The 56,393-nt window shown below is 53.8% G+C and carries 57 protein-coding genes and 2 pseudogenes (2 of these 59 cut by a window edge); 39 read left to right on the top strand and 20 right to left on the bottom strand.

Annotated elements, in window-relative coordinates; translation table 11 throughout:
* From ACQY47_RS22785 to ACQY47_RS22765, 5 genes are all read right to left on the bottom strand, one after another.
* Positions 1-8: the 5' end (the start) of a zinc-binding metallopeptidase family protein gene (locus tag ACQY47_RS22785; protein WP_017134787.1), read on the bottom strand. 1,159 nt of this gene lie to the left of the window's left edge; 8 of the gene's 1,167 nt are visible here — the first part of the coding sequence; its start codon is at positions 6-8; the stop codon falls past the left edge of the window.
* Positions 9-169: 161 nt separating this feature from the next.
* Positions 170-2,527, bottom strand: a complete 2,358-nt coding sequence (gene ligA / locus ACQY47_RS22780) for an NAD-dependent DNA ligase LigA (RefSeq protein WP_428552105.1) — start codon at positions 2,525-2,527, stop codon at positions 170-172.
* A gap of 87 nt (positions 2,528-2,614) precedes the next feature.
* Positions 2,615-3,484, bottom strand: a complete 870-nt coding sequence (gene zipA, locus ACQY47_RS22775) for a cell division protein ZipA (protein WP_017134785.1) — start codon at positions 3,482-3,484, stop codon at positions 2,615-2,617.
* 313 nt (positions 3,485-3,797) lie between these two features.
* Complete coding sequence (gene smc, locus ACQY47_RS22770; RefSeq protein ID WP_428552101.1) at positions 3,798-7,286, bottom strand: chromosome segregation protein SMC; 3,489 nt, start codon at positions 7,284-7,286, stop codon at positions 3,798-3,800.
* 2 nt (positions 7,287-7,288) lie between these two features.
* A complete protein-coding gene (locus ACQY47_RS22765) occupies positions 7,289-7,948 on the bottom strand; it encodes a GntR family transcriptional regulator (RefSeq protein WP_017134783.1) in 660 nt (219 codons plus the stop codon).
* Between the two features lie 280 nt (positions 7,949-8,228).
* Between ACQY47_RS22765 and xdhA the strand changes: the two genes are divergently transcribed.
* From xdhA to guaD, 4 genes are all read left to right on the top strand, one after another.
* Entirely contained in the window at positions 8,229-9,677 is a 1,449-nt protein-coding gene (gene xdhA, locus ACQY47_RS22760; protein WP_428552098.1) for a xanthine dehydrogenase small subunit, read from the top strand.
* Positions 9,670-12,069, top strand: coding sequence for a xanthine dehydrogenase molybdopterin binding subunit (xdhB, locus tag ACQY47_RS22755; RefSeq protein ID WP_428552095.1), 2,400 nt, complete (start codon positions 9,670-9,672; stop codon positions 12,067-12,069). The genes xdhA and xdhB overlap by 8 nt, the downstream gene beginning before the upstream one ends.
* Before the next feature lie 118 nt (positions 12,070-12,187).
* Positions 12,188-13,027 carry a xanthine dehydrogenase accessory protein XdhC gene (gene xdhC / locus ACQY47_RS22750; protein WP_056861550.1) on the top strand — a complete coding sequence of 280 codons (840 nt, stop codon included), beginning with the start codon at positions 12,188-12,190 and terminating at the stop codon, positions 13,025-13,027.
* A 15-nt stretch (positions 13,028-13,042) separates the two neighbouring features.
* Positions 13,043-14,347 (top strand): guanine deaminase, encoded by a 1,305-nt coding sequence (guaD, locus tag ACQY47_RS22745; RefSeq protein WP_428552091.1) that lies wholly within the window; start codon positions 13,043-13,045, stop codon positions 14,345-14,347.
* Positions 14,348-14,517: 170 nt separating this feature from the next.
* Here guaD and ACQY47_RS22740 read toward each other — a convergent pair whose 3' ends face one another.
* A complete protein-coding gene (locus ACQY47_RS22740; RefSeq protein ID WP_017134778.1) occupies positions 14,518-15,282 on the bottom strand; it encodes a GntR family transcriptional regulator in 765 nt (254 codons plus the stop codon).
* A gap of 215 nt (positions 15,283-15,497) precedes the next feature.
* Between ACQY47_RS22740 and ACQY47_RS22735 the strand changes: the two genes are divergently transcribed.
* A complete protein-coding gene (locus tag ACQY47_RS22735; protein ID WP_017134777.1) occupies positions 15,498-16,688 on the top strand; it encodes a benzoate/H(+) symporter BenE family transporter in 1,191 nt (396 codons plus the stop codon).
* A gap of 36 nt (positions 16,689-16,724) precedes the next feature.
* Here ACQY47_RS22735 and ACQY47_RS22730 read toward each other — a convergent pair whose 3' ends face one another.
* Positions 16,725-17,033: a 50S ribosome-binding protein YggL gene (locus ACQY47_RS22730; RefSeq protein ID WP_428552087.1), complete on the bottom strand. Its 309-nt coding sequence runs from the start codon at positions 17,031-17,033 to the stop codon at positions 16,725-16,727.
* A gap of 67 nt (positions 17,034-17,100) precedes the next feature.
* On the opposite strand from ACQY47_RS22730, the gene ACQY47_RS22725 reads away from it, so the two are divergent.
* The 12 genes from ACQY47_RS22725 to ACQY47_RS22670 all read left to right on the top strand — a co-directional run bounded on the left by ACQY47_RS22725 (position 17,101) and on the right by ACQY47_RS22670 (position 30,475).
* A complete protein-coding gene (locus ACQY47_RS22725) occupies positions 17,101-19,404 on the top strand; it encodes a hypothetical protein (RefSeq protein ID WP_428552084.1) in 2,304 nt (767 codons plus the stop codon).
* Positions 19,382-21,466, top strand: coding sequence for an integrase (locus ACQY47_RS22720; RefSeq protein WP_428552081.1), 2,085 nt, complete (start codon positions 19,382-19,384; stop codon positions 21,464-21,466). The genes ACQY47_RS22725 and ACQY47_RS22720 overlap by 23 nt, the downstream gene beginning before the upstream one ends.
* A complete protein-coding gene (locus ACQY47_RS22715; RefSeq protein WP_428552078.1) occupies positions 21,463-22,083 on the top strand; it encodes a hypothetical protein in 621 nt (206 codons plus the stop codon). The genes ACQY47_RS22720 and ACQY47_RS22715 overlap by 4 nt, the downstream gene beginning before the upstream one ends.
* Positions 22,061-23,488 carry a tyrosine-type recombinase/integrase gene (locus ACQY47_RS22710; protein WP_428552075.1) on the top strand — a complete coding sequence of 476 codons (1,428 nt, stop codon included), beginning with the start codon at positions 22,061-22,063 and terminating at the stop codon, positions 23,486-23,488. The genes ACQY47_RS22715 and ACQY47_RS22710 overlap by 23 nt, the downstream gene beginning before the upstream one ends.
* 593 nt (positions 23,489-24,081) lie before the next feature.
* Positions 24,082-24,450: an ATP-dependent nuclease gene (locus ACQY47_RS22705; RefSeq protein WP_428552072.1), complete on the top strand. Its 369-nt coding sequence runs from the start codon at positions 24,082-24,084 to the stop codon at positions 24,448-24,450.
* Between the two features lie 726 nt (positions 24,451-25,176).
* On the top strand, positions 25,177-25,695 hold the full coding sequence (locus ACQY47_RS22700) for a hypothetical protein (RefSeq protein ID WP_428552069.1): 519 nt from the start codon (positions 25,177-25,179) through the stop codon (positions 25,693-25,695).
* Positions 25,696-26,139: 444 nt separating this feature from the next.
* Entirely contained in the window at positions 26,140-26,757 is a 618-nt protein-coding gene (locus ACQY47_RS22695) for an exonuclease domain-containing protein (RefSeq protein ID WP_428552067.1), read from the top strand.
* Positions 26,758-26,987: 230 nt separating this feature from the next.
* A complete protein-coding gene (locus tag ACQY47_RS22690) occupies positions 26,988-27,602 on the top strand; it encodes a hypothetical protein (RefSeq protein ID WP_428552064.1) in 615 nt (204 codons plus the stop codon).
* The gene (locus ACQY47_RS22685; RefSeq protein ID WP_428552061.1) at positions 27,602-28,699 is read left to right on the top strand and encodes an ImmA/IrrE family metallo-endopeptidase; all 1,098 of its coding nucleotides are present in this window, start codon (positions 27,602-27,604) and stop codon (positions 28,697-28,699) included. Before ACQY47_RS22690 ends, ACQY47_RS22685 begins: the two co-directional genes overlap by 1 nt.
* 73 nt (positions 28,700-28,772) lie before the next feature.
* Entirely contained in the window at positions 28,773-29,177 is a 405-nt protein-coding gene (locus ACQY47_RS22680; RefSeq protein ID WP_428552058.1) for a helix-turn-helix domain-containing protein, read from the top strand.
* 161 nt (positions 29,178-29,338) lie between these two features.
* Positions 29,339-30,004, top strand: a complete 666-nt coding sequence (locus ACQY47_RS22675; protein ID WP_428552055.1) for a histidine phosphatase family protein — start codon at positions 29,339-29,341, stop codon at positions 30,002-30,004.
* Between the two features lie 198 nt (positions 30,005-30,202).
* Entirely contained in the window at positions 30,203-30,475 is a 273-nt protein-coding gene (locus ACQY47_RS22670; RefSeq protein WP_428552052.1) for a DUF7693 family protein, read from the top strand.
* 304 nt (positions 30,476-30,779) lie between these two features.
* Here the strand turns inward: ACQY47_RS22670 and ACQY47_RS22665 are convergent, their stop codons facing one another.
* Entirely contained in the window at positions 30,780-31,028 is a 249-nt protein-coding gene (locus ACQY47_RS22665; protein ID WP_082340961.1) for a CsbD family protein, read from the bottom strand.
* A 185-nt stretch (positions 31,029-31,213) separates the two neighbouring features.
* On the opposite strand from ACQY47_RS22665, the gene ACQY47_RS22660 reads away from it, so the two are divergent.
* Entirely contained in the window at positions 31,214-31,423 is a 210-nt protein-coding gene (locus ACQY47_RS22660) for a hypothetical protein (protein ID WP_428552049.1), read from the top strand.
* Positions 31,420-31,894, top strand: a pseudogene (locus ACQY47_RS22655) (hypothetical protein). The gene ACQY47_RS22660 and the pseudogene ACQY47_RS22655 overlap by 4 nt, the downstream one beginning before the upstream one ends.
* Positions 31,895-32,113: 219 nt before the next feature.
* Here the strand turns inward: ACQY47_RS22655 and ACQY47_RS22650 are convergent.
* Entirely contained in the window at positions 32,114-32,593 is a 480-nt protein-coding gene (locus ACQY47_RS22650) for an aminoacyl-tRNA deacylase (protein ID WP_428552046.1), read from the bottom strand.
* Between the two features lie 124 nt (positions 32,594-32,717).
* The gene (locus ACQY47_RS22645; protein WP_428552043.1) at positions 32,718-33,887 is read right to left on the bottom strand and encodes an MFS transporter; all 1,170 of its coding nucleotides are present in this window, start codon (positions 33,885-33,887) and stop codon (positions 32,718-32,720) included.
* Positions 33,888-34,355: 468 nt separating this feature from the next.
* Between ACQY47_RS22645 and ACQY47_RS22640 the strand changes: the two genes are divergently transcribed.
* Positions 34,356-35,213, top strand: coding sequence for a LysR family transcriptional regulator (locus tag ACQY47_RS22640; protein WP_428552040.1), 858 nt, complete (start codon positions 34,356-34,358; stop codon positions 35,211-35,213).
* Between the two features lie 55 nt (positions 35,214-35,268).
* Here the strand turns inward: ACQY47_RS22640 and ACQY47_RS22635 are convergent, their stop codons facing one another.
* Both ACQY47_RS22635 and ACQY47_RS22630 read right to left on the bottom strand, forming a co-directional pair.
* Positions 35,269-35,502: a hypothetical protein gene (locus ACQY47_RS22635; RefSeq protein ID WP_428552037.1), complete on the bottom strand. Its 234-nt coding sequence runs from the start codon at positions 35,500-35,502 to the stop codon at positions 35,269-35,271.
* Positions 35,503-35,706: 204 nt separating this feature from the next.
* A pseudogene (locus ACQY47_RS22630) lies at positions 35,707-35,844 on the bottom strand (ParA family protein); the annotation flags it as partial.
* Between ACQY47_RS22630 and ACQY47_RS22625 the strand changes: the two are divergent.
* Positions 35,844-36,056 carry a hypothetical protein gene (locus ACQY47_RS22625; protein ID WP_428552034.1) on the top strand — a complete coding sequence of 71 codons (213 nt, stop codon included), beginning with the start codon at positions 35,844-35,846 and terminating at the stop codon, positions 36,054-36,056. The pseudogene ACQY47_RS22630 and the gene ACQY47_RS22625 overlap by 1 nt on opposite strands.
* 137 nt (positions 36,057-36,193) lie before the next feature.
* Positions 36,194-36,433 carry a hypothetical protein gene (locus ACQY47_RS22620; RefSeq protein ID WP_428552031.1) on the top strand — a complete coding sequence of 80 codons (240 nt, stop codon included), beginning with the start codon at positions 36,194-36,196 and terminating at the stop codon, positions 36,431-36,433.
* A 103-nt stretch (positions 36,434-36,536) separates the two neighbouring features.
* On the opposite strand, the gene ACQY47_RS22615 is transcribed toward ACQY47_RS22620, so the two are convergent.
* Positions 36,537-37,409: a patatin-like phospholipase family protein gene (locus ACQY47_RS22615; RefSeq protein ID WP_428552028.1), complete on the bottom strand. Its 873-nt coding sequence runs from the start codon at positions 37,407-37,409 to the stop codon at positions 36,537-36,539.
* Between the two features lie 173 nt (positions 37,410-37,582).
* Between ACQY47_RS22615 and ACQY47_RS22610 the strand changes: the two genes are divergently transcribed.
* From ACQY47_RS22610 to ACQY47_RS22600, 3 genes are all read left to right on the top strand, one after another.
* Positions 37,583-38,221: a cytochrome b/b6 domain-containing protein gene (locus ACQY47_RS22610; RefSeq protein WP_428552025.1), complete on the top strand. Its 639-nt coding sequence runs from the start codon at positions 37,583-37,585 to the stop codon at positions 38,219-38,221.
* Positions 38,218-38,994: a molybdopterin-dependent oxidoreductase gene (locus ACQY47_RS22605; protein WP_176999838.1), complete on the top strand. Its 777-nt coding sequence runs from the start codon at positions 38,218-38,220 to the stop codon at positions 38,992-38,994. The genes ACQY47_RS22610 and ACQY47_RS22605 overlap by 4 nt, the downstream gene beginning before the upstream one ends.
* Positions 38,995-39,064: 70 nt before the next feature.
* The gene (locus tag ACQY47_RS22600) at positions 39,065-39,346 is read left to right on the top strand and encodes a pentapeptide MXKDX repeat protein (protein ID WP_242167680.1); all 282 of its coding nucleotides are present in this window, start codon (positions 39,065-39,067) and stop codon (positions 39,344-39,346) included.
* A 173-nt stretch (positions 39,347-39,519) separates the two neighbouring features.
* On the opposite strand, the gene ACQY47_RS22595 is transcribed toward ACQY47_RS22600, so the two are convergent.
* Together ACQY47_RS22595 and ACQY47_RS22590 are read right to left on the bottom strand one after the other, a co-directional pair.
* A complete protein-coding gene (locus ACQY47_RS22595; protein WP_428557378.1) occupies positions 39,520-40,890 on the bottom strand; it encodes a heavy metal sensor histidine kinase in 1,371 nt (456 codons plus the stop codon).
* Positions 40,887-41,558, bottom strand: coding sequence for a heavy metal response regulator transcription factor (locus ACQY47_RS22590; protein WP_017479552.1), 672 nt, complete (start codon positions 41,556-41,558; stop codon positions 40,887-40,889). Before ACQY47_RS22590 ends, ACQY47_RS22595 begins: the two co-directional genes overlap by 4 nt.
* A 146-nt stretch (positions 41,559-41,704) precedes the next feature.
* Between ACQY47_RS22590 and ACQY47_RS22585 the strand changes: the two genes are divergently transcribed.
* The 8 genes from ACQY47_RS22585 (at position 41,705) to ACQY47_RS22550 (ending at position 46,039) form a co-directional block, all read left to right on the top strand.
* A complete protein-coding gene (locus tag ACQY47_RS22585; protein WP_428552020.1) occupies positions 41,705-42,208 on the top strand; it encodes a GlcG/HbpS family heme-binding protein in 504 nt (167 codons plus the stop codon).
* 10 nt (positions 42,209-42,218) lie between these two features.
* Positions 42,219-42,629 carry a hydroxyisourate hydrolase gene (uraH, locus tag ACQY47_RS22580; protein WP_159956555.1) on the top strand — a complete coding sequence of 137 codons (411 nt, stop codon included), beginning with the start codon at positions 42,219-42,221 and terminating at the stop codon, positions 42,627-42,629.
* Positions 42,630-42,866: 237 nt separating this feature from the next.
* Positions 42,867-43,331 carry a thiol-disulfide oxidoreductase DCC family protein gene (locus ACQY47_RS22575; RefSeq protein ID WP_428552016.1) on the top strand — a complete coding sequence of 155 codons (465 nt, stop codon included), beginning with the start codon at positions 42,867-42,869 and terminating at the stop codon, positions 43,329-43,331.
* 153 nt (positions 43,332-43,484) lie between these two features.
* Entirely contained in the window at positions 43,485-44,045 is a 561-nt protein-coding gene (folE, locus tag ACQY47_RS22570) for a GTP cyclohydrolase I FolE (protein ID WP_428552013.1), read from the top strand.
* Positions 44,046-44,081: 36 nt separating this feature from the next.
* Positions 44,082-44,792, top strand: coding sequence for an SDR family NAD(P)-dependent oxidoreductase (locus ACQY47_RS22565; protein WP_428552010.1), 711 nt, complete (start codon positions 44,082-44,084; stop codon positions 44,790-44,792).
* Positions 44,793-44,979: 187 nt separating this feature from the next.
* Positions 44,980-45,417 (top strand): PAS domain-containing protein, encoded by a 438-nt coding sequence (locus ACQY47_RS22560; protein WP_428552008.1) that lies wholly within the window; start codon positions 44,980-44,982, stop codon positions 45,415-45,417.
* 150 nt (positions 45,418-45,567) lie between these two features.
* Positions 45,568-45,777, top strand: a complete 210-nt coding sequence (locus ACQY47_RS22555; RefSeq protein WP_428552005.1) for a hypothetical protein — start codon at positions 45,568-45,570, stop codon at positions 45,775-45,777.
* Between the two features lie 130 nt (positions 45,778-45,907).
* Positions 45,908-46,039 (top strand): DUF2256 domain-containing protein, encoded by a 132-nt coding sequence (locus tag ACQY47_RS22550; RefSeq protein WP_428557377.1) that lies wholly within the window; start codon positions 45,908-45,910, stop codon positions 46,037-46,039.
* A 123-nt stretch (positions 46,040-46,162) separates the two neighbouring features.
* On the opposite strand, the gene ACQY47_RS22545 is transcribed toward ACQY47_RS22550, so the two are convergent.
* On the bottom strand, positions 46,163-46,819 hold the full coding sequence (locus ACQY47_RS22545) for a glutathione S-transferase (protein WP_428557376.1): 657 nt from the start codon (positions 46,817-46,819) through the stop codon (positions 46,163-46,165).
* A gap of 194 nt (positions 46,820-47,013) precedes the next feature.
* Between ACQY47_RS22545 and ACQY47_RS22540 the strand changes: the two genes are divergently transcribed.
* Both ACQY47_RS22540 and ACQY47_RS22535 read left to right on the top strand, forming a co-directional pair.
* The gene (locus tag ACQY47_RS22540) at positions 47,014-47,577 is read left to right on the top strand and encodes a TetR/AcrR family transcriptional regulator (RefSeq protein WP_428552002.1); all 564 of its coding nucleotides are present in this window, start codon (positions 47,014-47,016) and stop codon (positions 47,575-47,577) included.
* Between the two features lie 178 nt (positions 47,578-47,755).
* Positions 47,756-47,887, top strand: a complete 132-nt coding sequence (locus ACQY47_RS22535; protein WP_428551999.1) for a DUF2256 domain-containing protein — start codon at positions 47,756-47,758, stop codon at positions 47,885-47,887.
* 44 nt (positions 47,888-47,931) lie between these two features.
* Here ACQY47_RS22535 and ACQY47_RS22530 read toward each other — a convergent pair whose 3' ends face one another.
* The gene (locus ACQY47_RS22530; protein WP_428551996.1) at positions 47,932-48,297 is read right to left on the bottom strand and encodes a histone-like nucleoid-structuring protein, MvaT/MvaU family; all 366 of its coding nucleotides are present in this window, start codon (positions 48,295-48,297) and stop codon (positions 47,932-47,934) included.
* Between the two features lie 244 nt (positions 48,298-48,541).
* On the opposite strand from ACQY47_RS22530, the gene ACQY47_RS22525 reads away from it, so the two are divergent.
* Both ACQY47_RS22525 and ACQY47_RS22520 read left to right on the top strand, forming a co-directional pair.
* Entirely contained in the window at positions 48,542-49,864 is a 1,323-nt protein-coding gene (locus ACQY47_RS22525; RefSeq protein ID WP_428551993.1) for an SIR2 family protein, read from the top strand.
* Positions 49,861-51,588: an ATP-binding protein gene (locus ACQY47_RS22520; protein ID WP_428551990.1), complete on the top strand. Its 1,728-nt coding sequence runs from the start codon at positions 49,861-49,863 to the stop codon at positions 51,586-51,588. Before ACQY47_RS22525 ends, ACQY47_RS22520 begins: the two co-directional genes overlap by 4 nt.
* 581 nt (positions 51,589-52,169) lie before the next feature.
* Here ACQY47_RS22520 and ACQY47_RS22515 read toward each other — a convergent pair.
* A complete protein-coding gene (locus ACQY47_RS22515) occupies positions 52,170-52,469 on the bottom strand; it encodes a hypothetical protein (RefSeq protein ID WP_116030833.1) in 300 nt (99 codons plus the stop codon).
* Between the two features lie 294 nt (positions 52,470-52,763).
* Complete coding sequence (locus tag ACQY47_RS22510; RefSeq protein WP_428551986.1) at positions 52,764-53,474, bottom strand: SOS response-associated peptidase; 711 nt, start codon at positions 53,472-53,474, stop codon at positions 52,764-52,766.
* A gap of 98 nt (positions 53,475-53,572) precedes the next feature.
* Between ACQY47_RS22510 and ACQY47_RS22505 the strand changes: the two genes are divergently transcribed.
* Together ACQY47_RS22505 and umuC are read left to right on the top strand one after the other, a co-directional pair.
* Positions 53,573-54,004 (top strand): LexA family protein, encoded by a 432-nt coding sequence (locus ACQY47_RS22505; RefSeq protein WP_145256759.1) that lies wholly within the window; start codon positions 53,573-53,575, stop codon positions 54,002-54,004.
* Positions 53,991-55,271: a translesion error-prone DNA polymerase V subunit UmuC gene (gene umuC / locus ACQY47_RS22500; RefSeq protein ID WP_428551982.1), complete on the top strand. Its 1,281-nt coding sequence runs from the start codon at positions 53,991-53,993 to the stop codon at positions 55,269-55,271. The genes ACQY47_RS22505 and umuC overlap by 14 nt, the downstream gene beginning before the upstream one ends.
* 246 nt (positions 55,272-55,517) lie before the next feature.
* Here umuC and ACQY47_RS22495 read toward each other — a convergent pair whose 3' ends face one another.
* Positions 55,518-56,393 carry the 3' portion of a GGDEF domain-containing protein gene (locus tag ACQY47_RS22495; RefSeq protein WP_428551979.1) on the bottom strand. 162 nt of this gene lie beyond the right edge of the window, so only the last 876 of its 1,038 coding nucleotides appear in the window; its start codon lies off the right edge, out of view — the gene reads right to left on this strand; its stop codon occupies positions 55,518-55,520.

The following is a 56,393-nucleotide window of genomic DNA, read 5'->3' as shown; positions in this document are numbered from 1 at the left end:
CGGAACATGGCGATCTCTCCCTGGGTGACCAAGACTAGATCATTTACCGTGAAAGATCGTTCCCACGCTCTGCGTGGGAATGCCTGCGGTGACGCTCTGCGTCACGAGGTTCAAGAGCCGACGCAGAGCGTCCAGGGCTGCATTCCCACGCGGAGCGTGGGAACGATCGTCAGACGCTGATGTTGTGTTTGGCCAGGAAAGCGACGAAGGCCTCTTCGTCCAGCACCTTGAGGCCCAGCTCGGTGGCCTTGGCCAGCTTGGAACCCGCGCCCGGCCCGGCAACCACGCAGTGAGTCTTGGCCGAGACGGAACCTGCCACCTTGGCGCCCAGGCTTTCGAGCTTGTCCTTGGCCACATCACGGCTCATCAGCTCAAGAGAGCCGGTCAGCACCCAGGTATGCCCCGCTTCCGGCAAGCCCTCGACGACCTTCTTCTCGCTCTGCCAGTGCATACCGAAGTCCTTGAGCTGCTGCTCGATGGCCAGGGCATGGTGGGCATTGTCCGGGTTATCAAAAAACTCGCGCACCGCCTTGGCCTGCTTCTCGGGCAGCGCCTGGCGCATATCCAGCCAGTCGGCCTTGATCACGCCTTCGAGGCTTACGAACTTGTCGGCCAGTTTTTGCGCGGCGCCAGGCCCTACGCTGGGCACGTGCAGCTTGTCGAGCAGGCCGCCGAGGGTGGTGCTGGCGGCAAACTCGGCGCTCAGGTCGCCCTGATCCTGCAATTGCAGGCCGCATTCATCCGGCGACAGCAGCGCGCCAATCACCTCCTGGTTATGGCTGTCTTCAAAGAAGCTGTGAATCTCGTGGGCGACTTCAAGGCCCACGTCCGGCAAGTACGTCAGCACTTCCGGCAAGGCCTGCTGCACGCGCTCCAGGGACGCCAGCGAGCGCGCGAGCACCTTGGCCGTCTCTTCGCCCACGTCCGGAATGCCCAAGGCGTAGATAAACCGCGCCAGGGTCGGGGTCTTGCTGTTTTCGATGGCGGTGATCAGCTTCTTGCTGGAAATATCGGCAAAGCCTTCCAGGTCGATGAACTGCTCGTATTTGAGCTTGTAGAGGTCAGCCGGCGAGCCGATAAGCTTTTCATCCACCAGTTGCTCGATGGTCTTGTCGCCCAGGCCGTCAATGTCCATGGCGCGGCGCGACACAAAATGGATGATCGCCTGCTTGAGCTGCGCACCACAGGCCAGGCGCCCGACGCAGCGGTAAACCGCGCCTTCGCTGACGGTTTCCTTGCCCTTGCTGCGCTTGACCAGTTGCGTGCGCTCCACATGGGAGCCGCACACCGGGCAGCTTTGCGGAATGTGCACGGCGCGGGCGTTTTCCGGGCGGCGTTCGGTGACCACCGAGACGACTTGCGGGATCACATCACCGGCACGGCGAATGATCACGGTGTCGCCGATCATCAAGCCCAGGCGCGCCACTTCATCCATATTGTGCAAGGTTGCGTTGGACACCGTCACACCCGCGACCTTGACCGGCTTCAAGCGCGCCACCGGCGTTACAGCACCGGTGCGGCCGACCTGGAATTCCACATCGAGCAGCTCGGTCAGCTCTTCCATGGCCGGGAATTTATGCGCGATGGCCCAGCGTGGTTCGCGGGCGCGGAAGCCCAGCTCACGTTGGGAAGCAATGCTGTTGACCTTGAACACCACGCCGTCAATCTCATACGGCAGGCTGTTACGCCGCTCGCCGATATCGCGGTAGTACGCCAGGCAATCCTGAATGCCCTTGGCCAGCTTCAGCTCACGGCTGATGGGCATGCCCCACTTCTGCAGTTGCTGCAGGTTACCGATATGGGTGTCGCTGATGTCGGTAGTCACGCCGTAGCAGCAAAACTCCAGCGGGCGGCTGGCGGTGATCTTCGAGTCCAGCTGGCGCAAGCTGCCCGCGGCGGCATTACGCGGGTTGGCGAAGGTCTTGCCGCCCACTTCCAGTTGCGAGGCATTAAGGCGCTCGAAGCCAGCCTTGGACATGAACACTTCGCCGCGCACTTCCAGGGTCGCCGGCCAGCCGCTGCCGTGCAGTTTCAACGGGATATTGCGCACCGTGCGCACGTTGACGCTGATGTCTTCACCGGTGGTGCCATCGCCGCGCGTGGCACCGCGCACCAGCTCGCCGTCCTGATACAACAGGCTGACCGCCAGGCCATCGAGCTTGGGCTCGCAGCTGTATTCCACCGCTGCGCCGCCGCCAAACAGATCGCCCACCGGCAGGTCGAGACCTTCGGTAACCCGGCGATCAAATTCGAGCATGGTGGTTTCATCAAAGGCGTTGCCCAGGCTGAGCATCGGAATCTCGTGCTTGACCTGGGTGAACGCCGACAGCGCCGCACTGCCAACCCGCTGTGTCGGCGAATCACGCGTCACCAAATCCGGGTGCTCGGCTTCCAGAGCCTTTAGCTCATGGAATAACCGGTCGTACTCGGCGTCCGGAATGCTCGGCTCGTCGAGGACGTGGTAGCGGTAATTGTGCTGATCCAGTTCAGCGCGCAGTTCGAGAATGCGGGTGTGGGCGGCGGTCATGGGTGTTCTCTCATAAAGCAAAAGAGCAGCCGAAGCTGCTCAATATGTTAGTGCACGGATTCTACAGGCAACGCTTAAGATCGAACCTCAGCGTTTCTGTGTCAGGGCGCGACGCTCGAACTCGACGATGCGCTGACGGTAATGCTCGATGGTCTGGGCAGTGAGCACGCTGCGTTGGTCGTCCTTGAGCTCGCCGTTGAGCTCTTGGGACAGTTTGCGCGCAGCAGCCACCATCACGTCGAACGCTTGTTTCGGGTGACGCGGGCCTGGCAAACCGAGGAAGAAGCTCACCGCCGGGGTGCTGAACAAGTCGATATCGTCCAGATCGAAAGTGCCCGGCTTGACCGCGTTGGCCATGGAGAACAGCACTTCGCCGTTACCGGCCATGCTTTCGTGGCGGTGGAAAATATCCATCTCGCCAAAGCGCAGGCCGCTTTCGAGGATATTCTGCAAGAGTGCCGGGCCTTTGAAGCCGGCGGCGTCACGGCAGATCACGCTGATCACCAAGACTTCTTCGGCAGCAGGCTGGTCGTTGACCGATTGGCGCGGCGCACTGGATGCCTTGCCGATATTTTCATCCGGGAAATCGTCGTCGCGGCTGCTGAAGCTCGGGCCTTCATCGACGTCGAGGTTCAGGTCGCCCTGATGCGGCTCGGCGACGGCGGCACTGGCGCGCTTGCCACGCTTGGACGACGGCTCGCGGGCTTCACGCACCGGCGCACTCATCGACGGCAAGTCGTGCTCGTCCAGTTGTGGTTCTTTATGGTTATCCAGCACACGAGGCGGCCCCAGCAGCTCGGCGCTGCCGTCGTCGTCGGGCAAGTTGGACAGGTTACGGTCCAAACGGAATTTGAGCTTGCCCTTGCCACCGCGCATGCGGCGCCAGCCATCAAAAAGAATACCGGCAATGACAATAATGCCGATGACGATCAGCCACTCGCGCAGACCGATTTCCATGTAATCCCGTGCCTCTAATAAAAAATGCTGAAAAATAAGGGGTTTAGCAACGTCCAAACCGCTTTAAAACGTGGCGCCAACTCTATGTTCTGACTGACGTTTTGCCCACGCATACGAGGAATTGACAATAAACTAGCACGACCTTCGATAACTTTACACAGTTGGCGCGAAATGTATCGGTTTGCCATCTTTCGGCGACATGGGAGATCTCTTACGCAAGCCGCCAACTGTGAGCTACAAGCTGCAAGCTGCAAGCTATAAGCCTCAAGCACTTGTAGCTTGCAGCTTGCAACTTGTAGCTCGCCGCTAGGCGTCAGGCGTCCACCATCGCCATCGCTTCTTCGACATCCACCGCCACCAACCGCGAACAACCCGGCTCATGCATCGTCACGCCCATCAACTGGTCGGCCATTTCCATGGCGATCTTGTTGTGGGTGATATAGATGAACTGCACGGTCTGGGACATCTCTTTCACCAACCGAGCGTAGCGTCCAACGTTAGCGTCATCCAGCGGCGCGTCAACTTCGTCGAGCATGCAAAACGGCGCCGGGTTCAACTTGAAGATCGCAAATACCAGGGCCAATGCCGTGAGTGCCTTTTCGCCACCGGACAACAAATGGATGGTGCTGTTCTTCTTGCCCGGGGGCCGCGCCATAATCGTCACCCCTGTATCGAGTAGATCTTCGCCCGTCAGTTCCAAGTAGGCGCTGCCGCCACCGAAAACTTTCGGGAATAACGCCTGTAAACCGCCATTAATCTGATCAAAGGTATCTTTGAAGCGATTACGGGTTTCCTTGTCGATCTTGCGGATCACGTTCTCCAGAGTGTCCAGCGCTTCGACCAGGTCGGCGTCTTGAGCATCCAGATAACGTTTACGCTCGGACTGTTGCTGGTATTCGTCGATGGCCGCCAAGTTGATCGCGCCCAGGCGCTGGATACGCGCAGCGATGCGCTCAAGTTCTTCTTCGGCGTCTTTTTCATTGGCCTGGGCGGTCAATGTATTGAGCACGCCGTGCAAGTCATAGCCGTCTTCGAGCAACTGGTCTTGCAGGGTTTTGCGGCGCACGGTCAGGGCTTGCCATTCCATGCGTTGCTGTTCGAGTTGGCCGCGAATCAGCTGGGATTGCTGCTCGGCCTGGGTCCGGCGTTTCTCGGCGTCGCGCAGTTCGCGGTCGGCGTCTTCCAGGGCGATTTGCGCGGTCTTGAGTTCTTCATCAACGGTCATGCGCTTGTCGAGCAACTCTTCGAGCTTAAGGCGCAACTCTTCCAGCGGCGCCTCGCCCTCCTCCAGGTTGAGGCTCAGTTGCTCGCGCTTTTCGGTGAGGCGTTCGGACTGCATCTCCAAACGCTCAAGCGCCTGGCGCGTGGAGGTGTGCTGGGCCTGTAACGAGCCCAGGCGCACGGCCAATTGGTGGGCGTGATCCTTGTGCTGACGGGCTTCCTGGCGCACGCGATCGAGGCGCTCACGCAGGCTGTCGCGCTGGGCCAGCAGCAGTTCGCGCTGCTCGGTATCCAGCGCCATGCTGTCGAGGGCTTCCTGCAAGTGCAGGCGCGCTTCGCCGATCTGCTCGTGTTCGAGGGCGCGCTGCTCGCCCATCTCGGCCACTTCTTCGTCAAGGCGGGTGCGGCGCAGGGTCAGTTGCTCGGCCTTGGCCTTGCTCGCCGACAGTTGGGCTTTCAATTCGCCTTGCTGGCGCGCTTCGTCCTGCAAGAGGCGGCGCAGGTGTTCGCGGCCAGTCTCTTGTTGGCGCTGAGTGGCACGCAGGGTTTGCAGTTCGGTTTCCAGGTTTTCGAGGGTGGCCTCGCGTTCTTCGCGTTCGGCGCTCAGGTTGACGATTTCCTGGCCACGGGCCAATACGCCGCTCTCGGCCTCACTGGCGCGACGCACGCGCAGGAAGTGCCGGCCAACCCAGTAACCGTCTCGGCTGATCAGGCTTTCACCGGCGCCCAATTGGCCACGCTGGGACAAGGCTTGCTCCAATGATTCAACCGGTTTGACCTGGCCCAGCCACGGCGCCAGATCGATCGCGGCCTCAACCTTGTCGAGCAAACTGCCCGGCACTCGCGTGCCATCGACTGCGGGGCTGAGCAAACGCAAATCGCCCTGGGCAAAACCGGCCAGGTCGAAACCGCCAAAATCATCCACCAATACGGCTTGCAGGTCGGCGCCCAACACGGTCTCGACCGCCAATTCCCAACCCGCTTCAACTTTTAAGCCTTCGGCCAGGCGCGGACGCTCGGCCAGGTGCTGGTCACGCAGCCATTCGGCGGTGCCGGTGCCTGGGTCCAACGCTGCCTGCTGCAAGGCTTCAAGCGACGCCAGGCGCCCGTTCAGCCGCTGCAAATCGCCCTGGGCCTGCTGCTGGGCCTGGGTCGCTTGTTGCAGTTGCTGACGCAATTGCTCCAGGCGCTCCACTTGCTGTTCTTCGCTGGCCTCGAGTTCTTCCAGGGTCATTTCGCTTTCGGCCAGCTGTTCGCTCAACGCCATGATCGCCGCGTCTTCCGGGTCGGCGGCGAGCAACGCGCGCTCCTCCTGCATACGGCGCTGGCGCTCGGCCAGGCGCTCCATGCTGGTTTCCAGTTGCTGGATGCGCGATTGCTGCACCTCAGCCTGGCGGCGCGGCTCGGCGGATTGCAGGTTGAAAGCGTCCCACTGTTCCTGCCAGCCGTGCATGGTGGTTTCGGCTTCTTCCAGGGCGGCCGCGGCCTCTTCAGCGGCGGCGCTGGTGATTTCCTGCTCGGGCGTGAGCATGTCCAGCTCTTCGCCCAACGTCAGCAGCAACGTACGGTCGTGGCCCAGGTGCGACTCGGTTTCCAGCCGCGCGCGTTCGGCTTCTTTCAAATCGTCCTGCAACTGGCGCAGGCGCTGCTGGCCGTGCTGGATGCTTTGCTCGACCCGGGCAATATCGCCGCCTACCGAATAGAACCGCCCCTGCACCAGATTGAAGCGCTCGGACAGGTCATGGTGACCGTCACGCAGGCGCTCGATGCTGGCGTCGGCATTACGCTGCTCGGCCACCAGCGCTTCGAAGCTGATTTCCTGGGTGCCGATGATCGCTTCGCGCTGGCCGACCTGATCATTCAGCGCCTGCCAGCGCAGGGCCGAGAGCTGCGCCTTGAGCTGGCGCTCCTCGCCCTTGTATTCCTGATACTTCTCGGCCGCCTGGGCCTGGCGGTGCAGGCGTTCGAGTTGACGCTCCAGCTCTTCGCGCAGGTCGGTCAGGCGGGCGAGGTTTTCGTGGGTACGGCGGATACGGTTTTCGGTCTCGCGGCGGCGCTCCTTGTACTTGGAGATGCCGGCAGCTTCTTCGATAAAGTTGCGCAGGTCTTCGGGCTTGGCTTCGATCAGCTTGGAGATCATGCCCTGCTCGATGATCGAATAGCTGCGCGGGCCTAAGCCGGTGCCGAGGAAAATATCGGTGATATCGCGTCGACGGCATTTGGTGCCGTTGAGGAAGTAACTGTTCTGGCTGTCACGCGTCACTTTGCGGCGAATCGAGATTTCCGCGTAGGCCGCGTATTCGCCGATCAAGGTGCCATCGGAGTTATCGAACACCAGTTCGATGCTGGCCTGGCTCACCGGCTTGCGGCTGGTGGAGCCATTGAAGATGACGTCGGTCATCGACTCGCCACGCAGGTTTTTTGCCGAGCTCTCGCCCATCACCCAACGTACGGCGTCGATGATGTTCGACTTGCCGCAGCCATTGGGCCCGACCACCGCCGCCATGTTACTGGGGAAGTTCACCGTGGTCGGGTCGACGAAGGATTTGAACCCCGCCAGTTTGATGCACTTGAGCCGCACGTTTAGGCGCCCGCCAACGCAGCGATGACCAACGAGCTGCTGCGCTCGCAGTAGGCCGACAGTACCTGGCGGATCTGCGGCAGATCACGGGCGAGCACCGCCGCGAGCAGCTGCTCGAACAGTGCCAGGTACTCACTCATCTCCGCCTTGCGCTGGTCCAGGGCCAGGTAATAGGCACGGTTCATCGCCGGCTGCAGGTTTTCGACGGTTTCCTGCAAGTACGGGTTGTTGGCGAAGGGGTACGCGGCGCGCATCACACTGAAGCTTTCTTCGACGAAGGCACGCACGTCCTCACGTTCGAAACTGGTCATCAGGCGTTGCTGGATCTGCAGGAACGGCGCCATGTCGGCCTGGACCTTCCAGCCCTCAGCCACCGAATTGCCGAGCAGGATGTACAACTCGCCCATCAGCGTGCACAGGCTCTGCACCTTGTGCGCGGTGAGTTCGGTGACGTGGGCGCCACGGCGCGGCAGGATCGCGATCAGGTGGCGGCGCTCGAGGATCAGCAAAGCTTCACGCACGGAGCCACGGCTGACATTGAGTGCCAGCGTGACTTTCTGTTCCTGGATCCGCTCCCCAGGCTTGAGATCGCCGCGAATGATACGTTCGGCGAGGTGGTGAGCAATTTGCTCGGCGAGACTGTCCGGCGCCTTGAACGTCATGTTTTCCCTTCAAAATCTTCTATCGGTACAAGCGCGGCAGTGTAGCGCATTGGCTGGCTGATGGCGCTACGCCCACAGGCGCGAATTTGGCATGAAATAAGCAGCGATGAAAAGCCAAAAGCCAGCAAAAACACCGGTTCCAGAAGACTGGACCATAATTAAAAGTGTTGCGATCGCAATTTCTTGACCTTCTGGTCAGAAAATCGTTGACCGAAAAGTCAGACATGACTAGATTCGGCGCAAAGCGGTTAACAACAATAATGAGTCTGCGAGGCCTTCCGTGATCCAGTTTTTACTTAACCAGGAACTCCGTAGCGAGCACGCCCTGGACCCCAACCTGACCGTGCTCAACTATTTGCGCGAGCATTTGGGCAAATCCGGCACCAAGGAAGGCTGCGCCAGCGGCGATTGCGGTGCATGCACCGTGGTGGTCGGCGAATTGCACACCGACACTCAAGGCGCGGAGCAGATCCGCTATCGCAGCCTCAATTCCTGCCTGACGTTTGTGTCGTCATTGCACGGCAAACAGCTGATCAGCGTCGAAGACCTCAAGCATCAAGGCCAACTGCACAGCGTGCAACAGGCCATGGTCGAGTGCCACGGCTCGCAATGCGGCTTTTGCACCCCAGGCTTTGTGATGTCGCTGTTTGCCCTGCAAAAGAACAGCGACGCCCCCGATAGCCAGAAAGCCCATGAAGCCCTGGCCGGTAACCTGTGCCGTTGCACCGGTTATCGACCGATCCTCGCCGCCGCCGAACAGGCCTGCTGCAACAAGCCAGCTGATCAGTTCGACAGCCGCCAACCCGAGACCATCGCCCGCCTCAAAGCCATCGCGCCCACGCAAACCGGTGAACTCAACAGCGGCGATAAACGCTGCCTGGTGCCGCTCACCGTTGCCGATCTGGCCGATCTCTACGACGCCTATCCGCAGGCGCGCTTGCTGGCGGGCGGCACTGACCTGGCACTGGAAGTCACGCAGTTCCACCGTGTGCTGCCGGTGATGATCTACGTGGGCAACATTGAAGAGATGAAGCGCATCGAGTCGTTCGACGACCGCCTGGAAATCGGCGCGGCTACACCGCTGTCCGATTGCTACAGCGCGCTGCACCACGAGTACCCGGACTTCGGCGACTTGTTGCACCGCTTCGCTTCGTTGCAAATCCGCAACCAGGGCACGCTGGGCGGCAATATCGGCAATGCGTCGCCCATCGGCGATTCGCCACCACTGCTGATCGCGCTCGGCGCGCAGATCGTGCTGTGCAAGGGCAACACCCGTCGCACCCTGGCGCTGGAAGATTACTTCATCGATTACCGTGTCACTGCGCGTCAGGACAGTGAGTTTATCGAGAAGATCATCGTGCCCAAGGGCCACGCGCTGTTCCGCGCCTACAAGGTTTCCAAGCGCCTGGACGATGATATTTCCGCCGTGTGCGCCGCCTTCAACCTGAAGCTCGACAACGGTGTGATCAGCGGCGCCCGCGTGGCGTTCGGTGGCATGGCCGCCACGCCCAAACGCGCGAAAAGCTGCGAAACCGTATTGGTCGGCGCCACCTGGAACGCCACCACGGTGGAAAAAGCCTGCGCCGCCCTCGCCCAGGATTTCACCCCGCTGTCAGACTTCCGCGCCAGCAAGGAATACCGCCTGCTCAGCGCGCAGAATCTGCTGCGCAAATACTTCATCGAACTGCAAACACCGCACATCGAGACTCGGGTGACCGCTTATGTCTAACCATCACGCCGTCGTTAAAACCCAGGCCGAACTCGCCGAGCTGTTTGCCCAGGACCTGACCACCGGGGTCGGCCGCAGCGTCAAGCATGACAGCGCCGCCAAGCACGTCAGCGGTGAAGCGCAGTACATCGATGATCGCCTGGAATTTCCTAACCAGTTGCACCTGTACGCGCGTATGTCCGACCGCGCCCATGCGCGCATCATCAGTATCGACACCGCGCCCTGCTACGCCTTTGACGGCGTGCGTATCGTCATCACCCATGAAGATGTGCCGGGCCTCAAAGACATTGGTCCATTGATGCCCGGAGACCCGTTACTGGCCATCGACACCGTGCAGTTTGTCGGCCAAGTGGTGTTGGCCGTGGCCGCCCGCGACCTGGAAACCGCGCGCAAAGCGGCCATGGCGGCGGTGATCGAATACGAAGACCTGGAGCCGGTGCTGGACGTGGTCGAGGCCTTTCGCAAGAAGCACTTTGTGCTCGACAGCCACACCCACCAGCGGGGTGATTCGGCGGGCGCACTGGCCACCGCGAAAAACCGTATCCAGGGCACCCTGCATATCGGCGGCCAGGAACACTTCTACCTGGAAACCCAGATTTCCTCGGTAATGCCCACCGAAGACGGCGGCATGATCGTCTACTGTTCCACGCAAAACCCCACCGAAGTGCAAAAGCTGGTGGCCGAAGTGCTCGACGTGTCGATGAATAAAATCGTCGTGGACATGCGCCGCATGGGCGGGGGTTTTGGCGGCAAGGAAACCCAGGCCGCCAGCCCCGCGTGCCTGTGCGCGGTGGTCGCGCGCCTGACCGGCCAGCCGACCAAGATGCGCCTGCCGCGTGTCGAAGACATGCTGATGACCGGCAAGCGCCACCCGTTCTATATCGAATACGACGTGGGCTTTGACGACAACGGCCGCCTGCACGGCATCAATCTGGACCTGGCAGGTAACTGCGGCTGTTCGCCGGACCTGTCCAACTCGATTGTCGACCGCGCCATGTTCCACTCCGACAACTCGTATTACCTGGGCGACGCCACCGTCAACGGCCACCGCTGCAAGACCAACACCGCGTCCAACACCGCGTATCGCGGCTTTGGCGGCCCGCAAGGCATGGTGGCCATCGAAGAAGTCATGGACGCCATCGCGCGCCACTTGGCACTGGACCCGTTGGCGGTGCGCAAGGCCAATTACTACGGCAAGACCGAGCGCAACGTCACCCACTACTACCAGACCGTCGAGCACAACATGCTCGAAGAAATGACCGCCGAGCTTGAAGCCAGCAGCCAGTACGCCGAGCGTCGCGAAGCGATCCGCCTGTACAACGCCCACAGCCCGATACTGAAAAAAGGCCTGGCGCTGACGCCGGTGAAATTCGGTATTTCGTTTACCGCCAGTTTCCTCAACCAGGCTGGCGCGTTAATCCACATTTACACCGACGGCAGCATCCACCTGAACCACGGCGGCACCGAGATGGGCCAGGGCTTGAACATCAAGGTCGCGCAGGTGGTGGCTGAAATATTCCAGGTCGAGATCGACCGCGTGCAGATCACCGCCACCAACACCGACAAAGTGCCCAACACCTCGCCGACCGCCGCCTCCAGCGGTGCCGACTTGAACGGCAAGGCCGCGCAGAACGCTGCCGAAACCATCAAGCAACGCCTGGTGGAATTTGCCGCGCGCAAGTACGACGTGAGTGAAGCGGACGTGGAGTTCCACAATGGCCACGTGCGCGTGCGCGATCAGATCCTGACTTTTGAGGCGTTGATCCAGCAGGCGTATTTCGCTCAGGTTTCGCTGTCGAGCACCGGCTTTTACAAAACCCCAAAAATCTTTTACGACCGCAGCCAGGCACGTGGCCGGCCGTTCTATTACTTCGCGTTCGGCGCGGCCTGCTGCGAAGTGATCGTCGACACCCTGACCGGCGAATACAAGATGTTGCGCACCGACATCCTTCACGATGTGGGCGCCTCGCTGAACCCGGCCATCGACATCGGCCAGGTCGAAGGCGGCTTTATCCAGGGCATGGGCTGGCTGACCATGGAAGAGCTGGTGTGGAACAACAAGGGCAAGCTGATGACCAACGGCCCGGCCAGCTACAAGATCCCGGCCGTGGCGGACATGCCACTGGATTTGCGCGTGAAGCTGGTGGAAAACCGCAAGAACCCGGAAGACACGGTGTTCCATTCCAAGGCCGTGGGCGAGCCGCCGTTCATGCTCGGAATTGCTTCGTGGTGTGCGATCAAGGATGCCGTGGCAAGCCTGGGTGACTATCGGTATCAGCCGAAGATTGATGCACCGGCCACGCCGGAGCGGGTGTTGTGGGGCTGTGAGCAGATGCGGCAATTGCAGGCGGCGAAGGCTGTTGAGACTGACGCCGAGATGGCTTCGCTTTAGGACCGAGGTGCTGCCATCGCAGGCAAGCCAGCTCCCACATTTGACGGTGTTCACACTCAAAAAAGTGGGAGCGGGCTTGCCCGCGATAGCGGCCTCACAGACACCACAAGAGGTGACTATGAACAACTGGATCAGCGCCCTCGCCGACCTGCAGAACCAGGGTGAACCCTGCGTGCTGGTGACCATCATCGAAGAGCTCGGCTCCACGCCGCGCAATGCCGGCTCAAAAATGGTCATCAGCGCCGCGCACACCTTCGACACCATCGGCGGCGGGCACCTGGAATACAAGGCGATGCAGATCGCCCGTGACATGCTGGTGCGTGGCCAGCAGAACACCCATCTGGAGCGCTTCAGCCTCGGCGCCAGCCTGGGCCAGTGCTGCGGCGGCGTGACGGTGTTGCTGTTTGAACCCATGGGCCAGGTGCAGGCGCAGATCGCGGTATTTGGCGCCGGCCATGTCGGCCGCGCGCTGGTGCCGTTGTTGGCGAGCCTGCCGTGCCGGGTGCGCTGGATTGATTCGCGTGATCAGGAGTTTCCAGAACACATCCCTCAGGGCGTACGTAAAATCATCAGCGAAGAGCCGGTCGACGAAATTGCCGACCTGCCGGTGGGCAGTTACTGCATCGTGATGACCCACAACCACGCGCTGGACCTGGAACTGACCGCCGCGCTGCTCAAGCGCAATGACTTTGCCTATTTCGGCCTGATCGGTTCAAAGACCAAGCGGGTCAAGTTCGAACACCGCCTGCGTGATCGCGGCTTCGACACCGCGCACCTGCAACGCATGCGCTGCCCCATGGGCCTCACCGAGGTAAAGGGCAAACTGCCGGTGGAGATCGCCATCTCTATCGCCGGCGAAATCATCGCCACCTATAACGCGAATTTCGGCCAGCACAGTGCGAGCGCCGAACCTATTGCCAAACTGCTGCCGGCCTCGCGTCGCAGCCAAGCTATCTAACACATTGAGATCACCATGCCTTTGACTCGCAAAGCCTACCGCGCCGCCATTTTGCACAGCATCGCCGACCCCGCCGAAGTGGGGATCGAAGCCTCTTATGAGTATTTCGAAGACGGCCTGCTGGTGATCGATAACGGCCAGATCAGCGCCCTGGGCCACGCCAGCGATTTGCTGCCAACCCTGCCCGCCGACATCGACGTGACCCATTATCAGGATGCGCTGATCACGCCCGGGCTGATCGACACCCATATCCACCTGCCGCAAACCGGCATGGTTGGTGCCTATGGCGAGCAGTTGCTGGATTGGCTCAACACCTACACCTTCCCGTGTGAAAACCAGTTCGCCGACAAGGCCCACGCCGAGGAAGTCGCGGGTATCTTTATCAAGGAACTGCTGCGCAATGGCACCACCACCGCACTGGTGTTCGGCAGTGTGCACCCGCAGTCGGTGAACGCGTTCTTTGAAGCCGCCGAGAAACTCGACCTGCGCATGATCGCCGGCAAGGTGATGATGGACCGCAACGCGCCGGACTACCTCACCGACACTGCCGAATCCGGCTATCAGGAAAGCAAGGCGCTGATCGAACGCTGGCACGGCAAGGGCCGTTTGCACTATGCCGTCACGCCACGTTTTGCGCCGACCAGCACCCCGGAGCAACTGGCGCTGGCCGGGCAACTGCTGGGCGAATACCCGGACCTGTACATGCAGACGCACATCAGCGAGAACAAGCAGGAAGTCGAGTGGGTAAAAGAGCTGTTCCCGGAGCGCAACGGCTACCTGGACGTGTACGACCATTACAAGCTGCTGGGCGAGCGCTCGGTGTTTGCCCACGGCGTGCACCTGTGTGATGACGAGTGCGCACGGCTGGCGGAGACGGGTTCGGCGGTGGCGTTCTGCCCGACCTCGAACCTCTTCCTCGGCAGTGGCTTGTTCAACTTGCCGATGGCCGAGAAGCACAAGCTGAATGTCGGCCTGGGCACTGACGTGGGCGGTGGCACCAGCTTCTCGCTGCTGCAAACCCTGAACGAAGCCTACAAGGTCATGCAACTGCAGGGCGCGCGTTTGAGCCCGTTCAAGTCGCTGTACCTGGCCACCTTGGGCGGTGCGCGGGCACTGCGCCTGGAAGACAAGATCGGCACGTTGCAGCCGGGCACGGATGCGGACTTTTTGGTGCTGGACTACAACGCTACGCCGCTGCTCAGCTATCGCTTGAAGCAGGCCAATAACATTGCCGAGACGTTGTTTGTGTTGATGACGCTGGGGGATGACCGGACGATTCTACAGACCTACGCGGCCGGCAATCTGGTGCATCAACGCTGATTTGAGCCACACCACAAAACAAATGTGGGAGCTGGCTTGTGTGGGAGCTGGCTTGCCTGCGATGCAGGCACCGAGGTGTATCAGTTACACCGCGGTGATGCGATCGCAGGCAAGCCAGCTCCCACACAAGCCCGGCTCCCACATTTTTAGTCCCAGGCGAACCTGAAACATCACAGTTTGACTGAAGAACGCCCTGGCTTCTTGGTCTGCAGCAAATGCGAGAACACCGCGTGCAAATCATCCGACGCGCTTTCCTCGTCGAGGTTGAGCTTGCTGTCGATGTGATCCATGTGGTGCATCATCAAATTCACTGCCAGCGTCGCGTCGCGTGCTTCGATCGCATCGATCAGTTGGGTGTGCTCATCGTAGGAACAGTGCGAGCGGTTGCCGCTTTCGTACTGGGCGATGATCAACGAGGTCTGCGACACCAGGCTGCGCTGGAAGCTGATCAGCGGTGCATTCTTTGCCGCTTCGGCGAGCTTCAAGTGGAATTCGCCGGAAAGACGGATACCGGCACCGCGATCCCCCCGTGAGAAGCTGTCGCGCTCGTCGTTGACCATCTGGCGCAGTTCGGCCAATTGCTCGGCCGTGGCGTGCTGCACCGCAAGCTCAGTGATCGCCCGCTCCACCAGCCGCCGGGCGAGAAATACCTGGCGCGCCTCTTCTACACTCGGGCTTGCCACCACCGCACCGCGATTGGGCCGCAGCAGCACCACACCTTCATGGGCCAGGCGCGAGAGCGCGCGGCGGATGATGGTGCGGCTGACGCCGAAGATTTCGCCCAGTGCTTCTTCACTCAATTTGGTACCGGGCGCCAGGCGTTGTTCGAGGATCGCCTCGAAGATATGCGCATAGACGATATCGTCCTGGGTTCCGCTGCGACCAGCCTTGCCGGCTCGCGGTTGTTTCTTGAGAGGTTGCAACTGTTCGTTCATGGGCACTCGGGGTTTGGAGAACGGCGGCGAATTAACGGTAATACGTCAACAGCGTGTTGCTGGCAAGTATCACCTAAAAACAGGGCACATTGTACACAACCCAGTGCGCCAACACACTGTACGGCTATTTGCGGCGGCGGCTGTATTGCAATGAGTGGTTACGTTTGAGTTTAGGCTTGAATTCGCTTTTTCCCAGGTAAAAGGAACACCTCGCCATGACCGACGCCACTCAAGCGCCCTTGCGCCCATTGGCCGACACTTCTGCGTCGGCCGTCGTCGCCGGCTTCATTGCCATGATGACCGGCTACACCAGTTCCCTGGTGCTGATGTTCCAGGCCGGCCAGGCAGCCGGTTTGACCACGGCGCAGATTTCTTCGTGGATCTGGGCGATCTCCATCGGCATGGCGGTGTGCAGCATCGGCCTGTCGTTGCGCTATCGCACGCCGATCACCATTGCCTGGTCCACGCCCGGCGCCGCGCTGCTGATCACAAGCCTGGGCGGTGTAAGTTACGGCGAGGCCATCGGCGCCTATATCACCTGCGCGGTGCTGGTCACGCTCTGCGGGCTGACCGGCAGCTTTGAAAAACTGGTCAAGCGCATCCCCGCCTCATTGGCGGCCGCCTTGCTGGCGGGGATTCTGTTCAAGATCGGCAGCGAGATTTTTGTCGCCGCGCAACATCGCACCGGCCTGGTGCTGGGGATGTTTTTCACCTATCTGATCATCAAGCGCCTGTCGCCGCGTTATGCAGTACTGGCCGCGCTGGTAATCGGCACCCTGTTGTCAGGGCTGATGGGTTTGCTGGACTTCAGCGGTTTCCACCTGGAAGTGGCCACACCGGTGTGGACCACGCCGCACTTCTCGCTGGCGGCGACCATCAGCATCGGTATCCCGTTGTTTGTGGTGGCAATGACCTCACAAAACATGCCCGGCGTCGCCGTGCTGCGCGCTGACGGCTATACCGTACCCGCCTCGCCGTTGATCACCGCAACAGGGCTGGCCTCGCTGGTGCTGGCGCCCTTTGGCTCCCACGGCATCAACCTGGCAGCTATCAGTGCAGCCATCTGCACCGGGCCACATGCCCATGAAGACCGCAACAAGCGCTACACCGCGGCCGTCTGGTGCGGGGTGTTCTACGGGATCGCCGGGGTGTTCGGCGCCACCTTGGCGGCGTTATTCGCAGCGTTGCCCAAGGAACTGGTGCTGTCGATTGCGGCCCTGGCGTTGTTTGGCTCGATCATCAATGGTTTGAGTATCGCCATGAATGAGCCCAAGGAGCGGGAAGCGGCGCTGATCACCTTTATGGTCACCGCGTCTGGCTTGACGCTGTTTTCCATCGGCTCGGCGTTCTGGGGGATTGTGGCGGGGGTGTTGACGCTGTTGATTCTGAATTGGCGCAAGGCATAAAAAAACGGCGACCCGAGGGTCGCCGTTTTTTTAGTATCACTTAGCCGCGTTGATCGGCTTTTCCGGATACCACACGTCCAGCAGTGGGCTGACTTCAGCGCTTTTCAGCTCGCTGCGGCCTTTGAGCCAGCTTTCAACAGCTACGCGTTGCTCTTCGTTGACCGAGCCACGCTTCTGCAGGCAAACCAGACCGAAGTCATCGCCGCCGACATAGCCCAGACCGTTGGCTTCCATGGCTTCTTTGATGAATGCTTCGAGGAAAGCATCGGTAGCTTCTTCACTCAGGTCTTCTTTGAAGTCCAGGTTCAGTTCGAAACCCAGCTCCCTGTTTTGACTGGACAGCATTTTCTGTCATCATCCATGAAATCCATACTTTACGGGCCCTAGAGCCACATTTCAGGGAAGATCTCAAATGACAATTGTCAGAAAAACCAACGCCATCCGTCTTCACCCTCTGATTACCATCGAACCCGGCGTCAATTCGCTCCTTGAACGCGCGTATGAGCGCCTAAAAACCCGAGGCGAACAACCGGCAAGCGCATTGCATATTCCTCTTCGCCTATTGGATTGCTACTGCGATTTGACTGGTCAGAAGATCACGATCGAGGTAATCCAAAGCCCCCTGATTGCTCAAATTTTGCACGGCTATACATCAGCGATGGGTGGCGAAGAACTAGTGGAATCTACAGCGACAATTAAAATCCGGTTCATCAGGACGCTCATCATTTTGTTCAATGAAATCGCATTCGAAGTGCCGAGTGCGTATAAAGTCCAGTGGGAGGCGCAGTTCTTTGTACCTTGCGACAAGATAGACACCTCGCTTCGGACAGCGGCAATGTCTAAGCGAACTTACTGGAAAGGATGGACGATAGAAGGGAAACCCGATACTCATCTGCGAATAGCACAAATTTTCAATTCACATGGCTCGGACTTTGCCCAGATCATATTTCATAATCTTGAAATGAGGTATAAAAAAAGCTCGCATAGAAACTTGTTTTTATGGAACAAGTTTCTCGATTACCTAGCAAAAAATTCAAAGGAGTGCCCAATATCCATTTTCTACAGCGAAAACGGCCTGCGGACATTCATTCAACGCTTTACCCTCCACCATTTCAAAGAAGCAAAGGATGCTGGGTTGGATCCTCAATCGCAGGTCAGAGGCTGGAGCCGCTTCTTAAATGACTTTGAGACTCGCATGTGCCGCAAAGGGGTATGGGCAAAATTATCGTCACCTTTCAAGCGCCCTAACTTACCAAGCAAGCGTGGAGATGCGACAAAGACCAAAAAAAATGCACAAGGGTTACTTGTTCAAGAAAAACTTTTAACTCAGATCCCCCTATCAGTAACAGATACTGAAGCCATGGAGCTTTTGTTTCATCAAATAAATTGTGATGTAACAATAGTTCGAAACTGGGCAACAACTCAGGCTGCAGATTTATATGACCGCTACAGCCTAAGAATCAAACTTGCAAAACAGGGCAAGCCCATTACTAATGTGAAGGGGCGGTTTGCATACAAACGATATACGCTTGCCGACTTGTGTGCGACCCTCGAGTGTAGCAAATCGACCGTACCCAATGAGTTTTTACGAAAAGTCTACACACACCTTACAGGTGAAGAGTGCGATACAATAAAATTAGCGAAAGAATTTGGATTTCCAATGCCTGGCGATTTATTCGCGCATCAATGTTTGTTGGTACTAGAACATCCAATTATAACCACTGAATTTCTCTCTGAGCATCGAATCGTCAACGAAGATGATATTTCAACTGGATTTATTCCAGACAATAATACACTAACAGGTTTCAAAGACAGAAAAGACCCAGAATGCCGAGAGCAAATTATCTATCTTACAGAGCACTCAAAAAAGATAGTACAGCAAATCGTAGACATAACAGACGTATTGCGTAGAAAATTAAAACACAAGAAAAACAACAATCATTGCTATCTATTGCTTTCATCAGGCAATGGATTCGCACCGATTAACAGAGCTAAAGTTAGACCTTGGAATGATAGCACTTTCAAAAACAACTCTGATCTGAAGCCGCGCTTAATTGCGGAGTTTTCACGACACTGCTCAATTCCAGAGCCTCAACTTTTAGATCTGATTAAAAGGGTCAAGCTTACACGAATCAGAGACTCCCGAGCTGTACAAATCTACATCGAAACTAGAAGTGCAGAAGCTATGGCAGAAGCACTTGGCCACGAAAGCTATGATCCCGCACTACTAAGTCATTACCTTCCAGAAGCAATTCTAGCGTTTATCAAGGCACGATGGATTCGTATTTTTCAGAAATCGTTGATTTGTGAAGCTATGAAGGACAGCAGATATTTACTGCGTGCAACTAGATTTACGAAAATAGAAGATTTGCATTCATTTCTCGAAAAGCATCGAATCAAGAGTATACCGGAAGAGGCGAGTAACCCTTCCCGAAAAAACTCTAAAGCAGGACATGAAAGATCAGAAGCAATCCTATCCGTCAGTATACCTTTTCTTGCGGCGCTGCTTTCACTTGAGGCAGCCGTGAGTGAATCAAAGCAACGCGAGAATATATGCGGCATTGCTGTTTACTGGTCAAATGTCGCTGAAAAGCTCAAATCAGAAATCAACAGCGGATATGATCGCACCTTAAAATCACATCTTCAGAAAGCCCTTAAACTAGTTAATCCTCGTCGAATGGAAGCACTTATTTATGCCCCAACTCACTGGGTATGAGTTCATGGACGGCTTCGATCATATCGAAGCGCTCCCTTACACAAAATCCGACTGGCTTCTAAATGAGTTCGGCGAAACGATTTGGAAAATTCAATTTGGCCACAAAAACCCTGTCGAGTTGGACTGGCGCGTTCAACTTCCAAACGGTGACCTGCTGACTAATCCGGCACATAGTGAGTTGCTTGCATCACTTCGGCATTTCTTAATTATCGGAGCGGATGGGATTAATGGGCAATTTACGACACTGGCCAATCTTTCCAGAAAAATGAGATTTGTAAGCACTTGTAGGGTCATCGATTACATTCTGATTCGTGCGGAGCCTTTGAAGCTACTCGAATTCGGTCTTGCTGGATTAGACCAAGATAATTTCAAATCAATCCTCACTGCACTTGCCTCGCATCCAAGCGCCGAAGAGTCGGTATATAATTGGCGAGAAAATGCCACAATTTTTTGCAGAACTCTTTTAGAAAATTTTGACGAATCGAAAGCTAAAATAATATACGAAAAGTGGCCAGCAATACTTCATGTGAGCGATCAGCAGATCGAAGAGATTGAACTCGACATTCTTCCAAACGATATACCAAAATTGAGGGCAGCACTCAAGTATTCTGGGTTTTATTATGGCAATGCCACTGCCGGATACAAGGTGAGCTCTACAAAAATGTCTTCTCAGATATATCAACACAGTTTGCGCGGCAAGCAAACACCAAAATCAAAACTTAAGTTTTTGAATTTCTTCCCCGGCGATGCTAATTATGACCGAGAGTTTCCCCGGGCGAAAGTAACTACAGGTGAAGATAATCGCTTGCTGGAAACCACCTATGTAGTTTACAGGAGCGTTTTGGCGAGTATCCATGCGGTATCCACTACTGGATTACCAGCACCCGACCCGGAAGACACGTTGGAAATTTCTGAATATAGGGCCGACGTTAATACATCCGCCAGGTTTAGGAGCGTTCCTGCTGATGTCCTATTCGATCTATTTCGCAAAGGATTGGAATTTTATTTCGACTATGGGCAGGCGATTCTAGAAGGTTTTAGTACAGTAGCGCGACATTGCGCCTTACACAACCTGAAAATGTCAACATTATCAGAACATAAATTATCAAAATTGCTAAACTCCACACTAAAGCAAATGGGCGTGAAACGAATAGGACTTTCATGCTACGGGGAAATGACCGGAGCCCGAAAAAAACGAAGCAGCGATAGAGAAAAATATTTTTATGAATTTCGGCGCAATGAAGGTTTGCTTGAGCTAGTTTTAGTCTACTTTGGCGTGATCAAATTTACCGTAGGTACACTAATGGCTCGCCGTGTAGACGAGCTGATCCCGTTAAAAATTGAAGGCTGCTTAGATGCTACAAAATCATGGTTAAGATTTGGTTTAGAAAAATCTTCACGTGGAGCACTTGGGGCAAGACAAGTTGAGGAAAGACCTATCGATGAAATCGGGTCAGAAATGATCGAAACTCTATGTAACTTCCAAGTTGAACTCAGAGACTCTGGTTTTATAGAGAATCTCACTACGGTTTTTGCCGTTCCTTCATTGCTGGGTAAAATGGAACTCATGGAACCCAATCATCATTTGTACAACCGAAGTCTTGACTTTTTATGCGATTATTTCGAATCCGGCCTGAATGAGAATGGAGAAAGATATTATGTTCGACAACATCAATTACGACGTTTTTTTGCCATCATGTTTTTCTACACGAATAGCTTTGGTGAATTGGATACGCTACGTTGGATGCTTGGCCAGCGAGATGTAGAGCACGTTTGGCACTATCTAACAGAGTGCCTCAGCCCTGGCGAGATTGCAGGGGCAGGCGCAAAATACTTCGCAGACTTGGCAAAGTCTGACCGACTTGAAAATTACAAAGATCTTCAGCATTTGCTGCAAACTAAATTTGGCACTACAAAAGTACACTTGGTGGACGAGAATCAGATTGAGCGCTATCTCGACTCAATGCTAAAGGAAGGTTATGCGCGCATCCAACCCGAATTCTTTAAAACTGAAACTGGAAAATCCATGCGAGTACTATTCATTTTGAGTAAGTCATCATGAAAAAAGACACTAATAAAAACATCATTAACAATTCGATAACAGCCACCTTCATACTTTTGAGAGATATTCTAAACTCGCCAAGCACTTACATCACCAATGAAAAAATAAAAGACGCACTGAAAAGCCAAGGAAGCCTTTGCTCATTAGAATTTAGGTTTTCAGTGGACAACCTGGAATATCACATTAAGCCTATGAGCCTGAACACTCTAAAAAAAACTCTTGACGAAAACAACCCAATAAAAAACTTTCCCCACTTAAACAAGCTTAGACTGCAGGCCAAAAACTCGATATCAAACTACAACACTGCACCAAGGAAATCTAGTTCACGCACCAAAGCAGGCTTAGACACTTACAATTTAGAGCTTGAGGCAGAAATTCATAGCCTCCATAGAGTCAATATGGTTTTACTACAGGCCCTAGCAAATAACATTAAAGACTTCAATACCATTGAACGAACGCCAAATACTGGATTAAGACAAAATAGAATTCAAAAGGCCATAAGCAGGACGGTGAAAATCCTAAGCTTGAACCCAACACCGTTTGATGACGTATCACTAATCAACAGCCGGAAACATCTTCAACTGGTGGTGAGCAATGATGAACAAAAGAACAACTAACTACCCTTCCCACCACAAACTTTATACTTTGATTCCCGACTTAAAACTATACGAGTTTTACTCCGAGGAAAAACTCACAACATTAAGTGGTCACAACATGCCGTTCATGGAATGGCCAGATCGAACGCCATGCCTAATCGCTAACTTGTATGTCCTTGAATTACGTAAGCGCCCTGGACGGAAAGGTGATGGCCCATCGCGTTTTGGAACCAAGGGCGGTTCGTTTGGCGAGTACGCGACAAAAATAAGCCATTTAATTAGATTTTGTTATTACAACAAACTAAACTTCATCCATCTTTCAAACGAAGACTTCTATCAGTTTATGGATGGGCTCCGCTCAGAAATTAACTTAAAAACCGGTGACAGAAAAAGGACAGAAAGAACGCTCTCTAGTATTGGCAGACGGTGCATACACTTTTTAAGTTATGTGGGTCGACTGCATCAACAAGATAATTTTGTAGGTATCGACGGAACAATAGAAATACAAATAATCGACACTGTCCAATATCGAAACGGCAGAGCCTTCAGGCGTTCTTCAGTACATCATGGTTCTTTTAGAGTCCCTAGCGCCGCAAAAACTAGAAAACCAATCACCGAGGCAAATATTGAAAGATTAAGGGATGCTGTTGATCAGATGCCAACCTCAGCGTTCATCAGGGAACGCCGTCAACTCATGATATCTATATATGAAGAAACAGGAGGCAGACGAAGCGAGATCAATAACTTGACTATTGACAATATAATGACTGCCTTGTCGGCAGACATTCCTGAGCTAAGAATTAAAACATTAAAAAATGGAGTTATTGAAACTCGCATGATACCAATTAGTCCGATGCTAATTGAGCAGATGGTTAAATTTATACGAATACACAGAATTACCATTATAGAAAAACTACCTTCTGATCATGGTTACTTATTTATAGCAGAAAGAGGTGGCCACCAGTTGGCCAACGATACGCTCACCAGTGAATTTTCAGACATTCGACGCTTCGCGGGAATCGAAGAACAAGCCTGCGGACATATGTTCCGCCACGCGTTTTGTACACACATTGCAGCCTACTTAATTTCCGAAGTGCAAGCAACTAGCCCAGATTCGTTTCGCCAGACACTGATGACCAACAAAATGATTGCAGAAAGGGCAAAAAAACTGAGCGGCCATTCAGATCTGGAATCATTCTTAGGTTATGTTGATGCAGCATTTAAACAGGTATCAAAATTCAGCCAAATTATAAAAAATGCGCGCAGCCAACAAGTATATATGGAATATGAACGACGCAGGAAGCATTTAATCAGACGACTAGCCGAAAGAGTTATTACTGTTGATCAGTATATTGAAGAGGAGGATAGCTTGACCAAGGCTAGAGATCTATCTTTAGAGAAAGCGCAGCTATCGAAGGATGGATGATGAGGCCAGCCTCACCGTTAACGTTTTCTGCATAAAGCTGACATCAATTCAACAAGCCGACGTTGGCGGCTCCCTAACCTATAAAGAGGTGGCGACGAGCTACGAACGTTCGCTGCACGTTAGCCAAATGCAGCCTGGGTGTCATGATGCGAGACAGCTTGAACGTGATGCTGGATTTGCAGCGTGCCCTTCCCTGCTCTCCGGTCTGCAGCATTTCAACGTGAGGAAATGGCATAAAGGTCTATATGACAATCAGCCGAAAGGACTTAAGCAAACTGTAGGGGCCATGGGCTTGGCCTGCCATGGTACCTATCACCGAGGGATAGACGACGCGAGGAATGTGGCGTCCATCGTTAAGGAAATGCTTGGGTGACTGTATGAGCCGGGCCCAAGTGCCCGAACAAGCGATCCCCCCTGGACTAATGGCCCATTACTCCTAAGCGATCTGCGGGGATCTCTCGGATAATAGATACAGCAAGGGATTTTTAAGAGCCCACCTGAATCTGGCCAGCGAGCAAGATGCTTGGACGGTTTCGAGTACTATTGGCTGATCCGCCTAATACGCCGCAGGCCTCTGTGAGAGGAGCACATGAATGTATTTGTCAGCACTCAAGGTTCAGAATTTCCGTAAGTTTGGCGCGGAGCCGAACCATCTTTTCATTGAATTCAACAAAGGCGTGACTGCATTAGTGGGGGAGAACGACGCGGGTAAATCATCGGTGATCGATGCCCTGCGGTTCGTCCTCCAAACGCGTGACGGAGAATACGTACGTCTGCAGCCCGAAGATTTCCATATTCCTGCCGAAGGGCCGCAGGCGACCCAAATCACGATCGTTGCCAAGTTTGCAGACTTAGCTGCATATTTCTTTTCTTCAGTCTGTGAATACGAAACTTGCCTTACCTCAGCCACAGCCGTCTCTCCCGACAAAACTGAAACCGAGGGATGGCCCAAGGCTATTTGATCGTTGTAGATCTTCTGGGCAAATGCTTGCGATGCCGAGGATACCTTGTTTGCCGTGAGTGCCGCCTCCCAGGTGTAGAAAGCTGCAACCGTAGAGCCAGCTGTAGCAACCAGCGAGAGCAATCCTAGAGTGCCTGGTTTCGATACAAAGCTTCCGAAAAAACGAGCGCAGCAGATAACGCAGTCACGCAGTTCTTCCCATAACAATTGGCACTGCCAACGAATAGACATAAATCCGCTCAAGAAAATGATGGTCAAGCTTTATCGTCTGCAGTGCAGAAGTCTGAAGCCCTTCCTAAAGCCTTTTACATTCGTTCTCGATCAGATGGAAACGATCGAAATTATCCTGGTGGTCATCGACTTGGAAATGCTTGAGATCGTCGATGAATTCTGAATAAGCAGGAAAAAGTAAGCGCCTGGCTACGCACGCAGTCCCTCGAATAACAGCGCGAGGTGACACACGCTCAAGCAAACGTCTGTGAATTATTTAAATTATGGGCTAGCCATAATTATCGCCCTGCCATAATTCTCAATAATCTTGCGCTTATCAAAGTCGGAAAATAGCAGGCTGTTTGGTTCGCCAGTCATAGGCGGGCACAAGGCCCGAAGGGACGACGGGCCCCCACTTATGGCCCAGCGATTGCGACGAACCCTGATCTTTGCGATTCAAGAGCTCACCCCCCCTGCCGATCTATAGATTCCGACTCTTGAGTGATGATCTCCCCACATGAAGCAGCGCACTGCCAACATAGCCACCGTTTCTATAGCCCTGTTCGCCTTTGGATTTTCAATCTGGCAAGGTGTCATACAGCGCACGCATAACCATGTTTCTCTGGAACCTCGCATAAATGCCTACTACAGCAATGACGGAAAGGAAGATCAAGAAGGGCTCTACATCATAAATAACGGGATGGGGCCGGCCTTTGTTGAAAACTTTGAAGTGAGTGTTGACGGACGAGCCATTCCAAGCGGTGCCCCATGGAAGCTCGGCACGGCAATGATCGCTCTAGGATTGGACGCAAACTGCCTTACAATACGCGGGCCTCGGCCAAATGATTCATTCAAAGCTGGCGAAGAGATGGCGCTGATTGAGATAAGTAAAGGAGCACCAAAAATTTGTTCAATTACCGCTTACAGGATGAGAAAAGCATTTACTGAAAATCTAGATTTCACCCTGACAGTAAAATCTATTTATGGTGATCGATTTGAGTACAAACTGAAGGAGAATCTCCAGCAACCACTCTAACCTATTCGTTTTTCTCACTCGTCCCTGTTCGGCCAGATCGATGGCACCAATCAAGCTGTCTAGCCCACCGGAGAGAAGCACCACCGAGTCTTCAACAAGATGCAGAGCCTGCAAGTCCAGGCACGGCCGCCAGCACCCAGCATCGACTTGCGACTCTTGAGTCGATTATAAACGACGTCCCAGACAAATGTATTTAGAACACTCCAAAGGAACACTGGACGCTGTGAGAATCAGGGACTCTTGGCTCATCGAGCGCAAGCCACTCCAGGTTGATGCCCAAGCGATGATCGAGTGGCGCAGGTACGAGATCGATAATCACGTCCCTAATGGTTGTGGGTATGTCGTGCCCCTTGCTCTAGGCGATTCGTCGTGGTTAGTAAGTGATTCAGGCGACATATATGGCGCGGTTAATCTCAACAAGCTCCAAGCAAGGTCTCCCATGGCATGAGCATCCAAGCAAAGTTCCTTCACCTCCAAGCAATCCAAAACCTCCTCGCTCCATACCGCTACGTCTATTGCGTAGACCTTGAGGCAACCTGTGATGAGGTCGGTGAGTCGGAATCACCAAGGCAGTTAGCAGTCGTCTCCGCCCAGATGGAAACGATTGAAGTTGGTCTTGTTGTGGTGGATATGGAAACGCTTGAGATCGTCGATGAATTCCAACGCTTCGTTCGACCGCAGATCAATCCTATCCTCACCGATTTCTGCAAGCAGCTCACATCCATTGAGCAAGTGGATGTGGACGGCGCGGAAACCTATGTGGAGGTTGGCCATGAGTTAGCAGCATTTGTTGCGCGATATCCAAATGCAGCTTGGGCGTCGTGGGGTGACTATGATGCAAGGCAGCTTGAGCGAGACGCCGGCTTTGCTGCCTGCCCTTCCCTACTCGAAGGCCTGCCCCATTTCAATGCCAGGAAATGGCATGCAGATTTGCATGACAATCGACCGAAATCACTAAAGCAAACAGTGGAGTCGTTGGGTTTGGTTTGGCAGGGTACCTATCATCGAGGGATCGACGACGCTAGGAATGTGGCTTCCATCGTGAAGGAAATGCTTAGCTAATTGATGAGCCGGGCCATTGGCCCGAAGGATCGACCTCCCCATTTACGTCACACCGTAGGTTTCGCTTGCGATCGCGCAGGCTTCAGTTTTTCGAATGCATGGAAGCTAACAGCAGTTGGTATAAGCCATTCCTGCACTACGCTCGCAATCTGGGTTGACAAAGTTCCATTTATGCACAAAAATCACGGTTGACACTAATCGTATTTTGCATAGTTTTTGGAGAGTATCGAATGTCTGAAACCCAACACCCCAGTTTTTTTGCACCGAAACTTCATCCAAAATTTCTCGAGAAGATTTGCCAGGAAGTCGTGTCGGTCGCCTATGGGGCGCTGGCGGATGCGTCGACTGAAAACGACACGGCTTGGACACGTGGCACGTTGCTCTATGGGCGAGTCCACGGTTTGTTTAAGAACCTGAGTCGTGATCCTTCCCTACCTTGGCTGACCCTACGCAATAGCACCATGGACTATACGATCAGCATCAACGATGTGCTGTTCCAGGTAGTGATGGACGATCCAGATGCGCCGAAGAAGTCGTATCGCCTTCTGGCCAACGATGTCGAGCTTATGCAGATGAGCCTATTCGAAGCGAATCCCGAAGAGATCGTGACCTGGCGCTTGTTCGTAGATAACGATCACAATTTCGAATCGCCAAAGCTCACGGCCACTGTGGTTGGCTTCGATATCAACCGAAACGTCATTTGCCATTGGTCACATGAGTACAAAGCGCGAACTCCGGTCAAATCTGCCCATCTGCCAGACGCCGTTGAGTTTGAAGATCCGCAACCTGTGCGTCGTAACACAGATGCTGAAACTGAAACCACTACAGATGTTGATTTGACTTAATGGACGAAAGAACCAAACAGCTCTCCTTCGGCGAAGAGTTTTCACCCGACAAACTTCGCCTTGCGCGTTGTGCTGCGGGCCGTTCGCTTGCCGAGATAGGGGAGCTATTAGGAGTTACTCGCCAGTACGCTCATAAGCTGGAGGTAAACGCCATTCCCTCCCCCACTCAACTGACAACGCTGAGTGCTGTACTGGGCGTGAGTAGAGAGTTTTTCTTCACCGCCAGGCGAAGCTCTGTGGAGCTTGAGCAGTGCCATTTTCGAAGCGTTCGAGCCTCTACTCAGACGGTCAAAAAGTCTATTGCCGCACAGGTCGAATTGTTCGAGCTGCTGATTGACGAGCTAGACAAGGAAATTGCCTTTCCACCGGTGAGCTTCAAAATGTTCGAGGAACCACTGGCAAGCGTGGATGTAATTGAACAAGTAGCCGAACGTTTTCGAAGAGATCAATCGCTTGGATTAGGGCCAATTTCCAGCATGACCAAGCTGGCTGAAAAGATCGGTGTACTCGTCGTAAGCATTGCAGATGCGGATGATCGGGTGGATGCGTTCTCTCTGTATAACAAGCGCCCCCTCATCGTGCGCAATACGGCAAAAATGAATCCATGCCGCCAGCGCTTTGACCTTGCTCATGAGCTTGGTCACCTCGTAATGCATCAAGGCATAGAGACGGGCTGCCACGACACTGAGAGTCAAGCAAACCAATTCGCGAGTGCCCTATTGATGCCTCGCTCCAGCTTTGCCGGAGAGTTTCCCACCATGCGTGGCAAGTACCTAAATTGGCAAGCTCTCGGTGAGCTCAAGCTTCGCTGGAAGGTAAGCTTCAAAGCTCTAATTTACCGGGCCCAGACGTTGAATCTGATTACTCAAGAACAAGCGAAATCCGGTTTTACCTACCTAAATCGAAACGGATTCACCAAACACGAAGATCTGGATGGTGAGATACCAATGGAAATGCCTGCGCTCGTACAACGTGCGATAGATCTGCTGGACTACATGTCCTGGAGAAAGATACTCCATACAGCCGGGCTTGAGTCCAGAACCGTGGTGGAGCGATATTTGCTGAGAGTCCCAACCTCCCCTTTATCGCTTGTGTGATCAGTGATGGTCATCATCGTGTTGAACCAACGCATCCGCGCTCAAAGGAACTGGCTCAATCAGGAACGCGTTTATGTCGCTTAAAAATGCATTTGCTGCTGTGCTTAAAGCGATGCGGGCCGGCAAGGGATTGACTCAGAGAAATCTGGCCGAAGTTAGCAGTCGTACCTATGTATCCAAATTGGAGCGAGCCCAGTCGAGCCCCACACTAGAGATGATTACCGCTCTCAGCGGCCCACTCAGTGTGAATCCACTTACTCTTGTGGCGATCACTCTCTGCACCGAGTCGGGGGAGTCAGTCAACGCTTTGCTGCGACGTACGCAAGAAGAGCTGGAGAAGCTAAATCATGAGGGCGTTCTCAGCAACCTAGCCATTACGTCGGGGGATGAGTTGCTGGTACCACGCTCCCCTGCTAGGCCCTCAAATCCCCGCTCAGTAACGAAGTCCCAGCAGGTCGAATTTTGCTTCACTGAATAAATGTTGCTGCTCACTGCAATAACGTAACATCTTCTGTTAGCCCATCGGTTTATCGCCGCTGACCGCCTGCTCTGGCACATTCAGCAGCATGACTGCTCGCCTAACCTCGATCAGATGACCGCTGGAGCAGCTACCTGTCTACCAGTCTGTGAGAGTATTCGATGAAGCATGTCAGGTTAATCCGACACGGGGAAAGTGCGGCTAACGCCGGCGAAGCCAGCCTGGATCACGCGAGCATCCCCCTCACGGCAAAGGGTGTTGAGCAAGCACACCTGATGTCCGGGTCATTCGCCCAGGCTCCGACTCTGATCGTTGCCTCTCCTTTCGTCCGTGCGCACGCAACGGCAATGGCGACCGTTGCAGTCTTCCCCGCTACTCCGTTTGAAACCTGGCCCATTCACGAATTTACTTACCTTGAGCCCGCACGGTGTGCCAACACGACCGTTGCTCAGAGACGAGACTGGGTCAGGGCATATTGGGCCAAGGAAGACCCAGCGTTCAGGGATGGTGAAGGCGCCGAGTCTTTCCTAGAATTTATATCTCGAGCTCAGTCTTTCCTGGATCGACTTGCAGAGCATCCTGCTCATGACATCGCCGTGTTCTCACATGGGCAATTCACCAATGCGGTGGCTTGGCTGATTGAGTGCAAGCCACAGAAAATTGATGGTCAAGCTATGGCTGAATGGCGGGAGTATGAGCTCACGAACCACGTGCCCAATTGTTCTGGGTACACGCTATCGAAGCATCCAGAGGATGCGGATTGGACACTAAGTTCAGCGGAGTCTCGAATAGACGTAGATCAGCGCGTCCCAGGCAGAACCTACTAGGTGACTCGCGATCCAGAGTGTCTGCCAATCGAAGAGCGTGTCCAGGCTCTTCCAGCTCCGGGCTATCGACTGCCTGATGATAATTCTGCTGTGTACGCCGAACAACTAATGCATGCGACCAGTGAAACTGCGCCACCAACCGGGGTTCGTGACGTCGACGAAAATACCCTGCTCTCAGCGAGAGAGATATGCTAAGTATTGCGTGAGGTCACCTTCGAGCGACGGACGATGACCAAGGTGATTCAGGCGTCTTGGGATGAGATTTATGCGGGCCATTTCGTGGTGAGCGTTGAGGGTTGGCGGATATCGATCTACAACGACTGTGACACGCTCGACTACTGCGAAGAATGCGAAAGTCCGGAAGGACGGCGATGGTCGTTTGACGCAGGGGATAGATTTGGAACAGATCCCATTGCGTTGCTCAGCACATGCGAGCATCAGACGCTTGAGCGTCTCGTGAAGGCGCTCTAGGGAGCCAGTGTCGAGCGGGCCTCTGCGAGGACGGCTGTCGTGAACCAAGCCTCGCCGTTGCCGAGTCTTGGCCCTCGGGGCTACCATCCTCCCGCCTGCGCGCTCCGCTTGCTACTGGCCCCCATGCCACCTTTCCACGAGCTAAGTGGCCCAACAATCTCGTCTTAATTCAGACGCGGTGCTTGGATGGAAGTGAGTTGTGCATACCTGCCCTCGCCCCCGCAGCCCACTGATGGACAGTTCTAGGGGCGGAGGCGATAAACGTAAAAGGGAGCGCCCCTGTCAAAACGTCCTTTTTCCTTACTCAGCGGCGAAAGAGACGGTCTAAAACCAGCAGCGCTACTGCACCAATCGCGATTGCAGCAACTGGTTTTTCTTTTACGAACGTAGATACGCTGTCTAGTGCATCGCCATAGGTTTGCGTCAACTGACCAGCAGCTTGGCGCCCGGCACCTTCAGCTTCCAGCTTCGAATCACCAAACAGTTTACCGACTGCGCTCTGCGCTTTGCCGGCAACCTTTTCTACGACGCCTTCTACCTGTTCGCTCTTCATGATTCACCAAACCTTCGTATGTAATTGAGTAACCCAGAAAAACCTGGGCCTGAGGCAACCTGCACAGAGTTAGGGGGACGGACGTAATGATAAGTTCAAAGTTGATGAGCCTCTGGATGTCCGCGAGGCACCTAGCCATTTCTTATCCTGCGCTATGCTGAGCGTCCCTGAAGGAGATCACATCAATGCCAAAGGAATACTCGCTGTCGGATGTGCTGGAAAGAATGTATCAAAACCAGCTCGCTCTGGAGGCTGCCCTGATGGAACTGACGCTCCACGTCGAAGCCCACGGACATGCGGATGTAGGAAATAACGTACGTGGTGCTCTGGAGACAATCGGCGAGAACGCGGGCCACATAAAACAGGGCTTGGCGCGTCTCAGCAAGCTCCCATGACCCAGCCGCTTTTCGATTTTGATCTCAAACGCGTTTCCCGCACGCACTACATCACTGGCAAGGCTGCGATCAACGTTCCGCACGCTTGAAGCGTTACCGGTGGGTGGCATTTTCTGTCGTATTTCGACCGGGAGACGGGCATGGCGAAAGTTTCTCTTGCAGGGATTTACTATCCGGATACCTCTGATTCCTTCGGGGGCTCCGGGATCCTTGACGTTAGCGCCCAGATGGCTGAGCGGGGATGGCCGATGGAGGGCGCTTGTATCTTCATTGCGGATCATCACAGAGCTGCAGCGGACATGGTGCTGAAATGGGCTTAGAGTGAGTCCAGGCACGGTAATATCAAGTTAGCTGACTGGTTTATTTCAAGCCGAAAAACAACGCCGGCTCGATATTCTAGACTCTGGAAAGCCAAAGCCTCTCTCGATGTGCAGACTGCAAAAATTTGAAGCCTGGCTAACTTTACCGTGACGCTATAGTGGCGCTTATATCCATACCTACTATTTAACTAGCGACTGCCCGTGCAGCGTTAAGGGTTTAACGCACTTAAATCTGGCGCTGCCTTTTCGTAAGTCGATAGCTGTGACATAAAACCGTATCAGCCCCACATACCGGATATCAGAATCAACATACACTCTATAAATCGCAAATTGAATTGATTCTCAAAAGCTAGAGCTATCGACAGACTGTTTAACCTTTCGCAATATCAGCTTGAGCCACGCCAAACTCACTAATCAAATCTGTGGTTTTCATTTGAACTTGGCAGCCCGGGCGCCCGGCTGAAAAATATATTTCTGTAAAGATTTGTGACGAGGAATCAATAACAGTCCTGAATTCCTTCTTCATTCCTATAGGTGAACAACCACCATGAATATATCCCGTGAGTGGAAGCAGATCCTTCGAAGGAATCATAGTGACTGACTTTTCTCCAATGGCTAAGGCCGCCTTCTTCAAGTCAAGCTCTGCATCACCTGGCACCATAAACACATAGTGATTTTTCGTATTACTGACTGTGACCAGCGTCTTAAACACCTTGCTGGCGGGCTCATTAAGCAATACTGCCATTTCCTGAGCGTTTTTTACCGTCTCCTTGAACGAATAATATTGATATTGCAGCTTTTTTGACTCGATCTGCCGTATTGCATTTGTCTTTCCAGACTTCTTATCCATAGCAAACAACCTCCAAACTAAAGACTCGCACCAGCAATAAACTTGCTGGTGCGAGAAGCAGTTAATTTAGAATTAAAAATCAATAATTAATAAACCGTTTAGACTGCGACCAAAAGATTTTAGATCAAGCGGCAGCAAAAGCGGAGAGCCGCTGTCTTTGGGAATATCGTTGGGATATCAGCACGACCACGGCAGCCAAAATAGCAATCGCCGCAGCTACCAATGGAATAGCCTGCAGGCCATAGCCGCCAGCAATTACAACTCCTCCAATCCACGCACCTATCGCATTACCGATGTTGAAAGCGCCGATATTCAGTGTTGCGACCAAATTGGGAGCCTCATTGCCAAAACTCATCACGTTGAGCTGAAGACCTGGTATTGAGGCAAACGCAACCACCGCCCAAAGGAACAGATTGATTTCGACGAGAAGTACCGATGGCATCGTCAGCGATACAGCAGCGCTGACCAAGGCAAGCGACAGCGCAATACCTGTGAGTGCAGTACCTCGCTTCCAGTCAGCCAAACGTCCCCCGATGTAATTTCCAAGGGTCAAACCTACACCGATCAACAGCAGGCTCATGGTGATATTTTGCGCCGAAATTTTCGTCACATCCTCGAGCATTGGAGCGACATAGGTAAACATTGCGAACATCGACGCATCGAATACAACAGTAGTCAGGAGGGCGATCCATATACCAGCGTTTTTCAGCGCTTTTACTTCACTGATAAAGTCTACTTTTTCTTCGTCTTTACCAGAAGGCAATATGCGCCAAAGGCCAAGAAGGGTTACTGAACCCAGTATCGCAATAGCCCAGAACGGGACGCGCCAACTCGTATACTGACCCAATGCAGTACCCAGCGGTACACCCAACACGTTGGCGAGAGTCAGTCCAGCAAACATCATTGCGACAGCCTGCCCCTTCTTTGTTTCAGGTACGAGGCTGGATGCGACAACGGCACCGATCCCAAAGAACGAGGCTTGGCATAGCGCCGTTACCACGCGTGCGATCATGAGGTAATTATAGTTAGCCGCAATTGCGCAAAACACGTTGCCAAAAATGAAGATAATCATTAATAGGATTAGCGCATGTTTGCGTTTCAATGAGGCTGTAAGCAGAGCCATGATTGGCCCGCCTATGGCAACACCTAAGGCATAGCCGGTGACTAACCATCCTGCGGTTGGAATGTCCACCGACAGGCTACGTGCTACATCCGGCAACAACCCCAGAATAACAAATTCAGTCGTACCAATCGCAAATGCGCTCAACGTTAATATCAATAGTGCAAGTGGCATAGCGCCCACCTTTTAATGAACATGGTTCTTTAAGGCAAAAACCCACTGCCCAACTAATGTCGATAGGTAGGTTTTTCGCCCGCTTTATTTCGTAGAATTAATAAAAGTGGTTTTTGGTGCTTCGGCAAAACAGCTACACCAAGACAACTTTCATTATCAATGAGCTGTATTGTCAAGTGATTAAATAAGAGCAATACAACAACTTAATCACATTGCATCTCTTTGAGCTTTAGCTTTACTAATACTGAAACCAGTAAGTTCTAGTCATTTCTAAAGAACTCCTGAAGGCCTGCTCATTGAGCTCCGTGAACCCACGACGATATGCCATGAAGCTGGATGATGGCCGGGTGGGTTGACGCTGCCTTCATCGCGCTCAGCCCTTGGCTCTGAACTCGGAGGCTATATTGCGTGGCTGAAGTCTGGGTGTAAACTCTCAGAAATGCAGGCCCACCTGGAGAATTTGCACAGATGTTTGATTGGGAAAGCCTTCGCCATTTTATAGCGCTAGGTCGCGCAGGCACCTTGTCGGGTGCGGCTCGTGCCCTTGCAGTTGACCATGCGACAGTCAGCCGTCGAATAGCTGCGCTGGAAAATGAGTTGCAGACGAAGCTTGTAGAAAGATTGCCACGATCTTGCACCCTTACGGCTTCGGGGGCCCAGGTCTTCGACTTGGCCACTGCTATGGAGGCATCCGCCTTCGGCATCGAACGAATGGTACGAGCCGAACAGACTCCCCTGAGCGGGAAGGTCACGGTAAGTGCGCCCCCTGTATTGGTGACCCATTTACTCGCCCATCGCTTGTCTGAATTCAGGGCCAAATATCCAGAAATCACACTTTCGATGTCTGCACAGCCTCAGCAGGTATCGTTGAGCCGACGCGAAGCTGACGTGGCATTACGCCTGACCCGCCCAGAAGAACCCAATAATGTTGTGCGCAAGATTGGCCACATTCCATATGCCTTGTATGCCAGCCCCAGCTACACATTCTTTGATAATCCAGAAAGGTGGGCATTCATCGCGTACGACGCACAATTTGTGGATCTGCCGCAACAGCAGTGGCTAATGCAGATTGCTGGCGAGCGTCGAATTGGATGTGAGCTAAGCGATGTTAGTAGTCAATTGGTGGCTGCATGCTCTGGTGCTGGGATCGCTGGATTACCGAGATTTCTCGGCGATGCTCAACCAGGATTGAAGCGCATAGAGTATGACGGAGCCCCCTTTTCAAGAGACGTCTGGTTAGTGGTTCACCACGATTTGAAACGCTCAGTACCTATCAGAGCTGTGATGGACTTTCTTACCGACACGGTGAAGGGTGTAGGCCTATGATTGCTAAGGGAATATTCGATGCTGAGAGATGCACCGTTAGGTGGGAAGAACATCTTCACTTCACCAGCAGCGCCTCGTGGATCTCAATTGTAGGAATGGGTATTTCTTTGCGCTTGCGGGCCAGCCAAGTCCTTGTTTTGCTCACATCGAAAATCTGCCCCTGCTCCATAAGGGTCAACACAAGCGCATCTGAAATTCGATAGCGACCACAGGTAGGGCAATTTCTTTCCTCCCAAGGGCCATCACATTTAATGCGGTCAGCGGAGCCTGCACAAATCAGACAGCTCATGAGATCACCATTTTTTTGCAGTCACGCCTGATCCCTCATTTTTCCAGAAATTTTCCATACTAAAGTTCGCAGTACATCCAAATGACCAGGCCCCTCTGATCATAGGCTGGTATTGAGCTCTGAGCGTCGAAGGAGTGACACAGGAAAAGCAAGCAGCAAATGACGCCAGTTCACATCAAACCAAGCTTGTAACAGCAATCACGCTCACATTCGGCTTTCTAGCAGGCTGAATAACTTCGCGTATTGGCGGGTTAGCTTGTGTTGCGGCTCCAGATAGATCAGCGGCCTGCTTGCTTGGTGGGACTCACGCATCTTTACCGAACTCATCAGATACGCGGGTATTGAAGCAGCTTGATGTGGAGCTGGAAGCTATCCACTTTGATCCCTTTATCCCCTCAAGCGTGGACGCAGCCATCGAGAGGGTTACGGCAGTCATAGATACCCTTCTGGTGAATTTTCGGGCGAATCCGATTCTCAGTTCGCTGGCCGACCAATTGAAATCTCAGTATCTCGACGCGATTCATCACCAGGTTGATTCAGCTCAAGAAGGGTGAGATGACAGTCACACGGCGTTATTGCAAGTCTTGTTTGGCGTGAGAAAATAGCCACTAATCTGATATCGCCAACCTGTCTCATTTCTGTCACACAAGCCCCGTAGCGTTCGCTGGCCAAGAGGCTGGAGGGTGATCTTATGAATGCAGAGAGCCGGGTAAAAATTCGACGTTTAGCTGCAAACGCAGACGTCCGAAAGAGAGTGATCGGTGCTTTCTGGAGAAGCCAAATGCTGGTGCGGCAGACGGCGGAATACAGGATTGCGCTTTTGCACCGATATCCTGTTGGATTGGTAAATGATGCTGAAATTGAAGCCTTGCTGGAAAGCTGGCCCCTCCATCGTCCCCTTGCACATACCTATTCAACTGCAGCGGCTTGATTACGTTTCTGCGATTTTCCGGGCTACTTAACGTCGTGTAAATACGCTCGACTGGAGAGACCTTCACCAGAACCGCTTTATCCGTTTGGGTGCGATGATGAATTCACTCGTCAGTAAAATGATGAGTATGCGCCAGCAACGATTCGGGTATCCCGTCGCGGATCAATCCGCCCTCCTGCATCCAGACTAGGGTTGATTGATAAGCACGCTGCAGCAGTTGATCTGTCTGGTTGAAATCGAACACTGAAGCGTCCAGTGGGCACAAAGGCGGGACGACATGAATGGCTGCGCGTGCGCGGTACAACTCGATGTCACGCACCAGTTGACGCATGCTCATCAAATTGAGCGTGTGCAAGGCCAGCGCAACGAGTCCACTGGGCGGACATGGGCAGGCACAACCGAAACCGGTGGGCAGCACCAGAACCCGTGTTGCGCCCAATGCCACAGCACTAGCAATCGGCGTGTTGCTGCTGACGCCGCCGTCAACCAGGAACTTTTCGCCGACTCGCACGCTGGGAAACACCAGCGGAATCGCAGCGCTGGCGAGCAAAGCCTGTTCAGCGCTGCCACTGGACAATAGCTCTTCCGCACCGCTAAGCAGATTGGTGGTGACGATATAAAGCGGCAACTCAGTGTCTTCAATCCGTTTGACCGGTAGTGACCTGCTCACCAAGCGATGCAACGCGGATGCACTCAGCAGGTGACCGCGACGATTCAGAATGCCCTTGATTGTGTCGAACGCCGAGAAGGGAAACACATCCGACTTGCGCAGGCTGCGCCAGAAGTCCGCAAGTTCGCTCACGCCTTGGGCATTCGGTCTCGCGGCGAAGTAGGCGCCGTTGATGGCGCCGACCGACGCCCCCACCACCAAGTCGAACACGACTTCAGCCTCAACCAGAGCCTGTAACATCCCGACCTGAACTGCGCCCAGGCTGCCACCTCCGGCCAGGACAAGCGCTGTTTTCGCAATTGGCATGATCCAGCCCTCACCTCATCACTCTCTTCAGGCTACAAGCCTAGCTGGCTGGTGACCGTTACCACGAGAATGATGACGCTACGCTACACACACTTAATTAGGCATCGTGGTTTAGGTTAGCGTCTACACTCGATATTAAGTTATGACGTTATTCAGATTTGGAGCTTTCTCCAATGCCCGGTGCACCTGAAACGACCAGTACCAAAAAGCTGAATCCGCAAAACAGCCATCCTCGCTGGTTGAGGCTGGCCCACTGGTTGAACGCTTTGGCGGTGTTGGTAATGGTCACCAGCGGATGGCGTATATACAACGCCTCTCCCCTTTATGGTTTTGATTTTCCCAAGTCGATCACCTTGGGCGGTTGGCTGGGTGGCGCGCTGCAATGGCATTTCGCGGCCATGTGGTTACTGGTTGTAGTCAGCCTGTTCTACATACTTTTCAATCTTTTTAGTGGCCGGCTGTCGCGTCGGTTTTTTCCTGTATCACCCAAAGGCTTTTTTCATGATCTGTGGTCTGCTCTCCATGGTCGGCTGGGGCATGACGATATAAGCCATTACAACTATGTGCAGCGCGTGGCGTATCTGTTCGTGATCCTCGACATTACCGTTCTAGTGATTTCTGGGTTGGTGTTGTGGAAGTCAGTGCAGTTTCCGCTACTACGCGAACTGCTCGGCGGCTACGACAGCGCGAGACACGTGCACTTCATCGCGATGTCTTTACTGGTGGCGTTCATCGCCGTTCATCTGGTGATGGTCGCACTGGTGCCGAAGACGTTATGGGCCATGATTGTCGGCCATAAGGAGCACGTATGAGGAAGCGCCCGGAGCTTGATGAATCGGCCATTTTGAGAGACGCGCGAAAAATTATTTCGCTCAAAGTCGAAGATCACTCACGACGAGCCTTCCTGCTGCGTAGCTTGACCTTAGGCGGAGTGGCGATGCTGTCCGGCTGTAACATTTCCGATAACGATCAAGTTGAAACGGCGCTGTCCTCCATGTCTCGCTTCAACGACCGGGTGCAGGGCTGGCTGTTCAACCCGAACGCCATGGCACCCACCTATCCTGAGTCGATGATCACGCGGCCATTTCCCTTCAATGCCTTTTACGGCGTCGACGAAGCACCGACCGTAGATGAAGACACCTACCGATTGGAAGTAACCGGAATGGTCGCCGACAAGCACAGCTGGAAGCTTGAGGAACTGCGGGGCATGGCTCAGACCGATCAAATCACCCGCCACATTTGCGTCGAGGGCTGGAGCGCCATCGGACGCTGGGGCGGTGTGCGCTTCAGTGATTTCCTCAAACGCGTTGGAGCCGACACCGATGCCAAATACGTCGGTTTCAAATGCGCTGACGATTACTACACCAGTATCGACATGTCCACGGCACTGCATGCGCAAACGCTACTGACGCTGACCTACGACGGTGCCGTACTGCCGCGTGAATATGGCTTTCCAATGAAGCTGCGCATGCCCACCAAGCTTGGTTATAAGAACCCAAAGCACATTCAAGCGATTTTCGTCACCAATACCTATCCCGGTGGCTACTGGGAAGACCAGGGCTATAACTGGTTCGGCGGTAGCTGACGCCCAAGGCAACCCCATTGCGCGGCCCCGGCTGCGCTTATTCGCAACCTGAGTCTCAAGGAGCTTCACGATGAAAAGGTTAACGACTGCAATCCTAGGTATATGCCTGGCAGTGGGCGTCGCGGTTGTACACGCCGACGATACGATGAGCAATGATACGATGAAGAAAGACACGATGTCCCACGATACGATGAAAAAGGACACGATGAAAAAGGATGAAATGCACAAAGACACCATGGGTAAGGACACGATGAAAAAAGACACCATGGGCAAAGACACGATGAAGAAAGATTCCATGTCCAATGACGGCATGAAAAAAGACGACATGAAAAAGAATGACATGTCTCAGTAAAGCGGTGCATTACAGCAAAATTGTACTGCGTCTGGAAAACCCGCCTCGGCGGGTTTTCTCGATAGCGCTCGCAGGTGCGATGGCATCAAGACGCAAACTGAGGTTTTAATGAGGTAAAGACCATTGAAACCAACCAAGAAAAAACCTCAAAACATAAGACCGTTGGCATTCGCTCAAGCATTCTGCAGCACAAACACCAAGCAAAAGCGCGTACCGGCTCCAGTGCTCTCAACGGTTACCCGACCGCCATGCAATTGCATAATTGAGCGGACGATTGCTAACCCCAAGCCACCCGAGTCGTCCGGCTGATTGCGTGACGGGTCGCACCGGTAGAAGCGCTCAAACAGTCGAGGTAGATGTTGCGCTGAAATCGGCGGGCCTTGGTTGTGCACTGTGACTTCGATCCTGTCCTCCCATACCACACTGCTGATAGTCACCGCGGTACCAGTCGCGCCATAACGTAGCGCGTTGGACAGCAAGTTAGCCAATGCTCGACGGATCAAGGCCGGATCAGCACACAACTGATCATGGGCCTGATTGATCAGCGTGACATCATGCTCTTGCGCCACGCCTTCAAAATACTCACACAGTTGCTCTACTAGATCGTGCAGGTTGATGAGCTCATGACTTACCGATGCATGCGACTGCTCGTTACGAGCGAGAAACAGCATGCTGTCGATCATTCGCGCCAGACGCTCATATTCTTCCTGATTGGAAACCAGCAGGTTCTGATAGTCCTCAATTGAACGACCATGCCTCAGGGATTGTTGGGTATGCCCCATCAGGTTAGTGAGCGGGGTACGCATCTCATGGGCAAGATCCTCTGAAAATCTTGAGAGCTGGGCGAACCCGTCTTCGAGGCGTGCAAGCATTTGATTAAGCGCCTGGCTGAGCACTTGCAGCTCACTGAATTCGTGGAACTCATCCAACCGCAGATGCAGGTGGTGTGCATCAATGGCGGCAGCGCGCTTGGCCAGCAGGCGCACAGGTCGTAAGCCTCGCTGGCTGACCCACCCGCCGAGCACAAAAGCCAGCAGCGCGCCGACCGACATCGCGAGCCAGAGCTTGAGTCGGTAGGCCCCCAGCATCTGCTCGCGCTCGCTCAACAACTTGCCAGCAATCAGGGTCAAGCCGCGATCACCCTGCATTACATGCTGCCAGGCAAGCCGCACCGACACCAAAGTGTCACCATCACCCAACTGAGCCTGGGCTGCAGCCGGTAACGTGGGCAAGCTCATACTGACGGGGTTGATTTCGATCAGCACCTGGCCGGTGTCATCGATAATCCACAGCAGGTTGTCGCGATTACCCAGCATATTTTCGTATAGCTTGGGCCGATTTCTGAGTTGCTCGACGCTGACACTGTCGTTGATCAACGCCTGCATGCGCTCCAGGCGCCCGAGCAGGGCCTGGTCATCGCGCCACGCGATTTCTCGCTGTAACGACTGATAAAGATAAAAACCAATGGAGCCCAGCAGCAACGCGCTGACTAACGCGAACATGACCGCCAGGCGCAAGCTCAGGGCGCGCGGAAACAGTTTCAGGATTGCACCTCAAGCATGTAGCCGATGCCACGCACTGTCTGTATCAACTTGAGCGGGTAAGGATCGTCAACCTTGGCGCGCAGTCGCCGGATGGCAACGTCGACCACATTGGTATCACTGTCAAAGTTCATCTGCCAGATCTGCGAAGCAATCAACGAGCGCGATAGCACCTCTCCTTCACGGCTGACCAGCAGGTGCAACAGGGCAAACTCCTTGTTGGTCAGGGTCAGGCGTTCACCCTGGCGCGTGACCTTGCGTCGCAACAGATCCAGGCTGAGGTCTGCAACCAGAAACTGCTCGACCTCACGGGGCGGGCCCCTGCGCAGCAGCGTACGTACGCGTGCCAACAACTCGGCATAGGAAAAGGGTTTGACCAGGTAATCATCGGCCCCTGACTCGAGCCCTTTGACCCGATCCTCCACAGAGTCTCTGGCGGTAAGAAAAAGCACCGGGGTTTGCCACTTGCGCCGAATAATCTGCAGCAATTGCCAGCCGTCTAGGCCCGGCAGCATGACGTCCAGGATGATCAGGTCGAACTCACTTTCCTGCGCCAGATACTGGCCCTCCAGGCCATCCAGGGCGACCTCCACCACGTAGCCCGATTCAGTCAGGGCTTTGTGCAGGTAATCCGCTGTTTTCGCTTCATCTTCTACGACCAGGATACGCATCTTTTCCTCCGGAACTGGAGCATAGGCTAGCGCGCCCGAGCGTTTTGGCACATTACATCTTGGTAATCATCAGGCAATCATTTTGACGGAGTGCACGGGGCATCATGCCTGGCTATGACTCAGCCAGACCACACAAAGGACAAAGCATGCGTATAAGCCTATCGACCTCATTGCTGATGTCACTCGCAATGAACTCAGCGCTCGCCGTTGCAGCCCCGGATCAAGTGCTGCAGCGCAACGACGTGTCACTGGCAATGGCCAACGATTTGCTGAATGCCGCGCTGACAGCCTGTCATGCCGATGGCCGTACAGGCGTTGCTGCCATTGTCGACCGTGGGGGCAATTTAGTCGCCTTGCAGCGCGACGATAACGTGGGGCCACACAACACATTAGCCGCCCAACGCAAAGCCTATACCGCCCTGTCGACCAAAACGCCAACACGACTATTGGCAGAGCGTGCCCGCAGCACCCCCGATGCGGAAAACCTCAACACCCTGCATGAGCTGTTACTGCTGGGCGGCGGCGTGCCGTTGCTGTTTGAAGGGCAAGTCATTGGCGCGATCGGCGTGGCCGGTGCCGGCGGTGCAGCAAACGATGAAGGTTGCGCACTGGCCGCTATCAACAAAATTTTACCGACTGTCAAAAACTAAGGACATCATCATGACTGGATTAAAAACGTTCTTCGCGGGCCTTGTATTGAGTGTCGTATCGTCACTGGCGTTAGCGGCAGGAAACCCGCTCAGCGTGCATGTACTCAACTTACAAGATGGTCTGCCCTCCCCTGGCGTCAATGTCACGCTGGAAAAACAGGACGGCAAGAACTGGAACATGCTCAACAGCGCCGCGACAAACGAGCAAGGCCGTATTCCCGGGCTGTACCCCGATGGCCAGGCCCTGGAGAAAGGCATCTACCGTGTCACCTTTAAAACCGGTGAGTGGTTCAAAGCGCACAACGTCTCAAGTTTCTTTCCAGAGGTACCCGTCATTTTTGAGGTAGACGGTGCCGTTGCGCACTACCACATCCCATTACTGCTCAGCCCCTACGGTTTCTCTACCTACAGAGGGAATTGAGCGTCGACTGAAAAGACAAGGCCGCCCCTTGATCTCATGGGCGGCCTTTCTGCTTGATTATTTGACTAACGTTATGTCGATGACCTGCATCGCACCGCTGGACGTGTTCTCGCAAGCTACAGGCGATCCGTTCACGAAAGCAGGCTGACCGCCCGTAGCACAGCAAAAAAATAGTGCCCATTGTCAGTCTGGTTCTTTCAGCATATCGTGTAAAAAACTTATACAAGAGCATGGTCGATGTACAATAAAGTGAATTGGCCGCTGACGCTGTATTTTGACGGTGAATGCCCTCTGTGTGCGCGCGAAATCAAGCTCCTGCGCGGCCATGCCGTAAAGGATCGACTGCTGTTTGTGGACATCAGCAGCGGTGCATTCGACGCCAAGGCACTGGGGTTCACGTTCGAGCACATGCAGTCCTTGCTGCACGCCCGTTTCGCTGATGGGCGCTGGGTAACAGGCCTGGATGCCACCCTATGGAGCTGGCGAGCCGCCGGCTTGGGTTTTTGGGCAACGCCGCTGACCTGGCGCGCATTGCGCCCACTGCTCGAATTCGGTTATCGCCTTTTCTGCCGCTTACGTCCCCATTTGGCGTGGTTACCTCACCCAGATAGTGGCAGCCGCTGTGTCGATAACCGTTGCATGGTGCCGGCGTCAAAACCCGCATCAGACGAGCAGTCCACTTTGAAAAAAAAGCAGACATAGAAAGCTTCGCTTTGTCATGCCCCGACGCAGAACCTGGGTCATGGCTGATCTGGCGACCCCTGTGTCATCTGCGTCAGATCGTGCGCAGCAGATACTCTCCTACCGCCATGGATTGCCGACACATAAAGCGCAGCATGGCTGCGAGGAATCAAGATGAACCCATCATTAGCCGAGCATTACCGTGAAATTCTCGTCGGCGTAGGCGAGAACCCTGAGCGTGAAGGACTGCTGGATACCCCCAAGCGCGCAGCAAAAGCGATGCAGTACCTGTGCAATGGCTACACAATGAGTCTGGAGGAAGTGATCAATGGCGCATTGTTCGAATCGCAAAACGATGAAATGGTCATCGTGCGCGACATCGAACTGTATTCATTGTGTGAGCATCACATGCTGCCCTTCATCGGCAAGGCCCATGTAGCGTACATCCCCACCGGAAGTGTACTGGGCCTGTCGAAGGTGGCCCGAGTGGTGGATATGTTCGCCCGGCGCATGCAGATCCAGGAAAACCTCACCAAACAAATTGCCGACGCCATTCAGCACATCACCGATGCCGCCGGCGTGGCCGTGGTCATTGAGGCGAAGCATATGTGCATGATGATGCGGGGTGTGGAGAAACAAAATTCAGTGATGACCTCATCCGTGATGCTCGGCGCCTTTCGGGAGTCCTCTGCTACACGTCACGAGTTCCTGCAACTGATAGGCCGACTGGGTTAACACCAAAAAATCGCATCACACCGCAGGAGAGCCTGGATGAACACTCCCTTCAAAATGAATTCCCTCGGTGAGGGCTATCGTGCGCTCGTAATAGGCGCCAGTGGAGCGCTCGGCTCGGCTTTTTGTGAGTTGCTCAATCAGGATCCAGGGTGCGCGCATGTTCGTGAGTTGGGGCGCAACAGTGTTCCATTCCTCGATCTGGAGAATGCCGACAGTATCGCCAGAGCAGCAGCCGAATTGACGGAGGAAGCACCGTATCAGTTGATCTTGCATGCCGCCGGCCTGCTCCATCGCGACAAGATTAAGCCTGAAAAAAGTTACTCCGCGATTGATGCAGATGCGTTGCAGTCGGTATTTCAAGTCAACACAATCGGGCCTGCGCTGGTTTTGCGTCACTTTCTGCCCTTGCTTGACCCTCGCGGTGCGATGGCCATGCTCTCTGCCAAGGTGGGGAGCATCGGCGATAACCGCTTGGGCGGCTGGTACGCCTATCGTGCCTCAAAGGCAGCACTGAACATGCTGATCAAAACGGCGGCCATCGAACTGGCAAGAACCCGACCTCAGAGCCGACTGCTGAGCCTTCACCCGGGTACAGTTGTATCAGCACTGTCGCAACCCTTTCGGGGTGCCTCTGCCGCCAGGCCGGCAAACTTGGCGGCCGGTGAATTACTATCGCTGATCGACCGAATAGAGCCTGCCGACAGTGGCAATTTCTTCGCTTATAACGGAGAACGCCTTCCCTGGTAGGTAGGGATTGAAGATTGAAACCGCTACCCTGCGCTCTTGTTCAGCAGAGCCTCCATGATGAGCTTTGTGTCTCACGTGAAGGGCACATCGAGTCGCTGGCAATCTAGAGATACTTTCCAATGATCTCGAAAACGCTCATAACCCCCAAGTTGTCCTAGACTGATGTGAAATTCACCGGACTCTGAAAATGATCGACGCAGAATTGCTGAAATTGATGGTTGAAAACTCGAATGATGGCATTGTAATTGCCGAGCAGGAAGGCGATGAGAACATCCTGATCTACGCTAACCCCGCCTTCCAGCGCCTGACGGGATACAGCGTTGACGAAACGCTGTATCAGGACTGCCGCTTCCTTCAGGGTGATGACCGAGACCAAGCGGGCTTGGCTGTTATCCGAGAGGCGATAAAGATGCATGAGCCCTGCCGGCAAATCATTCGCAACTATCGTAAGGACGGTAGTGCCTTCTGGAATGAGCTGTCGATTACTCCGGTTTTTAACGATGCGGATCAGCTCACCTATTACATCGGCATCCAGAAGGACGTCAGCGTCGAATTTGAGGCCTGCGAACGCGTGCGTGAACTTGAAGCGGAAGTCGCCAACTTGAAAGCTAGGCTAGCTCAATAGCCATGTGAATGGCGCGAACGCTGATAAAGCTTTGAATGGAGGAAGTCAGTCGGCGTGTCAACGACTCAGCTGAAAGCGAGTGCAAAGAGCTCATTGCAATATCATTTTCTCCTCCTGCTATTCTGTCGTTTCCCAACAAGGAGTTGAAAAATGCACGGTGAATACTCGCTGTCAGACATCTTGGAAAGGATGTACGAAAACCAGCACGCCCTAGAGGCAGCCCTGATGGAATTGACGCTCCACGTAGAAGCCCACGGACATGCGGATGTAGGAAATAACGTTCGTGGTGCTCTGGAGGCAATCGGCGAAAACGCAGGCCACATCAAACAGGGTCTAGCACGGCTCAAAAAGTTTCCATGACCCTGCCACCGTTCGACGTTGCTCTCAAACGCGTGTCACGGCAGCACTCTATAAATGGTAAACACAAACAAAAAATGCTTTGGAATCGCGCCTGGATACTGCCCGCCAGACCCGATGCATGGGGGACGTTTTGAAGAAGGGTGAGCTCCCTGTTAAGACCTGCCTGACCTGCGGATTTCCCTTCTCATGGAGGAAGAAGTGGTCACACTGCTGGGAGGAAGTGCGCTACTGCTCGGAGCGCTGCCGGCGCAGTAAAAAGTGAACCACTTGGAAATCAATTACGAGAGCTTTAACGCTATACCTCTCAAATATCCAGTTCACACTCAAAAGAAATCCTTCGTATCCGCCATCGACATGGAGATGGCGGATACCGGGCCGTTAGCTATCAGCCCTTAGGAGCACCTTGGTCAACCAAAGCGCGCCAAGTCTTATAGCTCGGACGCTCTTGCATTCTTGCATACCAAGCACGCAACGCTTCACATTCTTCAGGAACTGGCAGTTTCACTAGCGACGCGAAGATCATCCCGCCGATGACTGCGATGTCCGCCATCGAAAACTTGTCGCCGGCAACATAGGACTGTTGCTGGAGAAGCTTGTCGAAGTAACGCATGCCTCGGGTCGCTTTTTCTCCCATTTTCGCGCCCCATTCGGCGTTCTGGTAGAGCTCGACCTTTGGCCCAAGTCCCGGCGTTGCGTGGTGGAAATAAACGCTAACGGCGTCCAGGAATTCGATTTCCGCACGCTTGGTCATCATGTGGATCAGACCTTTCTCGAGGGGCGTTTCCCCGGTCAGGGTCGGGTTACCATCCAAGCTATCCAAATATTGGGTAACGGCAGTGCACTCCGCGATCCGCGTCCCATCCTTCAGCTCAAGCACCGGAAGTGTGCCGGAGTAGTTGATCCCCAAAAATTCAGGCTCTTTGTGCTCGCCAGTCCAGAGATTCACCGAGACGAACTCGATCTTCGGCAACATGCCTTTTTCGGCGAGTGCGATGCGTACTCGAGCTGGGTATGGGCCATCAAACCAATCATAGATCTTCATTGGAGAGATGGTCGAGACGTCAGCGTGTGGCTGTGAAGTAGTCATAAAACAATACCTGCCTGCCTGTCAGTTGGTAGGTTGAGATTGCGCCTGAATTTCCCTACCGTCAACCCCTACCTGTCAATTGGCAGGTAGAAACGAAAGGAGTACGATCAGCGGCTTATTCAGTAGCATTCAGTTAAGGAAGGTGTGACGTGAGCGAGAATGCTCGAGAGCGAATCTTGGCAGCGGCTAAAGCTGCGGCCCAGTTGCACGGCTACGCCGGGATCAACTTCCGTAGCATTGCTGAGGAGGTGGGTATCAAGAATGCGAGCATTTATTACCATTTCCCAAGCAAAGCTGATCTTGGCGCAGCCGTGGCGGAACGGTATTGGCAGGAAACGAAGGAGGTGCTCAGTGACCTCAGGCTTTCCCATACTGACCCGAAGCGGTGTCTGCAGCTCTACCCATCGATTTTCCGTAAGTCCCTAGAGAACAGGAATAGGTTGTGCCTCTCGAGCTTCATGGCCGCCGAGTTCGAAGACCTCCCTAATCAAGTGTCCAAGGAAGTTAAGGCGTTCGCAGACGTGAACGTAAAGTGGCTTGCAGACGTTCTCGCTGACAACAAATGGGGTGATGCTGAAAGTTGTGAACGACGTGCTCTTGCTATCTACACCGCAGTGGCGGGCGCGCAGCTGATAGCTCGAACCCGGGATGATATCAACCTGTTCGACGATTTGATTTCAAGCTATCAGGAAGCAGGGTTAATTCCAGCTTGAACGTAGCCGTTGTAAAAGCAGAGGAGTCTCCTCGCCCTTGCATAGCCCAGTCCGGAAGAACTGCTCCAGATCCAGCAAAAATATGGTCTGATCTACCTATGAATGTGGGAAGGAATCGAATCCCTTCTTGGTTGTTTCATCAGGGACTGCTCATCAAATTAAATGATGGTGGGTCATTTTGAAAAAGAGTCAGCTCCCAGTCAAAACGTGCGTGACCTGCGGCCTTCCTTTCGCCTGGAGGAAAAAGTGGGCACGCTGCTGGGATGAAGTTCGCTACTGCTCGGAGCGCTGCCGACGCAGCAAGGGCTGAATCAAAAAATGGCCGTCAAGGGCCCCTTCGTATTCAATCCAAAATCACTTGGTTAACCAAGATTCGACGGTCGCCGCGCCGTGCTTCGCTTTCCAATCTTTCAACGTCTTATGGTTGCCGCCTTTTGTTTCGACGACTTCGCCTGTGTGAGGGTTTTTATAAACCTTCAACTGGCGAGGCTTGCGACTACCGGCTTTGGACTCGGCGGCTGGAGCGCGGCGGCCTGCTTGTGGATCAAGCAGGTTGATAACGTCTTTCAGGCTGTAGCTGTATTTTGCGAGCAAATCACGCAGCTTTGTTTCGAATTCGATTTCTTTCTTAAGGCCAGCATCGCCCTTCAAGGCTTCGAGCGCTTGGAGCTGTTCGGCGAGATGTTTTTCGAGTTGGCGAAATTCGGCAAGTTTAGACATAAAAAATTCTCGATGTGAGTAATACCTGAAGGTTACACCATAAATCACGGCCCGCACTTACTAGGAGCGACGCTAAGGTCTTTCGCCCGGCCAGCTCCCTTACCGAACGCCGACCTAATCACTACCCGTAATAAAGATGTACTGGCAGTATGATTACATTACATTGTGTCCATGTTCCCTCACGCGACATCGGGCGGGTTGGTCGACAGCCTCGGGGTGGCGCTATACCGACAAGGATTGTGTTATGCCTAATGATACAGCTCCGCCCGCCGCGCCCCCTTTTGTAGTGCCAGACCTCCCGCCACCACCACCACCACCACCACCACCACCACCACCACCGTTGGAGTTAGACGGCAACCATAAGGGTCTTCAAGCATATTTGGCACCTGGCGCTGCAGATTGGTCTCCGCTAGACGAGGCCGCATTTACCATCCTCAAAGGCGCCCCACCTGCTGATCCGGTGCAGATCAGTTCAAATCGCTCAGCCCTGTCAGACATGCTTACCGCAGCATTGCAGATACCAAACCTTGGTTTTCTCGCTGGAAGCGGGACATCACTCGGCGCACCTGGTGGCCCAGGTATGGGAGACCTTTGGGAGCGGTCTATGTGTAACACAGGAACTTGGACGCTTACGGAACTGGCTGCTCAAGTGGCAGCAACCGTGCGTTATCACGAAACGCTCAATCCGAACATTGAGCACTTCCTATCCCAGTGTGACGCTTACCTGGCTTTCAATGATGACGCCGCTGTGAGGGCGTTTGTTAGCGATGTGAAGGCTATTATCTTGGATGCTTGTTCTGCCTTCCTCAGAGCTCCTAACGCTGACATATCAGCCTATCGGCATTTACTTCAAAAGTTGGCCAGACGACGAGTAAGGGATCCTCGGCTCAAGGTGTTCACTACGAACTATGACATGTGCTTTGAAACAGCGGCGTCAGATCTCGGCATGATGGCTATCGATGGCTTCTCATACACTCGAAGACGCCGATTTGATGGCAGGCACTTTACCTACGACATTGTGCGCCGCGAAGCTGAGGGTCACGAATTTGCTGAAGGTGTTTTCCAGCTCTTGAAGCTGCACGGATCCGTAAGCTGGAGCAGAGACGGTAAAGAAATCTACGAAGATGCAACACCTACTCCAGCTAACGCGTGCCTAATTTACCCGGCAAAGGGAAAGTATCAGCAGGCATTTTTGCAGCCTCACCTGGAGCTTTTGTCACGTTATCTAGAGTTTTTACGCCAGTCCAACAGCTGTCTGATCGTTGCGGGCTTCGGGTTCAACGATGACCACCTCTCTGAGCCGATTTTCTCTGCTATTCAATCGAACCCCAGCCTCAAGCTCATCCTGTGTGACTTCCAATGCATCACGCATCTGCACAACCGCGGATTCCACGGCTCAAGTGCCTATTGGGGGAGATTCCACGACTTGGCTAAACGAGGCTTCGATATCCACTTCATTAGTGGCTCATTTAGTAACTTAGTCAGTCACATCCCGCACCTGCGCACCGCCTCGCCTGCTGAACAACTTGCCAACGCTGTGAAACGTATAGGAGGCCAAAGATCATGATATCGCTCGACGGTATTCTGGCTAGCAACCTAAAAATTGGAGTTGTCTCAAGCGTAAGTGCACAGTTGGTAAAGACGAACCTTGCTCATGCAGGTAACGTGAGCGGCCAGTATCTTGGGCATAACCGATACGGCAAGGGTGAGGTAGGTGAGCTCGTATTGATCGAAGGTCAACAGGCAGTATTGCTCGGGCGGATTACCGAAGTAACCCTCCCGGATAGAGACCGGACGGAGATATCCCAAGACTTTGCGGGGAGCCGTCAAATTGATGCTATCGGCTTCATTCGACTTTTAGGATCAGTGAATCCGCAATCGTTGCGAGTGACCGCTGGTGTGAGTTCATATCCGCGTTTAGGCGACCGGGTCTACTCGGCTCCAGGGGAATTTATCTCTCAAATCCCCTTGTTAACCTCGGCAGGAGTGGACGGAATCCCCCCAGAAATTTCGCTAAATCTCGGGCACGTGTCAGGTGACGGTGGTTTCCCAATCGCAGTCACCCCGGAGAAAATCTTTGGTAGGCACTGTGCAATATTGGGATCAACGGGCGGAGGAAAAAGCTGGACGACCTCAAAGCTGATTGAAGAGTGCCGGCGTTTCGCTGCCAAAGTGGTTCTTATTGATGCAACTGGTGAATATCGCTCTCTTGTAGGCCCAGACACACTCCACTGCCATCTAGGTAGTCCAATCTACCGTGCTCCGGATTCGCTGGAAGTCGCGATCCCTCCAACCAGCTTCACCGAAACTGATTTCATTGCGCTCTTCCAACCGTCCGGGAAGACTCAAGGGCCGAAGCTCAGAGAGGCCATTAAGAGTTTACGACTCGTAAATCTCGCACCAGATCTTTTTACTGATCGAATTGTGTGGAAAGTTGACCAGTCTCGGGTGAAATTTCGACAGGCCATGAACAGGGGTAACAATGCAAACTTGGTGGGCAATCCAAACCAGCCTTTCGATCCGAAACTCCTCGTCCGCCAGCTGATTCAGGAATGTTGTTACCCCACATCCTTCACCGATCCGGAGAGATTCGGCTCAGCAAACAATGAGATCTCTCACTGTTCATCCTTAATGACTCGCATCATGAGTGTTATGGAGTCTCCGTCGTTAAGCAGTGTATTCAGCCCTCCGCCCGAAATCAGCAGCCTCGTAGAACAGTTGGAAACTTTTCTCGCCAGTGACAAAACTCTATTCCGAATCTGCCTGAGCGCAGTGGGGTATGAATTCAACGCTCGTGAAGTGATTGCCAATGTTATTGGCCGGTTGCTCTTGCAACGCGCTAGAGCTGAAGCATTTCGATCAAAACCCCTAATCACCATTCTCGATGAAGCGCATAATTTCCTGGGTAAAACCATTGGCAGTGAAGATGATGTTCAGAATCTGGACGCCTTCGAGTTGATTGCTAAAGAGGGGCGGAAATACGGTCTGAATCTCTGCTTAGCAACTCAGCGCCCTCGTGACATAACCGAGGGCGTGTTGAGCCAGATGGGGACATTGCTCGTTCATCGATTAACCAATGATCGTGATCGAGAGGTGGTCGAGCGTGCCTGCGGCGAGATTGATCGATCAGCAGCTGCCTTTCTGCCCAATCTAAAGCAGGGTGAAGTCGCCATGGTGGGAGTAGATTTTCCTATCCCAGTGACGATCCAAATTGGTCGCCCCTTGCAACCGCCGATATCCGATGGGCCCAGTTTCCAGAGTTCCTGGGCTAGGGCTGAGGATATGCAGTAAAAAGCGTCGCATTTGTTTCCCTCCCTGACATTACCGAAGAATCAGAGACGTTGTGGGCCGCACCACTGTCGCAGTAAGTACGGGGACAGGTGAAGCTGACTTCTGGACTACCACATAATTGCCGGAAGCTGGCAGGCTTATTACCACGCTGAAATGTAGTGATTGCGTAGCGCGGGCTGGCGGTTGTCTTAGATATTCATCAGATACCAGTGAGTGCGAACACTCTGAATATCTGATGCCTTTCTGATCCCTACACTAGATTGAGTAACAGCGGATAAGACAGCGACACAATCCAGCTTAAATACAGTACGTCGTAACCGACGCAAGCGGAGCGCGCAGGCTGACACAGCAGAAGGCGTGAAGGATGGACGCCCGCAGGGCCGAGATACGGCGGGACGCGGGAGCTCGGTTCACGACAGCCTGCCCGCGCACAGCGGCTCGCCAACGAGGTAAGTCAATCAGATCTGGCGACCCGGCTCAGTAGCACCACCGTCGTGAGCCGAACATAACGTGACAGCAACCGCGTTCCAGGCGACAACAGGCTTTGGACTGATTCCCCATGAATGGCCGATACTCCCTTTTTATTGATGAGTGTCCGCCTCTTCAGCGGGATAAAACTCGCCCTTCTTCCCCATCTTTTTTAGCTGTTCGCGCACGATCAACTCAACGCTGGCAACTGCGGCTTGATCGTCAGGGTTGACCAACTGCAAGCAAAGGCGTCGGACGTTCTGATCGTGGGTGCCCTCACTCATCATCTCGTGGGTGAAGACCTGTTCACCACGCCATAGGCACAGCTGGGTATGAGTCTCGCCGAGCCATATCTCGTTGATTGATCTTAGGTCGGTGGTAGCCAGTTGATCGACTGTGATTGTCTTATCCATTGCTGTGTACCTTACCAATAAGCAGATACAGGTAGACTTACGGGCACAGGAGGTCGTTCCAAATGTCGGCAGGTCACACGGCTAGATGGTGGTGAAATACGTCCCGGATTGAGGTAGGACAATCAACGGTTGGAGCCGGCAAGTACGAATGGACAGACGGGAATTCCATGAATAATCCGGCTGCTTTACATTCAGATGGCCGCGCATGGAAAAACCTTATTCCCTCCTCATGCCAATACTTCAGTTCGCTGGCGTGCAGCTGCCGATACGCCGGCTCTTAGACTGCGGCTGAAATCAGTCATCCACGTCTTCGACCAGTGAGAGGGGCTGAATCAAATGCGGGCCTTGGTTACGAACGTTGCCTACATCCTTGCCAACCTTGTACCAATGAAAATCCGTAGCAGGCCTGCAGTGCTCCATTGCCAGTTCCCGCGCTCGTTCCGATGAGGTGTCGGGATCTATCCATTCGCGGGCTTGCTCAGGTGCCAAGACTAAGGGCTTGCGATCATGGATATCGACCATGCCTTGGTCACTTGCGGCGGTGATAATGACGAAGCCGTCCCGATCATCTGGTTCCAGACCTTCGTGCACCTCAGCCAAGCCGGCAAAGAACATCGGAATCTGCTCTTTCAACGTGATGAAATAGGGCTGCTTTTTCTTTGCATCATCGGGGTCTTTAACCCATTCAAACCAACCGTTCGCCGGCGCGAGTACGCGACCATTTGGCCAGAGCTGATTGAAAAACTTCCCGGTCATGACGGTCTCGACCCTAGCGTTTATTGGGTCGGGCCGCTTTCCCTTCGCCCAAAACGGCGCCCATCCCCATTTCACCTTATCGACACCCAACCCCTCTCCCTCTGGCCGGATGATTTCCACCCGCGTAGACGGTGCGACGTTGTACCGCTCGACGGGCCAAAGGTCATAGCCATTAATCACCAGGTGCTTTGGCGCAAGCTCCTTGAGGTAATGATCCATCGATTCGTAGATCGAGTAGCGTCCGCACATGGTGTCACCCGTCGAATTGTCGTGCCTATGAGATTGACCGCAAGTGAACCAAATCGTTAACTGTATGCATGTACAGTTAACCTAAAAAGGCTTGCATCATGAGCATCACTATCCTCGGCCCTCTCGCGTCTGGCGGCAGGAGGCTGCCCTTATATTCATCCAGGGTGCCGGCGGGCTTCCCCTCCCCTGCGGCTGATCACATCGAAAAACACATTTCCCTCGATGAGCTGTTCGATATCCGCGCGCCGCACGTGTACCTGGTGAGAATCGATGGGGACAGCATGCAGGGCGCAGGAATCTATTCGGGGGATCTGGTGGTTGTTGATCGAAGCATCGATGCGGTCAGTGGCGATATCGTCATCGCCGCGCTGAACTCGGAGCCATTCTGCAAGCGCCTGCTTCTGCGAGAGAACGCCGTGATGCTTTTATCCGAGAATCCGAAATACCCGGCAAGGCATGTCATGGAGGGCGATGAGCTGGTGATCTGGGGTGTGGTGAAATACAGCGTGCGCGATCATGAAAACACTTGAGCCAGTCTTTGCCCTGATTGACTGCAACAGCTTCTATGCGAGCTGCGAGCGAGTGTTCAGACCCGACCTGGCAAAGACACCTATCGTGGTGCTGTCCAACAACGACGGCTGTGTGATCGCGCGCAGCTACGACGCCAAGCCTTTCGTGAAAATGGGCCAGCCGTACTTCCAGATCAAAGACCATCTACGCCGGCATGGAGTCGTGGCCTTCAGCAGTAATTACGCTCTGTATGGCGACATGAGCGAACGCGTCATGACGATCATCGAGTCGATGGTGCCGGCACTTGAGGTCTACAGCATTGATGAGGCATTCGCCGATTTGACTGGCATGCCTAGAGATCTGTCCGCGTTTGGCAGGCACATGCGCTCCACGCTTCTCAAGCGCACAGGCATTCCTGTCGGAGTGGGGATCGCGCGCACGAAGACACTCGCCAAGCTCGCTAACCACACAGCCAAACGTCTGCTGGATATTACCGGCGGCGTGGTGGATCTGTGCGACCCGTTCAAACGCGACTGGACGCTGCGTAACACCGATGTCGGCGAGGTATGGGGCATCGGCAGGCGGATGAAGGCGCATTTGGAAGCGATGGGGATCAAGACCGCCATGGATTTAGCGAAAGCTGATCCGACGATGCTTCGCCAGAAATTCAGCGTGGTGATCGAGAAGACGGCACGCGAACTCGCCGGTATTCCATGTCTCGAACTAGGTGAGGCTGACCCGCCGAAGCAGGAAATCTGCTGCAGCAGAATGTTCGGCACGCGACTCACGCAGATCGAGCCGATCAAGGAAGCCGTTGCGACCTACACCCAGCGTGCGGCAGAAAAGCTCCGCGCGCAAAACTCGCTGTGCAAAAAGATCCGCGTGAGTATCAGGACAGGCATGTTCAATCCCGAAGAAGCGAAGTACGCGAACGGCGCCCTCGTCGAACTACCCTACCCGACAAACGACGTTCGACTCATGACCAAGGCTGCAACCGAAGCGGTCAATCGCCTCTTCCGACCGGGCTTCAAGTACAGCAAGGCGGAAGTTCTGCTGATGGATTTGCGACAGCCCGGCGAATTCACTGATGACATGTTTGCACATTCCCAGCCTGTTACGGTGGACAAAGTGATGACCGTCCTGGATGAAATCAATGGCCGTTGGGGAAAGGGAGTTCTCCGGCTGGCCAGCGTGCCGGCGGCGCCCGATTGGGCAATGCGTAGAGAGCTGATGAGTCAGAGCTACACGACCAAGGTAAATGAGCTGTGGACGGTGAGAGCACGATAACGTCGCCGCAATAAGCAATTACGGCTTAAATAGCGCCCTAGTGAATGACGGCTTTCGGCCAAAAGCAGACGCTCAGCGATGGGGGCTAAACGATGTCTCCGCCCCCATCAGGAGCTTGAGAAAGCTTTCAGCCTCTGAACGGTTCTGGAACATTAAAGTGAAGGTACCCAGCGTAAGCAAGCAACAAGGGGAAGATTCGATTTCTTCGAAAACGATTTTCACAGACGTTCTCCAGTCAAATCTTAATTACGTAGTTACAGGAAGTAGCGGTTTGACCTTTCTTCCGTTCTGAAACACCCGATCCTTACCATCATGCTTCGCTTTATACATATTTGTGTCGGCGCATTTGAGCACTGCTGACATGTCCGATGTCGCTCGGAACTGCGCGACGCCCGCGCTGCAAGTGAACTGATGCGGAGGCAATACACTGCAACGGATGTTGGCCAGCAGGCGCAATGCGTATTCCTTAGCAACCGCATCATCTTCGCCCAACAACAAGACACCGAATTCCTCACCTCCAATCCGACCGACACTGTGGCTGCCAGGGGTGGATTTCAGGCACGCGGCCATGGCACACAAAATCTTGTCACCGACGTCGTGACCGTACTGATCGTTTTTTAATTTAAAGCCGTCAATGTCCAACATTATAAAATAGCCGCTGTGGCCTTCTGCCAATGCATTTTGGAAGATCCCCATAAAGGCCCGTCGGTTGAGTAAGGAGGTGAGAAAGTCTGTCTCCGCCAATGTCCTGAATTCACTTTCGACCAACAACACTGACCGCATGTTTCTTAGATAGGTAAAGCTGAGAGTAAAACCGATGGACATGGAAGCAACGCAAAAAATTACCAGATAAACTTCCAGTTCCCGGTAAAAGCCAACGTCCAAAGTGGGCCACATCAGTATCCAGACCAGCAATGTAGACAGAAGATAGTCCTGAACCGTGACGAATAAGATAGCACTGCTTACCACGATGATCACAGCTAGGGGCAGTGTAAAGACGCGCAGCTCCACATTGGTGTCAATCACATGCGCAAAGCCGAGTGACAAAATCAATATATAGACGCCGCCGAGCATTCTCCATATGCGGAAATCAGCAACTACGCGATGAACGTACCAAATAAC

Origin of the sequence: Pseudomonas edaphica, assembly GCF_965277385.1 — a bacterium.
Classification (GTDB): domain Bacteria; phylum Pseudomonadota; class Gammaproteobacteria; order Pseudomonadales; family Pseudomonadaceae; genus Aquipseudomonas; species Aquipseudomonas edaphica.
The sequence above is the reverse complement of the archived record's forward strand: the minus strand, read 5'-3'. Positions and strand labels throughout refer to the sequence as shown.

What these genes read in the sequence shown, in the direction of transcription:
- ACQY47_RS22605 (WP_176999838.1), top strand. Translation starts at nt 38,218, where the DNA reads ATGAGGAAGCGCCCGGAGCTTGATGAATCGGCCATTTTGAGAGACGCG.
- ACQY47_RS22510 (WP_428551986.1), bottom strand. Translation starts at nt 53,474, where the DNA reads ATGTGCGGACGCTACTCGATCTACGAATCGATGGATCATTACCTCAAG.
- ACQY47_RS22600 (WP_242167680.1), top strand. Translation starts at nt 39,065, where the DNA reads ATGAAAAGGTTAACGACTGCAATCCTAGGTATATGCCTGGCAGTGGGC.
- ACQY47_RS22545 (WP_428557376.1), bottom strand. Translation starts at nt 46,819, where the DNA reads ATGAAGATCTATGATTGGTTTGATGGCCCATACCCAGCTCGAGTACGC.
- ACQY47_RS22590 (WP_017479552.1), bottom strand. Translation starts at nt 41,558, where the DNA reads ATGCGTATCCTGGTCGTAGAAGATGAAGCGAAAACAGCGGATTACCTG.
- ACQY47_RS22740 (WP_017134778.1), bottom strand. Translation starts at nt 15,282, where the DNA reads ATGAACGAACAGTTGCAACCTCTCAAGAAACAACCGCGAGCCGGCAAG.
- ACQY47_RS22705 (WP_428552072.1), top strand. Translation starts at nt 24,082, where the DNA reads ATGTATTTGTCAGCACTCAAGGTTCAGAATTTCCGTAAGTTTGGCGCG.
- ACQY47_RS22585 (WP_428552020.1), top strand. Translation starts at nt 41,705, where the DNA reads ATGCGTATAAGCCTATCGACCTCATTGCTGATGTCACTCGCAATGAAC.
- ACQY47_RS22665 (WP_082340961.1), bottom strand. Translation starts at nt 31,028, where the DNA reads ATGAAGAGCGAACAGGTAGAAGGCGTCGTAGAAAAGGTTGCCGGCAAA.
- ACQY47_RS22765 (WP_017134783.1), bottom strand. Translation starts at nt 7,948, where the DNA reads ATGACGTTCAAGGCGCCGGACAGTCTCGCCGAGCAAATTGCTCACCAC.
- ACQY47_RS22505 (WP_145256759.1), top strand. Translation starts at nt 53,573, where the DNA reads ATGAGCATCACTATCCTCGGCCCTCTCGCGTCTGGCGGCAGGAGGCTG.
- ACQY47_RS22715 (WP_428552078.1), top strand. Translation starts at nt 21,463, where the DNA reads ATGAAAAAAGACACTAATAAAAACATCATTAACAATTCGATAACAGCC.
- guaD (WP_428552091.1), top strand. Translation starts at nt 13,043, where the DNA reads ATGCCTTTGACTCGCAAAGCCTACCGCGCCGCCATTTTGCACAGCATC.
- ACQY47_RS22710 (WP_428552075.1), top strand. Translation starts at nt 22,061, where the DNA reads ATGATGAACAAAAGAACAACTAACTACCCTTCCCACCACAAACTTTAT.
- ACQY47_RS22735 (WP_017134777.1), top strand. Translation starts at nt 15,498, where the DNA reads ATGACCGACGCCACTCAAGCGCCCTTGCGCCCATTGGCCGACACTTCT.
- xdhB (WP_428552095.1), top strand. Translation starts at nt 9,670, where the DNA reads ATGTCTAACCATCACGCCGTCGTTAAAACCCAGGCCGAACTCGCCGAG.
- ACQY47_RS22690 (WP_428552064.1), top strand. Translation starts at nt 26,988, where the DNA reads ATGTCTGAAACCCAACACCCCAGTTTTTTTGCACCGAAACTTCATCCA.
- ACQY47_RS22620 (WP_428552031.1), top strand. Translation starts at nt 36,194, where the DNA reads ATGAATGCAGAGAGCCGGGTAAAAATTCGACGTTTAGCTGCAAACGCA.
- ACQY47_RS22560 (WP_428552008.1), top strand. Translation starts at nt 44,980, where the DNA reads ATGATCGACGCAGAATTGCTGAAATTGATGGTTGAAAACTCGAATGAT.
- ACQY47_RS22530 (WP_428551996.1), bottom strand. Translation starts at nt 48,297, where the DNA reads ATGTCTAAACTTGCCGAATTTCGCCAACTCGAAAAACATCTCGCCGAA.
- ACQY47_RS22660 (WP_428552049.1), top strand. Translation starts at nt 31,214, where the DNA reads ATGCCAAAGGAATACTCGCTGTCGGATGTGCTGGAAAGAATGTATCAA.
- ACQY47_RS22685 (WP_428552061.1), top strand. Translation starts at nt 27,602, where the DNA reads ATGGACGAAAGAACCAAACAGCTCTCCTTCGGCGAAGAGTTTTCACCC.
- ACQY47_RS22525 (WP_428551993.1), top strand. Translation starts at nt 48,542, where the DNA reads ATGCCTAATGATACAGCTCCGCCCGCCGCGCCCCCTTTTGTAGTGCCA.
- ACQY47_RS22615 (WP_428552028.1), bottom strand. Translation starts at nt 37,409, where the DNA reads ATGCCAATTGCGAAAACAGCGCTTGTCCTGGCCGGAGGTGGCAGCCTG.
- folE (WP_428552013.1), top strand. Translation starts at nt 43,485, where the DNA reads ATGAACCCATCATTAGCCGAGCATTACCGTGAAATTCTCGTCGGCGTA.
- ACQY47_RS22720 (WP_428552081.1), top strand. Translation starts at nt 19,382, where the DNA reads ATGCCCCAACTCACTGGGTATGAGTTCATGGACGGCTTCGATCATATC.
- ACQY47_RS22565 (WP_428552010.1), top strand. Translation starts at nt 44,082, where the DNA reads ATGAACACTCCCTTCAAAATGAATTCCCTCGGTGAGGGCTATCGTGCG.
- ACQY47_RS22640 (WP_428552040.1), top strand. Translation starts at nt 34,356, where the DNA reads ATGTTTGATTGGGAAAGCCTTCGCCATTTTATAGCGCTAGGTCGCGCA.
- ACQY47_RS22515 (WP_116030833.1), bottom strand. Translation starts at nt 52,469, where the DNA reads ATGGATAAGACAATCACAGTCGATCAACTGGCTACCACCGACCTAAGA.
- ligA (WP_428552105.1), bottom strand. Translation starts at nt 2,527, where the DNA reads ATGACCGCCGCCCACACCCGCATTCTCGAACTGCGCGCTGAACTGGAT.
- ACQY47_RS22680 (WP_428552058.1), top strand. Translation starts at nt 28,773, where the DNA reads ATGTCGCTTAAAAATGCATTTGCTGCTGTGCTTAAAGCGATGCGGGCC.
- ACQY47_RS22555 (WP_428552005.1), top strand. Translation starts at nt 45,568, where the DNA reads ATGCACGGTGAATACTCGCTGTCAGACATCTTGGAAAGGATGTACGAA.
- ACQY47_RS22635 (WP_428552037.1), bottom strand. Translation starts at nt 35,502, where the DNA reads ATGAGCTGTCTGATTTGTGCAGGCTCCGCTGACCGCATTAAATGTGAT.
- ACQY47_RS22575 (WP_428552016.1), top strand. Translation starts at nt 42,867, where the DNA reads ATGTACAATAAAGTGAATTGGCCGCTGACGCTGTATTTTGACGGTGAA.
- ACQY47_RS22700 (WP_428552069.1), top strand. Translation starts at nt 25,177, where the DNA reads ATGAAGCAGCGCACTGCCAACATAGCCACCGTTTCTATAGCCCTGTTC.
- ACQY47_RS22650 (WP_428552046.1), bottom strand. Translation starts at nt 32,593, where the DNA reads ATGGATAAGAAGTCTGGAAAGACAAATGCAATACGGCAGATCGAGTCA.
- ACQY47_RS22645 (WP_428552043.1), bottom strand. Translation starts at nt 33,887, where the DNA reads ATGCCACTTGCACTATTGATATTAACGTTGAGCGCATTTGCGATTGGT.
- ACQY47_RS22520 (WP_428551990.1), top strand. Translation starts at nt 49,861, where the DNA reads ATGATATCGCTCGACGGTATTCTGGCTAGCAACCTAAAAATTGGAGTT.
- uraH (WP_159956555.1), top strand. Translation starts at nt 42,219, where the DNA reads ATGACTGGATTAAAAACGTTCTTCGCGGGCCTTGTATTGAGTGTCGTA.
- ACQY47_RS22610 (WP_428552025.1), top strand. Translation starts at nt 37,583, where the DNA reads ATGCCCGGTGCACCTGAAACGACCAGTACCAAAAAGCTGAATCCGCAA.
- umuC (WP_428551982.1), top strand. Translation starts at nt 53,991, where the DNA reads ATGAAAACACTTGAGCCAGTCTTTGCCCTGATTGACTGCAACAGCTTC.
- ACQY47_RS22725 (WP_428552084.1), top strand. Translation starts at nt 17,101, where the DNA reads ATGACAATTGTCAGAAAAACCAACGCCATCCGTCTTCACCCTCTGATT.
- ACQY47_RS22730 (WP_428552087.1), bottom strand. Translation starts at nt 17,033, where the DNA reads ATGCTGTCCAGTCAAAACAGGGAGCTGGGTTTCGAACTGAACCTGGAC.
- zipA (WP_017134785.1), bottom strand. Translation starts at nt 3,484, where the DNA reads ATGGAAATCGGTCTGCGCGAGTGGCTGATCGTCATCGGCATTATTGTC.
- ACQY47_RS22675 (WP_428552055.1), top strand. Translation starts at nt 29,339, where the DNA reads ATGAAGCATGTCAGGTTAATCCGACACGGGGAAAGTGCGGCTAACGCC.
- ACQY47_RS22695 (WP_428552067.1), top strand. Translation starts at nt 26,140, where the DNA reads ATGAGCATCCAAGCAAAGTTCCTTCACCTCCAAGCAATCCAAAACCTC.
- xdhC (WP_056861550.1), top strand. Translation starts at nt 12,188, where the DNA reads ATGAACAACTGGATCAGCGCCCTCGCCGACCTGCAGAACCAGGGTGAA.